This is a genomic window from Arsukibacterium sp. MJ3 (assembly GCF_000987765.1).
GTDB lineage: Bacteria > Pseudomonadota > Gammaproteobacteria > Enterobacterales > Alteromonadaceae > Alishewanella.
Genome location: NZ_LAHP01000006.1, coordinates 57672 through 115342, shown reverse-complemented (window position 1 = coordinate 115342; position 57671 = coordinate 57672). Strand labels below are relative to the sequence as shown.

General features: G+C 47.6%; 47 protein-coding genes (2 of these 47 cut by a window edge). 22 read left to right on the top strand and 25 right to left on the bottom strand.

All coding sequences use genetic code 11. The features are described from left to right. The 8 genes from VT06_RS06485 to ccoG all read right to left on the bottom strand — a co-directional run. On the bottom strand, positions 1 to 491 hold the 5' portion of the coding sequence (locus VT06_RS06485) for an RES family NAD+ phosphorylase (protein WP_046553472.1). 256 nt of this gene lie to the left of the window's left edge; only the first 491 of its 747 coding nucleotides appear in the window; it begins with the start codon at positions 489 to 491; its stop codon lies beyond the left edge, outside the window. After that, complete coding sequence (locus VT06_RS06480) at positions 488 to 859, bottom strand: antitoxin Xre-like helix-turn-helix domain-containing protein (protein WP_046553471.1); 372 nt, start codon at positions 857 to 859, stop codon at positions 488 to 490. The genes VT06_RS06485 and VT06_RS06480 overlap by 4 nt, the downstream gene beginning before the upstream one ends. Before the next feature lie 112 nt (positions 860 to 971). Next, a complete protein-coding gene (locus VT06_RS06475; RefSeq protein WP_052750183.1) occupies positions 972 to 1352 on the bottom strand; it encodes a hypothetical protein in 381 nt (126 codons plus the stop codon). Next, positions 1349 to 1948, bottom strand: coding sequence for a peptidoglycan recognition family protein (locus VT06_RS06470; RefSeq protein WP_046553470.1), 600 nt, complete (start codon positions 1946 to 1948; stop codon positions 1349 to 1351). Before VT06_RS06470 ends, VT06_RS06475 begins: the two co-directional genes overlap by 4 nt. 396 nt (positions 1949 to 2344) lie before the next feature. Beyond that, complete coding sequence (locus tag VT06_RS06465) at positions 2345 to 3976, bottom strand: methyl-accepting chemotaxis protein (RefSeq protein WP_046553469.1); 1632 nt, start codon at positions 3974 to 3976, stop codon at positions 2345 to 2347. A 91-nt stretch (positions 3977 to 4067) separates the two neighbouring features. Continuing rightward, a complete protein-coding gene (locus tag VT06_RS06460) occupies positions 4068 to 4709 on the bottom strand; it encodes a thiol:disulfide interchange protein DsbA/DsbL (protein WP_046553468.1) in 642 nt (213 codons plus the stop codon). Positions 4710 to 4760: 51 nt separating this feature from the next. Next, a complete protein-coding gene (locus tag VT06_RS06455) occupies positions 4761 to 5792 on the bottom strand; it encodes a serine/threonine protein kinase (protein WP_082122462.1) in 1032 nt (343 codons plus the stop codon). Then, positions 5779 to 7206 (bottom strand): cytochrome c oxidase accessory protein CcoG, encoded by a 1428-nt coding sequence (gene ccoG / locus VT06_RS06450; RefSeq protein ID WP_046553467.1) that lies wholly within the window; start codon positions 7204 to 7206, stop codon positions 5779 to 5781. The genes VT06_RS06455 and ccoG overlap by 14 nt, the downstream gene beginning before the upstream one ends. 151 nt (positions 7207 to 7357) lie before the next feature. Here ccoG and VT06_RS06445 point away from each other — a divergent pair, with 151 nt between their 5' ends. Together VT06_RS06445 and VT06_RS06440 are read left to right on the top strand one after the other, a co-directional pair. After that, entirely contained in the window at positions 7358 to 7723 is a 366-nt protein-coding gene (locus VT06_RS06445) for a hypothetical protein (protein ID WP_046553546.1), read from the top strand. Between the two features lie 29 nt (positions 7724 to 7752). Continuing rightward, on the top strand, positions 7753 to 8175 hold the full coding sequence (locus tag VT06_RS06440; protein ID WP_046553466.1) for a DUF3010 family protein: 423 nt from the start codon (positions 7753 to 7755) through the stop codon (positions 8173 to 8175). A 135-nt stretch (positions 8176 to 8310) separates the two neighbouring features. Here VT06_RS06440 and VT06_RS06435 read toward each other — a convergent pair whose 3' ends face one another. Further along, the gene (locus tag VT06_RS06435; protein ID WP_082122460.1) at positions 8311 to 9081 is read right to left on the bottom strand and encodes a peptidylprolyl isomerase; all 771 of its coding nucleotides are present in this window, start codon (positions 9079 to 9081) and stop codon (positions 8311 to 8313) included. Between the two features lie 125 nt (positions 9082 to 9206). After that, complete coding sequence (locus VT06_RS06430; protein WP_046553465.1) at positions 9207 to 11210, bottom strand: DNA topoisomerase III; 2004 nt, start codon at positions 11208 to 11210, stop codon at positions 9207 to 9209. Between the two features lie 170 nt (positions 11211 to 11380). On the opposite strand from VT06_RS06430, the gene VT06_RS06425 reads away from it, so the two are divergent. The 6 genes from VT06_RS06425 (at position 11381) to VT06_RS06400 (ending at position 17394) form a co-directional block, all read left to right on the top strand. After that, positions 11381 to 13207: a hypothetical protein gene (locus VT06_RS06425; RefSeq protein ID WP_046553464.1), complete on the top strand. Its 1827-nt coding sequence runs from the start codon at positions 11381 to 11383 to the stop codon at positions 13205 to 13207. A 481-nt stretch (positions 13208 to 13688) separates the two neighbouring features. Beyond that, positions 13689 to 14276: an ATP-binding cassette domain-containing protein gene (locus VT06_RS06420; protein WP_046553463.1), complete on the top strand. Its 588-nt coding sequence runs from the start codon at positions 13689 to 13691 to the stop codon at positions 14274 to 14276. Further along, positions 14266 to 15348 (top strand): DUF6136 family protein, encoded by a 1083-nt coding sequence (locus VT06_RS06415; protein WP_046553462.1) that lies wholly within the window; start codon positions 14266 to 14268, stop codon positions 15346 to 15348. The genes VT06_RS06420 and VT06_RS06415 overlap by 11 nt, the downstream gene beginning before the upstream one ends. 80 nt (positions 15349 to 15428) lie before the next feature. Further along, positions 15429 to 16736, top strand: a complete 1308-nt coding sequence (locus VT06_RS06410) for a short-chain fatty acid transporter (protein WP_046553461.1) — start codon at positions 15429 to 15431, stop codon at positions 16734 to 16736. A gap of 63 nt (positions 16737 to 16799) precedes the next feature. Then, positions 16800 to 17066, top strand: coding sequence for a type II toxin-antitoxin system Phd/YefM family antitoxin (locus tag VT06_RS06405; RefSeq protein ID WP_046553460.1), 267 nt, complete (start codon positions 16800 to 16802; stop codon positions 17064 to 17066). Beyond that, the gene (locus VT06_RS06400) at positions 17059 to 17394 is read left to right on the top strand and encodes a type II toxin-antitoxin system RelE/ParE family toxin (RefSeq protein WP_046553459.1); all 336 of its coding nucleotides are present in this window, start codon (positions 17059 to 17061) and stop codon (positions 17392 to 17394) included. The genes VT06_RS06405 and VT06_RS06400 overlap by 8 nt, the downstream gene beginning before the upstream one ends. Before the next feature lie 9 nt (positions 17395 to 17403). On the opposite strand, the gene VT06_RS06395 is transcribed toward VT06_RS06400, so the two are convergent. Together VT06_RS06395 and VT06_RS06390 are read right to left on the bottom strand one after the other, a co-directional pair. Further along, the gene (locus VT06_RS06395) at positions 17404 to 18033 is read right to left on the bottom strand and encodes an FMN-binding negative transcriptional regulator (RefSeq protein WP_052750181.1); all 630 of its coding nucleotides are present in this window, start codon (positions 18031 to 18033) and stop codon (positions 17404 to 17406) included. A 3-nt stretch (positions 18034 to 18036) separates the two neighbouring features. Beyond that, on the bottom strand, positions 18037 to 18435 hold the full coding sequence (locus tag VT06_RS06390; protein ID WP_046553458.1) for a GNAT family N-acetyltransferase: 399 nt from the start codon (positions 18433 to 18435) through the stop codon (positions 18037 to 18039). Between the two features lie 87 nt (positions 18436 to 18522). Here VT06_RS06390 and VT06_RS06385 point away from each other — a divergent pair, with 87 nt between their 5' ends. Further along, a complete protein-coding gene (locus VT06_RS06385) occupies positions 18523 to 19974 on the top strand; it encodes a PLP-dependent aminotransferase family protein (RefSeq protein WP_046553457.1) in 1452 nt (483 codons plus the stop codon). 69 nt (positions 19975 to 20043) lie between these two features. Continuing rightward, entirely contained in the window at positions 20044 to 20706 is a 663-nt protein-coding gene (locus VT06_RS06380; RefSeq protein WP_046553456.1) for an SDR family oxidoreductase, read from the top strand. A gap of 130 nt (positions 20707 to 20836) precedes the next feature. On the opposite strand, the gene VT06_RS06375 is transcribed toward VT06_RS06380, so the two are convergent. From VT06_RS06375 to VT06_RS06365, 3 genes are read right to left on the bottom strand one after another with little or no spacing between them, the layout of a single operon-like run. Further along, a complete protein-coding gene (locus VT06_RS06375) occupies positions 20837 to 21589 on the bottom strand; it encodes an ABC transporter permease (protein ID WP_046553455.1) in 753 nt (250 codons plus the stop codon). Beyond that, a complete protein-coding gene (locus VT06_RS06370; RefSeq protein ID WP_046553454.1) occupies positions 21586 to 22554 on the bottom strand; it encodes an ABC transporter ATP-binding protein in 969 nt (322 codons plus the stop codon). Before VT06_RS06370 ends, VT06_RS06375 begins: the two co-directional genes overlap by 4 nt. After that, entirely contained in the window at positions 22551 to 23498 is a 948-nt protein-coding gene (locus VT06_RS06365; RefSeq protein WP_046553453.1) for an alpha/beta fold hydrolase, read from the bottom strand. The genes VT06_RS06370 and VT06_RS06365 overlap by 4 nt, the downstream gene beginning before the upstream one ends. Positions 23499 to 23677: 179 nt before the next feature. Between VT06_RS06365 and VT06_RS06360 the strand changes: the two genes are divergently transcribed. The 3 genes from VT06_RS06360 to dgt all read left to right on the top strand — a co-directional run bounded on the left by VT06_RS06360 (position 23678) and on the right by dgt (position 27011). After that, a complete protein-coding gene (locus tag VT06_RS06360; RefSeq protein ID WP_046553543.1) occupies positions 23678 to 24754 on the top strand; it encodes a sensor histidine kinase in 1077 nt (358 codons plus the stop codon). Continuing rightward, complete coding sequence (locus VT06_RS06355; RefSeq protein ID WP_046553452.1) at positions 24751 to 25347, top strand: DNA-binding response regulator; 597 nt, start codon at positions 24751 to 24753, stop codon at positions 25345 to 25347. The genes VT06_RS06360 and VT06_RS06355 overlap by 4 nt, the downstream gene beginning before the upstream one ends. A 209-nt stretch (positions 25348 to 25556) precedes the next feature. Next, a complete protein-coding gene (gene dgt / locus VT06_RS06350; RefSeq protein WP_046553451.1) occupies positions 25557 to 27011 on the top strand; it encodes a dGTPase in 1455 nt (484 codons plus the stop codon). Between the two features lie 23 nt (positions 27012 to 27034). Here dgt and VT06_RS06345 read toward each other — a convergent pair whose 3' ends face one another. Next, positions 27035 to 28813 carry an alpha/beta hydrolase gene (locus VT06_RS06345; RefSeq protein WP_046553450.1) on the bottom strand — a complete coding sequence of 593 codons (1779 nt, stop codon included), beginning with the start codon at positions 28811 to 28813 and terminating at the stop codon, positions 27035 to 27037. 137 nt (positions 28814 to 28950) lie between these two features. On the opposite strand from VT06_RS06345, the gene VT06_RS06340 reads away from it, so the two are divergent. The 3 genes from VT06_RS06340 to VT06_RS06330 all read left to right on the top strand — a co-directional run bounded on the left by VT06_RS06340 (position 28951) and on the right by VT06_RS06330 (position 32687). After that, positions 28951 to 31014 carry a winged helix-turn-helix domain-containing protein gene (locus VT06_RS06340; RefSeq protein ID WP_046553449.1) on the top strand — a complete coding sequence of 688 codons (2064 nt, stop codon included), beginning with the start codon at positions 28951 to 28953 and terminating at the stop codon, positions 31012 to 31014. 107 nt (positions 31015 to 31121) lie between these two features. Then, positions 31122 to 31673 (top strand): DUF3617 domain-containing protein, encoded by a 552-nt coding sequence (locus VT06_RS06335; RefSeq protein WP_046553448.1) that lies wholly within the window; start codon positions 31122 to 31124, stop codon positions 31671 to 31673. A gap of 27 nt (positions 31674 to 31700) precedes the next feature. Beyond that, on the top strand, positions 31701 to 32687 hold the full coding sequence (locus VT06_RS06330; protein WP_046553447.1) for an aldo/keto reductase family oxidoreductase: 987 nt from the start codon (positions 31701 to 31703) through the stop codon (positions 32685 to 32687). Positions 32688 to 32709: 22 nt separating this feature from the next. On the opposite strand, the gene VT06_RS06325 is transcribed toward VT06_RS06330, so the two are convergent. The 3 genes from VT06_RS06325 to VT06_RS06315 are packed head-to-tail and all read right to left on the bottom strand — an operon-like array spanning position 32710 to position 36459. After that, entirely contained in the window at positions 32710 to 33717 is a 1008-nt protein-coding gene (locus VT06_RS06325; protein ID WP_046553446.1) for a LacI family DNA-binding transcriptional regulator, read from the bottom strand. A gap of 12 nt (positions 33718 to 33729) precedes the next feature. After that, entirely contained in the window at positions 33730 to 35100 is a 1371-nt protein-coding gene (locus VT06_RS06320; protein WP_046553445.1) for a glycoside-pentoside-hexuronide (GPH):cation symporter, read from the bottom strand. 24 nt (positions 35101 to 35124) lie between these two features. Next, complete coding sequence (locus VT06_RS06315) at positions 35125 to 36459, bottom strand: GH1 family beta-glucosidase (RefSeq protein ID WP_046553444.1); 1335 nt, start codon at positions 36457 to 36459, stop codon at positions 35125 to 35127. 157 nt (positions 36460 to 36616) lie between these two features. On the opposite strand from VT06_RS06315, the gene VT06_RS06310 reads away from it, so the two are divergent. Beyond that, a complete protein-coding gene (locus VT06_RS06310; protein ID WP_046553443.1) occupies positions 36617 to 37906 on the top strand; it encodes a sugar MFS transporter in 1290 nt (429 codons plus the stop codon). Then, on the top strand, positions 37903 to 40455 hold the full coding sequence (locus VT06_RS06305; RefSeq protein WP_200897924.1) for a glycoside hydrolase family 3 N-terminal domain-containing protein: 2553 nt from the start codon (positions 37903 to 37905) through the stop codon (positions 40453 to 40455). Before VT06_RS06310 ends, VT06_RS06305 begins: the two co-directional genes overlap by 4 nt. A gap of 164 nt (positions 40456 to 40619) precedes the next feature. On the opposite strand, the gene VT06_RS06300 is transcribed toward VT06_RS06305, so the two are convergent. Next, a complete protein-coding gene (locus VT06_RS06300; protein WP_046553442.1) occupies positions 40620 to 43577 on the bottom strand; it encodes a TonB-dependent receptor in 2958 nt (985 codons plus the stop codon). Positions 43578 to 43602: 25 nt separating this feature from the next. After that, positions 43603 to 46236: a glycoside hydrolase family 16 protein gene (locus tag VT06_RS06295; RefSeq protein ID WP_235357372.1), complete on the bottom strand. Its 2634-nt coding sequence runs from the start codon at positions 46234 to 46236 to the stop codon at positions 43603 to 43605. Positions 46237 to 46733: 497 nt separating this feature from the next. On the opposite strand from VT06_RS06295, the gene VT06_RS06290 reads away from it, so the two are divergent. From VT06_RS06290 to VT06_RS06280, 3 genes are read left to right on the top strand one after another with little or no spacing between them, the layout of a single operon-like run. After that, entirely contained in the window at positions 46734 to 47864 is a 1131-nt protein-coding gene (locus tag VT06_RS06290; protein WP_046553440.1) for a DNA cytosine methyltransferase, read from the top strand. Beyond that, entirely contained in the window at positions 47861 to 50854 is a 2994-nt protein-coding gene (locus VT06_RS06285) for an ATP-binding protein (RefSeq protein ID WP_046553439.1), read from the top strand. Before VT06_RS06290 ends, VT06_RS06285 begins: the two co-directional genes overlap by 4 nt. Beyond that, positions 50847 to 52691 (top strand): response regulator receiver domain, encoded by a 1845-nt coding sequence (locus tag VT06_RS06280; RefSeq protein ID WP_046553438.1) that lies wholly within the window; start codon positions 50847 to 50849, stop codon positions 52689 to 52691. Before VT06_RS06285 ends, VT06_RS06280 begins: the two co-directional genes overlap by 8 nt. 159 nt (positions 52692 to 52850) lie before the next feature. Here VT06_RS06280 and glmS read toward each other — a convergent pair whose 3' ends face one another. The 3 genes from glmS to VT06_RS06265 all read right to left on the bottom strand — a co-directional run bounded on the left by glmS (position 52851) and on the right by VT06_RS06265 (position 56169). Next, positions 52851 to 54680 (bottom strand): glutamine--fructose-6-phosphate transaminase (isomerizing), encoded by a 1830-nt coding sequence (gene glmS, locus VT06_RS06275; protein WP_046553437.1) that lies wholly within the window; start codon positions 54678 to 54680, stop codon positions 52851 to 52853. 23 nt (positions 54681 to 54703) lie between these two features. Further along, positions 54704 to 55486, bottom strand: a complete 783-nt coding sequence (locus VT06_RS06270; RefSeq protein WP_046553436.1) for a DeoR/GlpR family DNA-binding transcription regulator — start codon at positions 55484 to 55486, stop codon at positions 54704 to 54706. Between the two features lie 122 nt (positions 55487 to 55608). Continuing rightward, positions 55609 to 56169, bottom strand: a complete 561-nt coding sequence (locus VT06_RS06265) for a DUF1439 domain-containing protein (protein WP_046553435.1) — start codon at positions 56167 to 56169, stop codon at positions 55609 to 55611. Positions 56170 to 56406: 237 nt separating this feature from the next. Between VT06_RS06265 and VT06_RS06260 the strand changes: the two genes are divergently transcribed. Next, a complete protein-coding gene (locus tag VT06_RS06260) occupies positions 56407 to 57546 on the top strand; it encodes a dicarboxylate/amino acid:cation symporter (RefSeq protein WP_046553434.1) in 1140 nt (379 codons plus the stop codon). Positions 57547 to 57653: 107 nt separating this feature from the next. On the opposite strand, the gene glmU is transcribed toward VT06_RS06260, so the two are convergent. Beyond that, positions 57654 to 57671, bottom strand: the 3' end of a protein-coding gene (gene glmU / locus VT06_RS06255) for a bifunctional UDP-N-acetylglucosamine diphosphorylase/glucosamine-1-phosphate N-acetyltransferase GlmU (protein ID WP_046553433.1). 1347 nt of this gene lie beyond the right edge of the window; only the last 18 of its 1365 coding nucleotides appear in the window; the start codon falls outside the window, past its right edge; it ends in the stop codon at positions 57654 to 57656.

The window sequence follows — 57671 nt, the reverse complement described above, 5'->3', positions numbered from 1 at the left end:
TGGGTTTGTTGGTAACTGGTTTTATCCGTAAGTGCTGCCTTATGCGCATTAAAGGGCGGTTGCTGCAAGCAAACGGCTTTGCGGGAATGGTAGCGGGCGGTGAGTAAGGTATGTTCGGTGCGTAAACTGGCCTTGGGGGGTGCGGCGTCTATCGAGTGCCAGAACAATAGCCGGTAGTAAGCTGACTCTGCCAGACACACCTCAACCGAGCTGCCACCATAAAAAATACCGGGCTCATGCATGGCACCAAAACGTGATCCCCATTTAAGGGGCGGATAGCGAAAGGGTGTTTTAAATAAGTAATGCAAGCCAGCAGCATGGGCCGGCACCGCTGGTTTTGTTTGCTCAAGTAGTTGCTCTAGTAACGCCTGCTCGGCCAGTGTATCAACCAAACTTAAGGTAGCCACTTGCTGCTGGCTTTCAACCAGCCGGAATAAGCTGCCACTTAGGGTAACAATGTGCTGCTCGCCATGACAATCTTGCCAGATCACAGCTTGCCCCGGATGGCATCGACAAACTGTAGCACCTGCACCAGCCCCTGTACCGTTTGCACTTGCTGGGCAGGTACACCAGCAGTGACATTATTATTACTGTGCATAAAATGCTTAATCCAGGCAGCATCACCGCCTGCCAGGGCATACACCGCCCGGGCAATACGAATGAGCAATAAGGCCAGCTCGCCTTGCTTTGAGCGTGGGTCCAGCGATAAGCTCTGCTTTAAGCGGCTAACCGCAGTTCGGTGTACCCCAAGCACTGCTGCCAGTTCGGCCTGTTTAAGCCCCAACTGCTCAGCAGCATTAAGCACTGCTTTGGCCAGCACCGCATCTGGTGCAGCAACCGCTTGCAATAACGCACTCATTTAAGCCTCCAAATGTTTATAACGAACAAATTATAGGCTTAATGTGCTATATGCACAAATATTTTTATGATTAATTAGTGATGTCAGCTAAATGGCTAGGCTGGTATTTAAATTAATGATTACTAAAAAGCGCATCACAATTATCGCAGGCATAATACCGATATTGCTCAGCACATTTAATATAGCCGGTTGCCCCCGCCCGCACTTGCCAGCTGCAGCTCTGTTGCTGAGACTTTAAGGTGCCCTCTATTGCACATGGCGCGTAGTTATAGTGATCGTGTAGCGTTTTATGCTCTACCACGCGTGCCAGCTGAAAAAACTGCAGCACTTCACTATTGTTTAAATCAACATCTTCGGGCCCACATTGGTTAGGCGCGCTAGATACAAAGTCGGCTATATACAATTCACTGATATCAGCAGTTGTTAGTTCTGCCGTTTTACTACACGCCATCAGCATAAACACCAGAACATTTCCAAGGCAAAATCGTATCACCAGCTTGCTCCTTTCGCTTCCCCTGGGTTCTTGTAAGATACGTCAGGATGACGATATACATCTGTTTTAGTCAACGAAAAGTGTTCATACATTTGTGCCAGTAACCATTGCAGTGACTCATTTTGAGCCGGGGTAACTGCTTCATATTGAGTATCATTTATGTGTTTACCGACTATTTCTATGCCCAATGCATCAGAGTTCACAGGGTAACGATCCGGATAAGATTTTTGCCGTTCATGCGCGTCCAGTGCTTTAATTTGGTTGCTCCATGATTTAGCCAGTATTTTTGCCATTTCAACACTGTCACAACTATTTTTATCCAATGTCAGACATTTCGATTTAATTAATCGACCAACATGATAACAACGCTTATTTGTACTGGCAGTCTGATATATACGGCCGTTTTTCCCAATCAGAAAGTGTGCGCCGTTACCACCTGAATCATAAGCATTAAAGGTACTCTGCGCACTAGGCGCATCCGTTTGATGCACCACCACTGCAGTAACACTATTTAAATTGCCATGTTCTATACTCGGGTATCGTTTTAGTGAAATTTTATCATCAATCAACATGCCTTCAGTATCAAGAGTGGACATAGCGCCTCCAGGTAGGATGTATTCTTTTTGAAGTTTATTTATAGCTTAAATAAAACATAAAATAAAATTTTATTTCACATTTTAGCAATGACAATGGCTACTTGCTTTTTTAAGCAATTCGCCAGAATAGGCTATTCGCAGAGGAGAATAATGATGTTTAAACCAGTTTTGGCGCTGCTATTGGCAAGCACCCTTTTCAGCGCGCAGGCGGCAAACGTATCTGCAGCAAATTATTACCATTGAAGGTACGGCTGGCTCAGTGTGTAGCAAAACAGCTTGCTGGATTGAATTTACCGGTTAGCTTAGCCCGCCGCCACAATTACCCTAAACAGTGACGTGGCGGTTTAAGCCGTGCCGACAGGTTGCCCGTTAAACCGGACAACCTGTCGTGGTGATCTAATGACTGGTTTTAAACTGTTTTACGTTCTGCTCTAAGGTTTTAGCCAGTTGCTCTAATTGCTTACTGGCACTGGTTATCTTAATAGCTTCTTGTTCTGCCTGGGTGGCCGACTTGGTTATCTGACCAAAATTTCTATTAATGTCAGCAGCCACTACCGACTGTTGTTCAGCGGCGGCGGCAATTTGTATATTCATATCACTGATTTTTTTGACTGAAATATTAATAGCATTTAACGACTCACCGGCACATTTTGCTTGCTCGACACTTAAATTAGCCTGACTTTTACCTTCGTTCATTACCGTAACGGCTTTTAGCGAGCTGCCCTGCATTTTTTCAATAACAGCATGGATTTGCCGGGTAGACTCCTGAGTACGCTGTGCCAGATTACGCACTTCGTCGGCCACTACAGCAAACCCGCGACCTTGCTCGCCAGCACGTGCGGCTTCAATGGCGGCGTTTAAAGCCAGTAAGTTAGTTTGCTCTGCAATACCTTGTATAACTTCCAGTACCGAGCCTATTTGCCGGCTATCTTCAGACAAGTAATTTATAACATCAGCCGCTTCAGTAACTTTATCTGCCAGCAGGTTAATGCTTGACTGTGTTTTGCGCACTTCGTTCTGGCCGGCATTAAATTCGTTAATAGCCGATTGCGCTAAACCGGCAGCGGCGCTGGTATGGCTGGCAACATCAGATACCGTGGCTGACATTTGGTGAATTGCGCTGGCACCTTGCTCGGTAGCCTGTTTTTGGTTACCTATCAAATCTTCGTTTTGCTGTGCTGTGCGTAATAAGTTATTTGACGCCGATAATAACGCCGATGCCGCCTGCATCGAATTTCGGGTAATATTAGTTAAATGCAGGGATAAATCCTGAACAGCGCTTAAAATACTATTCGGATAAGCAGTATCAACGTTAACGGTCAGGTCGCCGGAAGCAATTTTCTTAATAATAAAAGCTGCATATTCAGGTTCACCACCAATGGTTTTTCTTAAGCGGTTCACTGTACGAATAGCAACCAAGCTGCCGATGATGATGCCAAAAATGGTCAACACTAACATTATTTTCTGGAAACTGTTAGTTTGCTCCAGTGCCGCATTTACTTGTTGTTGTATGGTGTTTTCCTGATAATCGATAAGCTTATTAATCCGGCTTAACCACTCGCTATAGGCAGGTGACACGGTAGTTAGCAGGTAGCTTCTGGCATCGTCATGTTGCTCGTTGTTAACCTTATCCAGCAAATTTTCTGTTAGTGACAACGTAGACGTTTCAATACTTTTAATTGCTTGCAACAAACTTATTTCTGCTGCGCTGTGTTTCTCCTGAGCATACATAGTGTCAAGTGTCGCTGCCGCTTGCTGATAAAACGCTTTTAAGCGGGTAATATCGGCCAGGTGCTTAGCCGCATTGTTTTTATCTCTTACCAGCACGGCATCGCGAATTGAAATGGCTCTGTCGTGCACACTACCCCTGAAGTTAATAGCCTGGCGTTGCTCTACTGCTGTCTGCTCCGAAAGCTTGGTCAGGTTTTGGTCAGCAATGTTGATTTTATACAAACCAACCAAGGTGGTACCTAACATAAGCACTAACAATACTGAAAAACCGATATACAGCCGTTTTATGACTTGCATACATAACACCTTGTTTGATTGAGCTGTGACGGATATTAATTTAGCGTAAAAAAGGGCGGCTGCGCCACCCTGGATAATACTTTACAGTTTATCAGGCATCTTTTTCCAGCAAGTAGCTGATCAACTCTTGCAGCTCGCTTTCCAGATTACGCTGATCTAATGCTTCATTCAGAACTTTATATTTGTCGTTTACCACCAGCATTGGTACCGAGCTAAGCACCCGGCTTTCAGACAACGCGGCTTGTTCTTTTTTCATCTGGTTAGCCGCACCACGAATTGAGAAACTGCGCATGGCTTTTTCATACTCATCGGCGGTAATGTCATGAATAAGCATTAGGCTGCGGACATCATCTTCGTTCACAAAAGGTACCCGGCTGCGATGAATTTGGTTGAAGATGGCGGAAGCAACCTGGTCACCTTTGCCCATGTTTTTGCCCACTAAATAGGCCCGGGCCAGCATGTTTTGTATTTCTGGCGAAGCCGCACGGATAAAATCGACGTGAACTTTGGTAAATTCAGTACCTTCAGGTAATTTTTTAGCCAGGCTTTGTGCTACCGGTTCAAAACCATAACAACCACCGCAATAAAACGAGAAATACTCTTTAACTACCGGTTTGGCTGATACCTGTTCAGCAATAACCTGATAATGCTTACCTTCAACAAATTTGGTATTAGCGCTGGCAGCCAAAGGTAATAATAAAGCAACCAGACAGAGTGATAACAACTTTTTCATTATATCTATAATCCTTAAAAAGGCTGAAACAGCCTGTAGCTTAGCAAATTGTTAGTAGCCTGGCACCAGCGATAATGCCGGTTGCTGCAATAATGCCAGTTGTTCTTTAAGCACCAGACATTGCTGCTCCCAATATTTATCGGTAGCAAACCAGGGAAAACTTTGCACAAAGGCCTGATCTTGCCAGCGCCGCGCCAGCCAGGCCATATAGTGCACTATACGCATTGCTCTGAGTGGTTCGATCAGTTTTAGTTCCGCCGGATCAAAGTCACAATATTGCTCGTACTCTTCTAACATTAACTCTAGTGTCAAACGTTGCTCTTGCTGATCACCGGATAGCATCATCCAGATATCCTGAATGGCCGGGCCCATCCTGCAATCGTCAAGGTCAACAAAAAACGGCCCTTGATCAACATAAAATAAATTACCGGCATGACAGTCACCATGCAAACGAATTTGCTTGCCGGGCTGATACTGCCTGCTGGCTTCGGCAATAACCTGCTGTAATATGGTATCGAAGGCCGGGCGCATATAGTCAGGTATTAACTGCAGGTTGGCCAGTACCTGCTGGCTTTGCAATAAATGGCTGTCGATACTAAAGGTTGGCCGGCTGACAAAGGGTTTTTTCCGGCCAATCTGATGCATGCGGCCTAAAAACCGGCCCAGCATCGCCAGTTGCTCGTCGTTGTCAACTTCCAAGGTACGACCGCCGCGGCTGGGGAACACCGCAAAATAGTAACCCTGATACTGCTGTAGTGAATTGCCGTTAATGCGAAGCGGTGCCACCATTGGGATATCGGCGTCGGCCAGCTCGTAGGCAAAGTCGTGCTCTTCCTGAATTTGCTGCGGGCTCCAGCGCTCCGGCCGGTAAAACTTTACCACGTACTTTTTAGGCTGGCTGCTGCTTTGCAAAACGCTAGCCTGATAAGCACTGAACTGATATACCCTGTTTTCATAACTGTTAAGGGCCAGTAAACCGCTACTGACATCCAGCCCCAGCTGAAACAACGCATCAAGAATAAGCTCTGGCCCCAGCGTGGCAAAGTCGAAACGGCTGACCAGCCCGGCATTAACGCCCGGCAAAGAATTTATTCTCCTGCTTTACCTGATGACCGGCTTCAGACATCTCAGTAACACTAAACTCAATATCCAGCACTGGCTTAGCGGCATTGTAGGGGTCCAGCGCCAAGCTAACGGGTACGCTCAAATTATCACCACCGGCAATGGTAACTTCTGTTGGGCCAAGCCATGTCATACCACTGACACCGCTTACCTCTAACTTATAGCTATTAACATGTTGCGATTTATTAATAATACTTAAGGTGTAGGTGTTTTCTATCAAGCCTTCCGGCGTTTCCCGATATAACGCGCCGCGATCGCGGATAATGTCAAACTCCAGCGGTTTACGCAGATACAGGTTAGTGGCAAAAGCAGCACAGACTAACAGTAAAATAACAAAATAACCCACCAGCTTCGGCCGGATAACCTTGGTAGGTTTACCGTTTAAACTGTGCTCGGTGGTATAACTGATCAGGCCAGGTGGATAGCCCATTTTGTCCATCGTTTCATCACAGGCATCGATACAGGCGCCGCAGTTAATGCATTCATATTGCAGGCCATTACGAATATCAATGCCGGTGGGGCAAACATGTACGCACATGTTGCAGTCGATACAATCGCCCAGCCCCTGTTCTTTATAGTCTTTGTCTTTGCGACTGCGCGGCCCGCGTTGCTCACCACGTTGCTCGTCATAAGTCACCGTAAAGGTGTCCTTATCGAACATGGCCGACTGGAAACGGGCATACGGGCAAATGTGCGTACACATAATTTCACGCATCCAGCCAGCATTACCGTAAGTACACACAGTAAAAAACAACACCGACACTACCGCCCAGAAGCCGGCTTGAAAGGTAAAAAACTCAATAAAAAGTGGCCCCACCGGGGTAAAATAGCCAACGAATATTAAGGATGTTAGCAGTGCAAATGCGACCCAGCACAAATGGGTTAAGGCCTTTTTGGTAAACTTACTGGCAGACCATGGCGCCCGATCCAGTGTGATGCGCTGGTTGCGGGTACCCTGAATTTTTTCCTCGAACCACATAAACGTAAACGTCCATACCGATTGCGGGCATAAATAGCCACACCACACCCGGCCGTAAAATGCGGTAACAAAAAACAAGGCATACGCTGCAATTACAAAAATCCAGGCCAGAATGGTAAAATCCTGTGGCCAGAGCGTAAGGGCAAAGATATTAAATTTTTGCTCACCAATATTTAGCAGTATTGCCTGGCTGCCATTGAACTGGATCCAGGGTAATAACATAAACAAGGCCATAAAAATAAAGCCCATGTTGCGGCGTAAGCTTTGGTGTAACCCTTTTACTGAACGAACATAAATCCTGTCGCGCGAGGCATATTGTGGCTGGTTTGATTGCTCCGGTTTATAGGTTTGCACCGTAACCGGAATGTTTTTAATATCAATGCGGTTTTTATCCACTGTCTTAAGCTCCTACCCACTGCTGCGCAAGCGTTAGTATAACAGCCTTGGCCGCAGAATATTTGATATAAAATAAGGCGTAGAGCAGCAGATGCGTCTTTGCCAAAAATACTTTACAATAGCCACTGCGATTTTTGAGGTGCGCTGCAGTATGAAAAAGTTTTTTTGGCTGGCTGTTATTATTTTATTGCTCCTGACCTTTTCGGATCATGAACTGCTCAGGCCTTATCGTGATCAGATTTATGGTTTGGTGCTGGATAGTGCACCGAGCTCTGGAAAAATGTCAGATGAGCAGGCACTGCGACAAATTCAAAAACAGTTTAATGCGCTGGCCGCAAACTGGGGAGAAGGCCAGCAACTGCAACTAAATAAGGCGGCAGAGTCAAAAGCAAACTTGTTATTATTTCACCAGCGTTATTGCGTAAGCCGCGACTTTAACCCCATTTTATTTGGCGAGCCATTACAACAAAGCTGCGGCATTATCGACAGCCACATGGAAGCCCTAACCCGAAAATAACGCGGGCAAAAACTTTACTGAGAACTACTATGCGTGTATGTGGAATTGAAATAAAAGGCAGCGAAGCTATTTTATGTCTGATGACCTTAAAAGACGGTTTGTTTGACTTACCCGATTGCCGACAAACCAGGCTGGCGTTAACGCAGGATAAAGATGCTGAAAACGTGCAGAAGTTTCAATTTAATCTGGCCAAACTTATTGAAGACTACAAAATTGAGCAATTAGTGATTAAAGAGCGGCCGCAGAAAGGTAAGTTTGCCGGTGGTGCCGTGGGTTTTAAAATTGAAGCCGCTATTCAACTGATTAATCGCTGTCCCAGTTTAATTTTGTCTGGCAGTATTATCAAAGAAAAAATAAAACAACACCCCTTACCTGTCGATTTTAAAGATACGGGCTTAAAAGGGTTTCAGGAAACTGCTTTTGTTACCGCATATGCTTTTTTAGCAAAATAATCCATCCCGCAAATTAGATAACAAAAACCGGCTTAATAAGAGCCGGTTTTTTTGCTATAAACACACATTTTTCTGGCCGCTTAGCACCCACGTCTTGTTTAACTTTTTGTGCCGCGGATCCAATTAACCTGTGTTTTACAGGCTACGGCGACGCCACCAGAGTAAAGGCCCAAGTAATAGTAAGCCAAAGCTGAAACTACCACTACTACTGCTGCTATCGGGTTCGGGCAACAAGGTATTAGGTTTTGGGTTTAATCCGGCTGCGGTGTTTGCCCTAGCATCTACTATGCTAATACTCTCTACCGTGACTATATTGGCATTAATTAATGGTTTATTGTCGTTACGATCAGCCGAGGTGTAATTTCTAAGGGGTAAGTTTTGAGTATTACCGAAGGTATACGTTGGTAAATTAGCAATCATCATCACCACTTCCATATCAGCGGCAGCTATCTGGCCAAACACGGTATAAGCGCCTTCTACACTATCTAGTCTGGAACTACCGGCACTATTATCGGCTAAATTAATAAACCATTGGCTAGTGGCACTATTTGGGTTGCCTGGCACCTTTGCCATAGCAATAGTTGCCCGTACATTTGAAAACTTTGGCTCATTAACAATGGCAGCGTTAGTTTGAATGGACGTTAATGGTAATTGCTCTACAAAACGAAAACCACCACCCTGAATAATAAAGCCTGGTATCGAGCGATGAATAGTCGTGTTGTCATACCGACCGCTATTAACGTACGTTAAAAAATTCTGCACTGTGACTGGGGTAGTGTCGTCAAATAAATTAACTTCAAAATCGCCAACGTTGGTTTTTATCTGCACTATGGTAGCCAGCGCTTGTTGGCTGGCCAACACTAACGCCATGGCAGCCAACGTGGCTAAAAATTTAGGGTGATTCAAGGCTATCTCCTGCATAAACTAGGTTTAAATACTGGCAAGAGCATAAACAGCAGCTCTGCAGGTTACCAGCGCTATTACATATTTTAACGAATTCACACAGAAGGTGTGACAGTGCCGGTGGTTTTTTAGACAGCGTTAGCAGCTGCTTTTTTACGATACGCGGGTTTACGACGTGCCGGGCTTTTACCAGCCGCTGCTGCTGCTGTCGATTTTGTTTTGGTTTTTCCTGACCACTTTTTCTGTTGGCCTAAACCCAGGCCCTGCGGCATTACGCTACCAGAGTGAGTAATTAACTGTTGCAAGCTCTCGGTTAATGGCTGCATAAAGGCCTGATACGTTTGCAGACGTTGGCAAATGGCGTTTAAACCGGCTTCCCAACGCGCGGTCATATCCGGTAGCGATGCGTCCTCAGGTAATGCCGCTATTAATGCGTTTCCAGCCGCCGTAGCACGTATTTGTTTACCCTGACGCACCAGAAACTGTCGCTTAAACAACAACTCAATAATACCTGAGCGGGTGGCTTCCGTTCCAAGGCCATCGGTATCTTTCAAAATTCGCTTAATCTGTGGGTCCTTTACAAAACGGCTAATGCCGGTCATTGCACTTAGTAAGCTGGCGTCAGTAAAAAAGGCTGGCGGCTGAGTATTTTTTTCCAGTAACTCACTGTTACTACACAACAGTTGCTGGCCCACCTGCAGTGCCGGTAAACTACTTTGCGGTGATAAATCATCATCACCAGCCAGATTTTTGGCATTACGCTCAGCACTCGCGGGCAGTAATACTTTCCAGCCTGCTGACTTTTGCTGACGCGCTTTGGCAATAAAAAGGCCACCGGCTATTCGAAGCTCTGCTTTACTGTCAGTAAAACAGTAAGCCGGATAAAACTGCATTAAATATTGACGGGCAATTAAGCTGTATATTTTTTGCTCCACGCTATTAAGCCGGTTTGCCGGCAAGGTTTTTGCCGTGGGAATAATGGCATGGTGAGCGTCTACTTTACTGTCATCCCAGGCTTTACTTTTCAGCTGCAAATTTGCCCCGGCTAAACCACTGGCAAGCTCAGGTGCATTTGCTACTAGCGCCTGCGTTACCTTAGCCGCTTCGGCAAAATGCGCCTGCGGCAAGTAGCGGCAATCAGAACGTGGGTAGGTGATTACTTTGTGTCGCTCATAAAGCTGCTGACAACAATCTAATACTTGTTGCGCCGACAAGCCAAATGCCTTAGCTGCGTCTATTTGCAACGCCGACAAACTGTACGGTAACGGTGCATACTGCTTTTTATCCTGCTGCTCCAGACTAACCACCTCAGCCGGCTGGCCCTTGATGGTTTGCTGAACCTTTGCTGCCAAAGAGCGAAGTGTAATTCGCCCCTCGCTATCCTGATAAGGCTCACAGGCGGTACTTGGCTGCCAAAGTGCGGTAAACGTTTCAGCAGAAGTGGTGGTAAGCTCTGCTTGCACCTGGTAGTAAGTCTGGCTGTTAAAATTAGCAATATCCTGATCACGACGCACCACTAAACCCAGTAATGGCGTTTGCACCCGGCCTACCGACAATACCCCCTGATAACCAGCCTGCTGCCCACGTAAAGTATAAGCCCGGGTCATATTTAAACCATATAGCCAGTCAGCCCGACTGCGGGCCAGCGCCGAGGTTGATAAGGGCACAAAATTTTTATTCGACTGCATATTTTGCAGAGCCTGCCGAATTGCGGCACTATTTAAATCGTTAATTAATAGCCGTTGTACCTTATCTCGTTTCGCGGCAGCAACGTTGCACCAGGCAATAACTTCATCTACTAATAATTGCCCCTCACGGTCAGGGTCACCGGCGTGTATCAGTTGATCAGCTTGCTTTATCAGCTTTTGCAAAATAGTAAGCTGCTGTGCGGCTGATTTTCGTACCTTTAGCTGCCACTGTTCAGGCACAATCGGTAGATGCTCAGCTTGCCAACGTTTATAATCAGGGTGATAATCTTCTGGCTGTGCCTGCTCCAGTAAGTGGCCAATACACCAACTGATCACATCACCATTGGCCAAACGTATACAGCCATTCTCTTTAGTCTGGGGTTGGGGCAATGCCGCCGCAATAGCGCGGCCCATACTGGGTTTTTCAGCAATATAGAGAATCATTCCAGTTACCATGGCTGTATAAATAAACAGTTAATTTAGTTTATTTAACCATTAAATGCAAAAATAATGTGATAAAAATTTAGTTTTTGGCTAAAAACGACTACAGTAATGTTCCTGTACAGATTTTAAGTTGTTCTGCAAAATCAAAGTAGTGAATCGGATAAATAACTATGACCCAATATAGTGAAGTCAAAAAGATCTGTGACGAATTGCAGCAAGCTGGCAAACCGGTGTCGCTCGATTATTTGCTGGCAAAAGTATCGGGGGCGCAAGCCAGCCTGGTTGTGCATTACCAAAAGTGGCGCAACGAGCAAGCTACCCGCCCGCCGACGGTGGCTGAAAGTGCTTTTAGTGAAGACTTTGTCAGTGCATTTCAGCGCGAAACACAGCTGCACGCCAGTAAACAACTGGAACAACTAAACGAACAATTGCTTCAGTCTATTCAAGCTGAAGTTAAAGCCGCTGAGCATAATCAGCAAATCCAGAAAGATCTAGAGCAATTACAGCAAAAACGCTCTGAATTGGAAGTCAGCCTGGCGCATCAGCAACAGCAATTGGCAGTGCAGTCTGAAAAATACAGTGCGGTGCGCAATGAACGCGACCAGGCGTTGCAGCATGCCAAAAGTCAGCAGCAAGAATTGGCTGACTCTAAACAATTACAAGAACAGCAACAAATGCAACTGGCGCAGTTACAGAAAGAGCTGGAGATTGCCGCAACAGAACTGCAACAACGCCAGCAGCAACTGCAGCAGCTACAACAAGAAATAACAGCAAACCAAAGCCAACTGGCTGAAAGCCAGCAGGCAGCCACACAATCTGCTGAAAAACTGGTAGCACTACAACAGAACTACGAACAATTACAACAACAGCTGGATCAGCAATCTCAGCAGCTACAACAACAGTTACAGCAGCAATCTGAGCAGTATACTCAGCAATTAACCGAGCTGGAAAGCCAGCTGGCAACAGCCAGTAATGAGCAACAGGCGTTGCAGGATAAACTTTCCAGTGCGCTGGCATTAGAGCAACAGCTACAAGAGAAACAACAACAAAATACACAGCAGCTGCAGCAGCTGGAAAAGTTACAAGCAGCAGCAAAAAAAGTCGCGGTAGAGCAACAGCATAGCAATAATGAAATTGTTGAACTGCAAACCATGTTAAGTGAGTTTGAAAACAAACTGCAACAGGCCACCAAAACGGAAATGCAGGCGGTAGCACAAAGCCGCAGGTTGCAATTACAGTTAGAACAATTACAACAAGCTCAGCAAGAAGGCGGCGAAGCGTTAGCAGATAACAGCCAGCAAAATGACATTATTGCCGAACGCGATAAAGCACTGCAGCAGGTTGCTGAGCTAGAAGCCCTTCGGATGAGTCTGACTGAAGAGCGCGATGCAGCGCTGGATCAGGTAGCCATTGAACAAAAACAACTGGCAAAATTGCACAGCCAGCCACGGCCAGACAACAATAGCGAGATGGAACAAACGTTAGTAGCCCAGCAACAGTTAGTAGATGAACATAAGAATGCCCTGCAGAGCCTGGGAATGGAACGCGAAGCGGCCCAGCATGATGCTGACTTACAACGTAACTTGGTCACTGAACTGCAACAACAAATTGAGCACCTGCAACAAGTCCAGAGTGAACAAGGTAGTGACCAACCCGATATGCAGCAGTTGGTCGACCAGCTCCGGGCCAGTAACAACATGATGAAAGAACAAAGCTCAGTGACGGCGAATCATCAGGCAGAACAACGTGAAACCATTAAACAGCTGCGTGATGAGTTACAACAACAACGCGACAAGATGCAAGAAGTGCTGGTTGATAAAAACCAATGGGTAAAGCAAAAAAATCAGCTTGAAGAACAAGTTAGCTTTGTTAAAAGTAATGCTACTGCCACCATTGAACGGCTAACCCGTTACCGGGAACAGGCTCAGGAAAAAATCGAAAAACTGGAACAAAAACTACGTGAAATACAGAAAGATCCTGCAGCAAAAGTTTATTAAAATATTTTTTACAACACTTTCAGCTGGTTAAACATATCGCCCGCTGAAAGCTTATTAACACGCCAGGCTGTGCGCAGCAGGGTTATCTCATCACTCATGCGCTGCCGGCCCGGCACTTTAATAACTGTACTTTACGTGATGAAAACCGGGCGTTGTGGGCTTAATACTTTAATATGGCTACAAACTCGGCGAGCCTGTAAAGTAATGATCCCTTGGGGTTATGGCAGAAAAATCAAGGCGCTATTAGCCGCACGTTAATAGCATCGGAAGCAGACGCAGCCGCGCGGCAGGATTTAAAGCAGGATATTTTCCTGGCGCTGCATCAGTCGGCTGCACGGCTTAAGGCAGCAGAAATGCCACGCGCCTATTTATTTCGAATTGTCCCAAGCGCATGTACTACTGGCAGAACGCATTACACCGACGGAACTTTTCCACTACAGTGTGCTCTTAACCTCGCCCTTATTTCAGTTAAGTACACGCAGTGTCTCTAACAATCAATAACCTGAGCCTTACTAGAGGCGATCAGATCATTTTTCACCATTATCAGCTTGCCTTAAGCCATCGCCGCCATTGCCTACATGCTGCCAATGGTACCGGTAAATCCAGTTTATTATGCACTATAGCGGGTTTATTGCCGTTAAATGGCGGCACTATCCATTGGCAAGGCCAACCGGTGCAAAGCGTACAGCAACAAATTGCCATCGCATCGGACAGCGTGCTGCTACCCGAATTTATCACAGCGAAAAACCTGCTACAGCTTAGCCAAAGTAACTGGCAGTTAAGGTGGCCACAACAACTTATTGATGCCTTTGCCTTTACCGCTCAACTGCAGCAAACGGTGGCTAATTTATCTGCCGGTAATCTGAAAAAACTGCAACTGATTCTCGCCTTTATGCGCCAGCCTGCACTGTTATTGCTGGACGAACCAGACATTGCCCTAGATGAACCGGCCCAGCTAAGCTTATGGCAACTAATTAATGATTATCCGGGGACTATTGTCGCAGCGAGTAATACCCCGGAGAGCTTCGTGCGACAAGGCTTTGAGTTGGTCAGGCTGCATGCGCTTTAGTCTTTATGTCGCGTTTCGATTTCGCTGTTTTAAGCACGAGCTCACCCTACTATTACAACAACTGAGCCAGTTACTGCTGTGGCTGCTGGTATTTTTGGGGCCCGCGTTAGCCGCTTTAGTGTTTACCATATTTCTGGCGCTGGGTTTACTGTACCAAACCGACACCCCGGCCCGGCAGCAAATACTGCTTTGTTGGGCCTTACTCTGCGGCCAGAGCCTGCTAATTGGGCTATATAGGGATGCGATAATTGGCAGCCGCTACTTGTTATTTCTGCAAAGCCTGGCACCGAGCAAAAGCCAACGGCGAACCGCTGATCTACTACTGCTGTTCTGCAGCCAGCCTATTCTCATGTGCCATTTACTGATGCTTAGCATGGCTAATTTCAGTCAATGGCCAGGCGTATTACCGCAGCTGTTCTTGTTGCCGCTGCAATGGCTATATGCCGTTACATTGTTATATTGCGGTAGCAGAGTACTGGTAATACTGGCACTCAACCTGCCGTTGTTGTTAATACTTGCACCAACGTCACTTGCTGGCGGATTAGTGCTGCTTGCCTGCGGCTTAGTACTGGCTCTGGTTTGGCCCGGTAACGCTATGCGCTGCCACTTCAGAACGACCAGCCCACTGCGCTTCTGGTTAAGGCTGTGGCTAAACCAGACTCAGCAACTGTTAAGCCGAATTTTACTGTTGCTGCTGGTCTTAACGCTGGCGCTTATCAGCATTAAACAAAGACCCGACTTAAGCGCTGGCATTGCCTTGCTATGCGGTTTACTACTGCTGTTAATCAGCTGCAGTATGCAACTTAGCAATAACAAGTTCATCAATATGTATGCGATGTTTTTTCGCCAGTACCCACCTCAACTTTGCCATTGGCAGTTTTTGGCACCGCTGTTGTTAGCCGCTGTTAGTATAAGCCTGCTTTGTCTGCTGACATTACAGTGGCCGCTAAGCTGGAAATTTTTGCCTGCATTGGTTATTTGCCTGGGGGTCGCTCGTTACCAACCACAATGGTTTATTGCTGGCTGGCTGGCCGGTAGCGCCATTAGCAGTGGCCTTTTCATTTTCAGCTAAACTGGCTAAGGTATTAGCAAAACTGAACTCCTCTTAATAAAATTGAACCGTATCAATAACTAAAACCAGAAGAGCCTACTATGCTAAATGCTGCCGCCAAACCCCTGGTCAAACTGGTCGACCGTTACCTGCCAGACCCTTATATTTTTGTGTTGCTGCTCAGCATAATAGTGTTTGCTGCTGCAGTACTGTTTGAACAGCAAGGCCCATTACAGGTACTGCAATATTGGGGCGATGGTTTCTGGGGTTTACTCAGCTTTTCCATGCAGATGTTACTGGTGCTGATAACTGGCTTTATGCTGGCCAGTACACCGCTGGTTACCGGCATCCTAAACCGCTTAGCGAGGCTGGCAAAAACGGCGGGGCAAGCGATTATCTTGGTCACGGTTATTTCCCTTATTGCCAGCTGGCTGAACTGGGGCTTTGGATTAGTGGTGGGTGCTTTATTTGCAAAAGCGCTGGCGCGCCGTATTAAGGTTGATTATCGCTTACTGGTCGCCAGCGCTTACTCTGGTTTTGTGGTTTGGCATGGCGGCCTCGCCGGTTCAGTGCCACTAACTATTGCCACCCCAGGCCATTTTAGCGAAACACAAATTGGTTTAATTCCAACCAGCGAGACCATTTTTGCCAGCTTTAACCTGCTGCTGCTAGCGCTGCTGTTTATCGCAATACCGCTGGTGAATTATCTGATGCTGCCAAAAGAGCGCGACAGTGTTTATGTTGACCCGGCCAAACTGCAGGATGCACCACTGCCGCAGAGCGATAACGCACGTCCGGCCGATAAACTGGAAAACAGCCTACTGCTGGGTTTGCTGGTGGGTTTTGCCGGACTGGCTTATTTGCTGCAGTACTTTATTAAAGGCGGCACACTTAACCTGAATATCGTCAATTACCTGTTTTTGTTTCTAGCCATAGTGCTGCATGGCACGCCGCGTCGCTTGCTACATAGCTTGCAGCAAGCCATACAGGGCGGCGCCGGTATTGTGATTCAGTTTCCATTCTATGCCGGCATTATGGCCATTATGGTGCAATCGGGTCTGGCACACAGTATGTCAGAGTGGTTTGTCAGCTTTGCCACCGCCGAAACCCTGGCATTCTGGAGCTTTATCAGCGCCGGTATCGTCAATATTTTTGTACCGTCCGGCGGCGGCCAGTGGGCGGTACAAGCGCCAATTATGCTACCTGCCGCGCTGGAACTCGGCGCCGACGTCAGCCGCATTGCCATGGCCGTCGCCTGGGGCGATGCCTGGACTAACCTGATCCAGCCATTCTGGGCCTTGCCGGTACTGGCGATTGCCGGCCTAAAAGCCAAAGATATTATGGGGTTTTGCCTGCTGCAGCTGGTGATTACCGGGGTTATCATTAGTCTCGTGCTAAGTTTTGCTTAAAGGCTGCTGTAGCGATTAGTCTGAAAATAGTCTATAAATAGCCCATGCCGGCAGGAGAATACTATGCGCATTGAAACCATCAGTTATATTAAACAACATGCGGCAACGCTAAGTGTAGAGGAACCAATAGTGGTAACGCAGGGTGGTAAGCCAGTGTACCGTATTGAATCTGAAGCCAGCGCGCGCTTGCGGGATGAAGGCCTGGCGCTGCTAAAACTAATGAACCTGGCCGAGCGGGATATTCGAAGTGGCAACACTTTATCAGTCGAGGACACCCTGGCACAACTGCAGCAAGCGCTGCAAGCTGAGCAAATCAAACTAAATGAGTAAGGTCGAAGTGACTCAGGTAGCGGTACAAAGCCTGACTATGCTAAGCCGATATATGGCTGAATTTATTAGCCCTGCGGATGCATTAAAAGTGGTAAGCCAGTTGCTGAACCTTAGCCAGCAACGATTAAGCGACAACCCGCTGCAATTTCCGTTATGCCACGAATTAGAAAGATTGGGGGTTATGGACTACCGGCAAATTACCGTGGATAAATACAAAATTTTATACCGTTATGACCCCAGCCTCGACACCGCATTTATCACGGCCTTTATGCGCCAGAAGCAAAGCGCGCAACAGCTGTTGATTGATTACACCCTGCTTAGCAGATAAAGCCTGAACTTAAGCACTACCCACCCCAAGCTCATACTGCTGCATTAATGCTGCCAGTGCTTGCGCCTCTGGCTCTGGGTTATTACTAAGCGCGGCAAATACCCCCTGTTGATCAGCGGCACTGCGGTGCTGGCCAAGTTTTAGCTTGCCGGTAAGCTTAGTAATAGTCACTTTAACCCCAACAATACCAGCTGATAACTGTTGCTGGTACTGAAACGGCATCTTGACCATCGCTTGGCCGATATCCGGCTCATACTTCGCTACTTGCTGGGCAAGATGGTTCATGGTGGCAGCGTTATCCAGCAATTCAGGGTAGCCGGTTATCTGGGCTACCGCATAATTCCAGGTTGGTACTGCTTGTTTACTCTGATACCAGCGGGATGAAATATAACTATGCGGGCCGGTAAAAGTAATCAGCACTTCTGATTGCGGTGCCTTGGATAATAGCTGACAGTGCGGGTTTTGCCGGGCAATGTGGCCATAGAGCACACCCTGCTCACCTTCATCCCGCTGCAACAACCAAGGCAGATGGCTGCAGAAAAAAGGTGCACTCACCAAACAGCCAAAACTATGTTGCTCAATAAAGTTATACAGCGCAGTTTGGTTCGGGAACGCCGTTTGCGGCGGGCAATACAACATATATTATTCCTTACGCGTAATAGCAAACGCGTTGCTAAGTGGGCTAAAGCCGACTTTGGGATAATAGGCCATGGCTGATGGCGCGCTTAACAACAACTGCTGCACCTGCGGCCCTGTCACCCGCTGCACTTCGGCCAGCAGCTGCGAACCAATGCCTTGTTGCTGCACCGCTTTATCTACCAATAAATCAGCGATATACACCACAAAGCTAAAGTCAGTTAAGCAGCGGGCTAGCCCCAGCAACTTGTTATTGTAGCGTGCAGTAATGATTAAGTTGGCATTCTGCAACATGCTTTGCATCCGCTCTCGCTGCTCAGTGGGCCTGGTAATGCCCGATGCACAATACAAGGCAATAACCTCATCCAGCTTTAGCGTGGTTTCGATAGTAAATTGTAATGTCATAGCGATAACTCCTGTTGTGAATACCGCTATTACAACGCTAAACTGGTATTATATAAATAACCAGTTTTAACAAATTGAGCATACCAGTTGGCTGTTCAGCGCCTAAGTACTGATTCGCTAAACCTAAGCGGTAACGCGCAGCTGCACCAGCAGTTGTATGTTAGCTTGCGCCAGCAATTGTTGAGCGGTCATTGGCCCGGTGGCGCTTTACTGCCCTCGGAACGGCAATTGGCAGCCGATCTACAGCTAAGCCGAAGCACGGTGCAACAAGCCTTGCAACAGTTGGTAGCGGAGGGGTATCTGGCGCCGCAACAAGGCCGTGGTTATATGATAGTGGAAGCACTACCCGATGGCTTTTTTGCCGCCAGCAGCAGCGCGGTTTTACCTACAATGCCTCTTCCCACACAAGATTACGGCTTAACCGCCAAAGCCTCGGGCTATAGCGGGTATTTGCAGCCAGGCACCGCCAATGTACAACAGTTTCCGTTTCGGCTGTGGCAGCAACTGCTGCAGCGCCATGCTAACAGACCTGCGTTGTGTAACATGGCCGATCCGCTGGGTTACCCACTGCTGCGCCAGGCTCTAACGCAGTATTTGCGTCAGTCACGACAATTAGTGTGTGATGAAAATACTATTTTGATCACTGCCGGTGCCCAGCAGGCGTTATTTATCGCCGCCCGTTTGGTGGCACGCAGTGGTCAAAAAGTATTAATGGAATCACCCGGCTACCCCAGATTAAAACAAGCATTGCAGCTGGCAGAACTGCAAACCAGCTTTATACCGGCCGAAAGTGCAAGCGGGCTCGACCCGTCCAGTTTACCAATAAATAGCCAGGCCAAAGCACTGTTTTTAACGCCATCACACCACTATCCTTGCGGCGGTATTATGTCGTTAAGTCAGCGACTGACGTTGCTTAATTGGGCTAAAAACGAACAATACTGGCTGGTAGAAGATGATTACGACAGTGAGTTTCAGTACCGGCATCGGCCTATGGCCAGCCTGCAGGGTTTAGCCGGCGGACAAGGCGTAATGTTTGTAGGCTCTTTAAGCAAAACCTTGTTTCCGGCACTGCGGTTGGGTTATCTGGTGCTGCCACCTGAGATAGTTGGCCAGGCCAGCGCTATCCAACAGGCACTGCATGGTGATGTGCCGCTGTTACCACAGGCCGTATTGGCCGACTTTATAAACGAGGGTCATTTTAATCGCCACCTGCGAAAAATGCGGCGCTTATATCAGCAGCAAAAGCAACAAGCTGTGGCCTTGCTGCAACAGCATTTCCCGGCATGCTCATTATTGGCCAAAGATGCCGGCCTGCATTTAACTCTGCTGTTACCTGCACTGACTGATGATATTACACTGTGCCAGCAATTAAACCGGCACGGCTTTAAGCTGCAGCCATTCAGTCGTTACTGCTTTTTAAACGAACCCGACCGTGGCTTAGTTATTGGTATTGCCGATGCAGATGAAAGCAAGTTAGTGCAGCTGATCAGTCTACTTAAAGACGCGTTGCTAAAAGTTGACACTGGGTTGCGGCCTTGAATTGTGGCTATTGCGTCCGGATATATTGTCTATAGTTAATTTATACAGTCCAACAGCAGGAGCAGCACTATGCAACATATTGTAATTACCGGCGGCAACAAAGGCATTGGCCTGGCTTTGGTGAAGCAGTATCTGACCAAGGGCGATAAAGTCTCGGTTATTTGCCGCCAGCCGTCAGCGGAACTGGCTGATCTGGATGTTACCCTGTACAGCGGAATAGAGCTAAGCGAGCCGCAAAAAATTAAAGACGTTGCCGCTAAATTTGCCAAAAACAGCATTGATATTCTGCTTAATAACGCGGGTATATTACACAAAGAAACGCTGGAAAACTTTAATGAAAGCACTATTTTAAAGCAGTTTCAGGTAGACAGCATAGCGCCACTACTACTAAGCCAGCAATTACTGGCGGCAATGAAAGACGGCGGCAAAATAGCGATGATCAGTAGCCGCATGGGCTCGATTACCGATAACGACTCGGGCAATTATTACGGCTACCGCATGGCTAAAGCCGCACTTAATGCCGGCAGTGTGTCATTAGCCATTGATGTAGCGCCACGTAATATCAGTGTCGGTATTTACCACCCTGGCTATGTGCAAACTGAAATGGTCGGCTTTGGTGGCGATATCAGCCCAGATGAAGCCGCCAGCCATTTAACCAAGCTGATAGCCGAGCTTAACCCGGCTAACAGCGGCAAGTTTTACCATAGCAATGGCAGTGAATTACCCTGGTAAACCGCTGGGCATCGTTTCTACCCCTCTATCCAATCACCTTGGATAGTATAAAACATAGCCTATGTTCTACACGGGTTTAAGATACAAGATCCAATTGTTACAAAAACCTTGCCTGCATTTATCTACAGGCTTATGCTTTTTCTGCAGTCAGCTGTTTAAATGACCACAGCGCTAAGCCAGCCAGCAGCGCGCTGGTAATGGTAAGTATTAGCAGATGAACCCAAAGTGCATGGCCTTGATCCATATTGATAACTTTCAGGCCAATTTGCGACAAGTGATAACTAGGCCAAACCCATCCCAACTGCTGTAAAAACGGTGGAAACATACTGATTGGCAGCCATAAACCTGATAAAAACGCCATGGGCAAATACAGCAGGTTCACCACGCCAGGCGCCGTTTTATCGCTTAAGGTTAAACCAAGCATTAACCCTATTAATGCAAATGGCAGGGTGCCCACCAACAGCAGTAGCAGCAACAGCAGCCACTGGCTGTAGGCTAGCCTAACATCGCCAAACAACACTGCCGTACTAAATAACAACAGCATAATCAGTAGTGCAAATACCAGACTGGTGCTCATTTTCGCCAGTAAATAAGCGGCAACCGGCATTGGCGACAAGCGCTTTAAGGTTAACCAGCCGTGCGCCCGGTCGCTGGCAATATTCATCGCAAAGTTAAACATAGCAGGCCCCATAATGCCAAAGCAACTGTAGGTAACCAACATATAAGCCGCCGTGTTACTCCCACCAGAGCGATTGAAGATGACGCCAAAAAATAGGTAAAAGACTACCGGAAAAGCCAGCGATGGCAACACAAAGCCCGGCGTACGCCAGACACTAAGTAAATCGTACCAGGCTTCTTTTTGATAAATACGTACAGTGTTCATGCTGCCGGCTCCTGCGTTGCCAATGTTTGGGTAAGTTGTAAAAAGGCTTGCTCCAGCGCCACTGACTTCACTTCAAGGTCGACAAGCTGCTGATCTTGAGCCAATAAAGCGCGCAGGGTCAGCTCTGGCTGATTACTTTGCAACACCATCAATGGTTGCTGGCTAGCGTTGTCTTGCACACTGTCTTTTACAGTCGCTTGCATAACCGTTTGCACTCCGGGCAGCGCGTTAAGCTGCGCCGGCGTTAAACGGGTACGACATTGAATATACTTGTAAGCGATTTGTGCTTTAAGCTGAGCAGGGCTGTTATTGGCAATAAGCTTCCCCTGATGCAACACGGCAATACGATCTGCCAGTAGTTCAGCTTCTTCCAGATAATGCGTGGTAAGTACCACACTTACCCCTTGCTGCTTTAAGTGGTGAATTTGCTGCCATAACGCCCGGCGTGCCTGCACATCCATACCTAGTGTGGGTTCATCTAAGAACACCAGCCGGGGTTTACCTGCCAGCGCCAGTGCAAATAACAGCCGCTGCTTTTGGCCACCCGATAAGCGACCAAAACGCTGGTTAGCATGAGCCTCTAACCCAGCCAGACTCAGCAAGCCTGTTACAGTGTGGCCTGAAGGATAATAACTGGCGAATAAGTCACATTGCTCAGCAACGGTTAAATTCGCGGTTAGGCTGCCTATTTGCATCATTACCCCCAATTGCTGGCGTAACGCCTGACTACGCGCAGTACCTTGCTGTAACTGGCCCAGTAACTGTATCTGGCCACTGTCTGCAGCAATTAACCCCAACATAGCGGCAATAAAGGTGGTTTTACCAGCACCATTTGGGCCCAACACACAGAGCACTTCGCCGGGTTGCAAGGTTAAATCTATCGCATCAAGCACTTGCTGCTGGCCATAACGTTTGCTTAGGCCAACGCAGCATAACGCGGCATCTACTTGTAATTGCCGGCTCATTGCTGCACCTCGCGATTATTTGCCCGCTCAGCAAGAAAGCGGCCAATCTGGCTATTCATCCATTCTGGTGCATCGGCCATGATGAAATGCTTCGAGTCTCGGGCAAAGGCAAATTGATGATACTGTAACGGGGCGTTAGCCAGCTGGTTTTGATAGTTAGCCTGCACCTGCTCGGGCGTGCTGTAAGGTGCGCCATGTTGTAAGGCACCTAGGGTAAGTACCGGTACCCGAATACTAGCCAGTTGTGGTCGTAAGTCAGCCTGCATTAACTCGCCCATTACCCGACCGCTGGTCATGCCATCTGAGCGGGTCATATCGGCCACAATGCGCCGCTGCCAGTTGTCGTCATTGGCCATACTTTTAGCTATCGCCACAGGATCAAAATTTACCGGAGCGCTAACCTGACTATCAGAGGTATTATTTGCTGCCGATTGCGTAAATAACGCACCTAATGCCGGCAAGCCGTCAACGTTAACCGCTGCACCAATGTGCTCCGGGCTGGTCGCAGCTAAAGCCAACGCCAGATAACCACCAAGTGAATGGCCAATAATCACCGGCTTTTCCAGTTGCTGCTCGGCGATATAGTGCAAAATAGCCTGCTGCTGGATAGCAAGGTAGCCCTCTCCCCAGCTTTGCATTGGTATTGGTTTTACCCCGGCAAAACCGGCCAGGGTGAAAATATGCAGCTGATAATCGTCCTGCAAAGTCTCTACCGTGCTTTGCCAGACATCACCGGATGACGCCACTCCCGGGATTAAAATAATAGCCGGCCCCTGACCTACCACCTTAACCTCAAAGCACGCGCAGGCCTGCTGTTGTAAAGTGGTCAGTGTCGGGTTTGTTGCAATGTCAGACTTTTCTGCGATAGCCGGCAGGCTAAACAGGCTGCCGGTTAAACCTAGTGTCAGAACCAAATTGCATACTGTGGTGTTTAGCTTTTTCATGTTGTGTTCCTCATTGGTAATGTCAATGAGGCCAGTATAAGCAGAGGTGGTGTAATCCACAGGTAACGGTTGTCACCAATAACGGATGACAATTGCCATGTTGTAATATGACCTTTGTCACTGGCGGCAAACACGTTTTATTGATTACACTGCAAGCAGCACTTAACCTGGACACTACTATGAGCCAACCAGATACCCTGCAACAAAAGTTAAGTTGGATTTATCTTATAAACCTTATTTTCTTTATTATTCCGCTTTTAACTGTGCATTTTTCGCTGTGGCAATACCTTAGTATGGCAACAGCTTTGTTGCTTTTTTTAGTCTGTTATTTTTGGGCCTACCGTAGCAGCCGCAATGATATGCACTGGCCCATTGCCGGCATAGTACTGGTTGCCGCGCTAATTACTTCAGTTAACCCCGGCACCATTTCAATGTTTGCTTATGCCGGCTTTTTTATTGGTTTTGCTTATTCACTGCGACGTTACCTGCTGCTGATGGCGTTACTGGTATGTTTATTAGTGTTGCTGGATAGGGTATTGAATATTCACTGGGACCTGTTTTTAATTATGGCCATTCCGACAGTGTTGGCCATTAGCCTACTTGGCCGCGCCGAACAGGCAAAACTTCGGCACCGTCAGGCTGAATTGCAGAGTGAAGATGAAATTAAGCAACTGGCGGCAATGGTAGAGCGCGAGCGTATTGCCCGTGATTTACACGATATTTTGGGCCACACGTTATCCAGCGTCATATTAAAAGCCGACTTAACCACTAAGCTGCTGGCGCATCAGCAGCCTGAAGCTGCCGCGCAGCAGCTAACGGAATTAAGCCAGATTGCCCGGGATGCACTAAGCCTGGTGCGGCAAAGTGTCTCGGGCTACAAACACCAGGGCCTGACAGCTGAAACGGCAAAACTACTGGGCCGCTTAAGAGAGGCGGGCTTTCAGGCAGAACTACACGGCGACATCCCGCAGCTAGACAAACGACGGGAAACCGCGTTAATTTTAGCCCTGACTGAACTTACCACTAATGTTATCCGCCATAGTAATGGTGACTACTGCCAGCTTTTCTTTGCACAGCAAGGGCCGCAACTAATGATCAGCCTTAATGATAACGGCAACAATATCAATATCAGCGAAGGCAACGGTATTACCGGTTTACGCGAACGATTAACCGCTATTGATGCCACGCTACTATTGCAGCGACAACATGGCATGACTGCCACGATTCAACTGCCACTTCAGGAGCAAACAGCATGAATATTTTATTGGCAGAAGATCAGACCATGATCCGCACAGCATTAGCCAGCTTGTTGCGGCTGGAAGCCGGTTTTAGTGTTACCGAAGCCGCTGATGGCGACGCTGCACTTACGCTGTTAAAGCAACAGCCGTTTGATTTACTGCTAAGTGATATTGAAATGCCTGGCTTAACCGGTATTGAATTGGCACAGCATGTTCAACAGCAAAAATTAGCGACTAAAGTGGTGATTATTACTACCTTTGGCCGTGCCGGTTATGTGAAGCGGGCAATGGAGGCCGGTGTTGGCGGTTTCTTATTAAAAGATGCGCCAGTCGCACAACTGGTACAAGCCATTTTGCAGGTAATGGCGGGTAAAAAAGTCGTCGACAGCGAACTGCTGTTAAATTCGCTGGGCGAGCAAGACCCGTTAAGTGAAAAAGAGCGGCAGGCGCTGCGCTTGGCTGCCGACGGCAAAAGCACCAGCGACATTGCCGCTGCCCTGTATATTGCCGAAGGCACTGCCCGTAATTATTTATCAGAAGCGATTAGCAAACTGCATGCTGCTAACCGTATCGACGCTGCGAGGATCGCCCGGCAAAAGGGGTGGCTTTGATCGGCAATAGATTCGATTAGAAGCAACCGGTTAACCCTAAGCCAACCGTTGAGCCCTGGACGGGCGGAAACGAGCCCCCATGGATGGGTTCACGGCGTGTTGGCGTGGGTTAACCGGTCGCGCCCAAACCGTCGGTCATCCGAAAGGCTTTACAGCTGGGCGCTTTTTACGCCACACTGCTGTCATTTGCGGTGTTAACGAGCGTTTTCATGGATTTTCGCACTAAAATCAAAGCCGATAGGCCACTACAAAGCCGCAGTGGCGACTTACAAAGCGCGCTGGAAAGTGACCGCGGGCGGATTATTAACTCGGCCGCGGTGCGCCGCTTGCAGCAAAAAACCCAGGTATTTCCACTGGAGCGCAATGCTGCGGTGCGCAGCCGGCTAACCCATTCGCTGGAAGTGCAGCAAACCGGCCGTTTTATTGTGCAAAGCATTTTCCGGCAGTTAAGCGACGAGCAACAGGCACAATACGGTTTAACCGGCTTAGAGCGGCCGGTTGAATCCTTAGTGGAAATGGCCTGCCTGCTGCACGATGTCGGTAACCCGCCGTTTGGCCATAGCGGTGAAAGCGCCATTAACAGCTGGTTTAGCCAGGCGCTGCCTGAACTGACCACACGGCATCAGCTACAGGACAATGCCTTGTGGCACACCCTGAGTACTGAATTGGCACAATTTGAAGGTAATGCCCAGGCTATCCGGCTGGTGCATAGTCTGCAGCGGATGAACCTGACCTATGCGCAAACCGCCTGCATTTTAAAATATACCCGCATTGGCACCGCCACCAAACCAGCTCCCGGCCACGCCCAAAGCTATTTGCAGAAAAAACCCGGCTATTATTTTGCTGAGCAGACGTTTGTCGACAAGCTGTGGCAAGAGCTGGGTACTGCACCCGGCAATCGTCACCCCCTGACCTACATTATGGAAGCGGCCGATGATATTTCCTACTGCCTGGCCGATCTGGAAGATGCGGTAGAAAAGGGCTTGTTTACGCTGACAGAGCTGGCAAAGCAACTTAACCTGGCATTTGCGACGCAGAATACATCCGGTAAGCTGATTGCCACTCATAGCGGCGGCAGCGAGAGCTTTTCAGCGCTGGTTAAAGCGGCACTGGATAAAGCCGAAGCCGAACCCATTAATAAAAATTCTGAGTTTTTTATCAAACTACGGGTAGGCATGATCCATCCGCTGGTACGCCATGCCGCAGAGCAGTTTATAAGCAATATCGACGCGGTATATCTCGGCAGCTTAAACCGCGCTCTACTGGAAGATGACAGCCAGTACCATGCCATTACTGCCACCTTTAAGCAGGTAGCCCGCCAGTTTGTGTTTAACCAACCCGAGGTGGAAACTCTCGAGTTGCAGGGCCAGCGTATTATTGCTGGCCTGCTCGATTGCTACCAACCGCTACTATTGCTATCTGTGGCTAACTTTAACGCCGTGCTGGCCGAACAGGGCCATGCCTTTGGCCGCGAGCAGCGCCTGGCCCACCGCCTGCCCAATAAGCATGTTGCCGCTTATCAGCTGGCAGCAGCCGCCATCAGCGACGGGCATGGCGCACTTGAGCTGTATTACCGCTGCCGGCTGCTGCAGGACTTTATCAGCGGCATGACCGATCACTTCGCCTTTGATGAATACCAAACCCTGGTACAGTGCGCTAACTAAGCGCCTGACGTTGCAACAGCCGCTCAGGGCAGTTGTAACTGAGCAAACAGCCAGTCCAATGCGGCTTTAATTTGCTCAGGTTGCTGCAAGGCCAGCAGGTGGTCACTGTTAGTCAGCGCAATATACTGGCCATTCGCCAGCTCCGCCTGCTGCTGATTCCAGCTGGTACTTTCCTGTTGCCATAAACGCAGCAGCTCGGCGTTATCCGGGTTAGCGTCAATCTGCGCCTGTTCAAAGTCAGTATCAATCACCGATATGGGTATAGCCGTTAGCATCGGTAACGCCGCATAGGCGTCCAGATCGGCGGTGTAGGCAGCGATTTCCCGCGCCCGGCTTTGCTGATGGCTTACCAGTAAGCGCTGCTGACTGATTAAGTCAAAGTATGGCCAGTCCATCAGCGGGTTGTCGCCGACTAGCTGCTCGGCATGGCTGCGTTCTGCCAGCAATTTTTCTAAGGTACGTTCAGTCCAGGCGCCACTGGCCAGATGCGGAATTAACGCATCAAGATTGGCCAGATACCAATCGGCCGGGTAACCCTTATAAATACTGAGCGCGTTTGGCATGGGCACATCCGGATCAAGTAGCAACATCGCTTTTATATCAATTTCCTGCTGATGATTTTCATAAAAAAGACGAGCGCTAATGCTGGCACTGGCCATCGCGACCAACACGATCTGTTGCTCACCCAATTCATCCAGCACGCCGGCCAAATCGTCGGCAAAGCGGCGGTACGACAAGTCGTCGGCACTATCGCTGAAGCCATTTCCCAGCCGGTCGATGCTGTATACCCGGTACTTTTCAGCCAATAGCGGTTGCAACAAAGCAAACCAGGCGCTGTCGCTATGATAATTTTCATTTGGGCCGGCCAACAGCACCACGGCCGGGCCAGCATTCTGCTCGCCCATTAAGCGCACATGCAGCTGTTTATCGCCCACTTGCACCAGGCTGGAGGCATCAGGCTGGCGCGGGGTATCAAGTTGCTGGAAAAATGTCAGAATTTCGGCTGAGGTATCAAAATGACTAAACTTCCACTGATGCTGACCTTGCTCGATGCTAAATAACTCGGCTTTTTGCCGGCCATTACTGTAACTGAGCAACTCCACCTGATTATCTGCCAGTTTTTGTTTCTGAGCCAATGGTAAGCTGTTGTTTAACTTTGCAAAACGAGCAATTGCCAAAGGAGCGGAGACCAACCCAAAATTTGGGTCTGTCAAACCATCGTAGGGCAATACCGTATCATTTTTGCCCATAGCCATCATAATCGAGACGGACTGCTCAGGCGCACAACTTTGCCACAACTGACCAGACATCGGCGCCGCCACTACAGCAAACCCCTTAAAACGGTTACTCCGATTACAAGCCAGATTTTGAGTGAACAAACCGCCCTGCGAAAACCCCGCAGCATAAATTTCCCCAGCGGCAATGCGTTGCTTGCTACTGATGTCAGCAATAACATCATCAACAAAACCTAAATCGTCAAAACCTAACCGATGCGCAATGTTACAACTACAGCCTTCATTCCACTCTACTGTGCCAGACTGAGGATAAGCGACAATATATTCATCGCTATAGGCACTGAAATTGGCCATACTTTGCATGCTGTTGCTGGTTCCGCCTGAGCCGTGGAACGCCAACAGCAGTTTGTAATCGCGATCTGGCTGAAAATTAGCAGGCAGTTGCAGCAGATAACTGCGATCACCCAATTTAACCAGGTTAGTTTCAGCCCGCTCCTTACTCTCATCGCCACAGCCACTTAGTATACCGGCCAGCAGCAGTAGTAAAAATCTTAGTTGTAATTTCATATTACTTTCCTGTTAACATAAAGTCGCCAGCCAAATTAAAGACAAACCGAAAATTAAGCGATAATGGTTAGGTGATTGATTTGTGATGAAAAGCTTACTATTGCTTTTTATATATAAACAAGGGGTTAAATAAAATAATGAATAGGCAACAATGGCAGCTGGGCCAGCTGATATTTGACCCGCAGCGGCGCACCCTGCAACTGCACGGGCAACACTGCGCGTTAGAGCCAAGACAGGCAGAGCTGTTATTGTTGCTGGCGCAACACGCTGGCGAACCGGTAAGTCGCGAACAATTGATCAGCGAAATCTGGCTGGGCCGGGTGGTTAGCGAAAGTGCGATTAACCGCGCCGTTAGTTTCCTGCGAAAAGCCTGCGCCAGCCTCGATCCAGACACCGACTATATTTCAACTATCCCCAAACTGGGCTACTGCCTGTTACCCAACGCCAGGCTACTGGCCAGCACCTCGAATACGGTTACCACCCCGATAGATAGTCCTGAAATATCTGCAGCAGCACCTGAAGTGACGACCGCCAAGCCCCGCAGCCTGTTGTTATGGCCGCTGCTGATGTTCAGCCTGATAGCGCTGGTGGCAAGCTGGGCCTGGTTGCAAACCGCTGCACCCGATAACAGCAAGCCGGGCGAGGTGCTGATCCCCAAACCGGTAACCAGCTTCGACGGTGCTGAATTTAACATTAGCAGCAGTCTGCAGGGCCAGCTGCTTTATCACCGTCGCGATGCCAATGGCAACACTCACATGTGGCTTTACAGCAACCAGCAGCATACTCCGCTAATAACCGCGGATGTACAGGCTGTTAATGGCAGTATCAGCCCGGATGGTAGTAAAGTGGTTTATCGACAACTCAATGGCGAGCAATGCCAGATTCTACTACTGGCGCTACAGCCGCAAGCGCCTGAACAAAGCTTATTTGCCTGCCCGGCTGACAGCGCATTTCAGGCCAGTTGGCACCCCGATAGCCAACAGTTTTACTATCGGCTGCGCCAAAGCAAAACCCAACCCTATCTGGTTTATCGGTATCAGCTTGCCACGGCCAATCAGCAACAGCTGACTCTGCCAGACCCGGCCAGCGTTAGCGGCGCCATTGCATTGGCAGTGGCGGCAGATGGCAAACAGCTTGCCGTAGCAAGCTACCTTACGCCGGATAGCAGCCGGCTTAGCCTGTATCAGTTGGCGGAGGGGCAGCCGTTGCAATTGCAGCAAGCAACAGACCTTAATATTGGCGTGGTAGACCTAACCTGGCCGGCTGGCAAGCCAATGCTATTGGCCAGTAGCAACCAGGTATATCGGCTGAAAAATGATCTTAGCCTACAGCATTATTTTTACTCACAACTGTCGATAAACTCACTAAGTAGCAGCGGGCGGCAGTTGTTCTTTGCCAGCCAGCAGCAGCAGGCTGAGATCTGGCGCAAGCCATTCACCACCGATGCTCAGGCTACGCCCCATATCACCAGCTCGCAGCTGGATATTTTGCCCAGAGTTAATCAGCAGGACAGTGAATTATTGTTCCTAAGCACCCGCCAGGGGCTGCATCAAATCTGGCGCAAGCCCCATAATGGCCAGGAACATTTGCTGGCCACGCTGCCCGCCTCTGCCGGCTTTACCCGGCTCAGTTGGTCCTATGATCAACGCAGTGTTTATTTTAGCCAACAAGGGGCGGTGTATCAGCTGGATCTGGCCAATAGCCAGTTAACGCCGTTATTCATGTCAGAGCATATGGCCTATGTAGTGAATGCCGGCCCGGACAATAACAACCTGATCTACAGCAGCAATAAAAGTGGCGACTGGCAATTGTGGCGCTACCAGCTAACAGGTAAGCAACACCAGCAATTAACCACCCAGGGTGGCTACAGCGGCTATCTGGTAGGTGATGTCTTGTACTACAGCAAGTTTCATCAAGATGGCTTATGGCAATTAGATCTCAGCAATGGCGAGGAGCTATTGTTATTGGCTGACTTTGACAAAATTAACTGGCTGAACTGGCAGTTGCAAGATAACCGCGTGCTGTATTTTAAGCCAGGTCAGGGCATTTACCGCCAGTCGCTGCAGAACAACGCGCCGGCGGAACAGCTACTGGCCGATAGCTCAGAGCTGGTGCATCATTACAGTGTAAGTAATCAGGCCATTTACTTTGTTAAACGCCAACCTGCGCAAGGTGATGTTTACCAATTGCCGCTGCCATAGCATGCTGGTCTTCGGGGGTAATCCAACCACTTTGCGGTTTTCAGCAGCAGCATCTATGCTTGCTGTTTAAGTTAGCTGTCTTGTTAAAACTGTCATGGAGGATCATCATGCAAGATTATAAAATACACTCCAAATATCGCCTGGCCAGCGCAGCACTTACGGCTGCGATGGTATTAAGCCTTCCGGCGAGCGCCGAAACACCGAAACTGGATATAGAGCCTGGCCTATGGCAACATACCTTTAATATTAAAACTGCCAGTGGCGAGCTGGAACAGGCCATGCAGCAACTGCAGCAACAACTGGCCAGCATGCCGGCAGCCCAGCGGCAAATGATGGAAAAAATGATGTCTGGCCAGGGCTTGTCGCTCGATCTAAAAGGCGGATCGGTGCAGGTATGCCTGACCCAACAAGAAATTGACCGCGGTCAGCTACCGCAACAAGACGGTTGTCAGCAGCAGCTTCGTCAAACTGGCGATAGCAGTTACAGCTTTTCCTTTAGCTGCGATACCAAGCCGCCAACCAGCGGCAGTGGTGATATGACGTTTAGCAGCCGCAAGGCTTATACTGGCAACGCCAGCTTTACTACTGACGTTAATGGCAAAGCCGAGCAAATGTCCATGCAACAAAGCGGCAAATGGCTGAAAGCTGATTGTGGCTAATTTATTCACTTCACGTTAGGACCCGTTATGCCTGATACACCTGTTATAAAGTATCCGTTGGCACAACACCTTCGCCAGCATAGCCCGCTGGTATTTGGTTGTATGAGTTTAGGTGGCGGTTGGAATAGCAACCCGCTGTGTGCCGCCGATATTGCCCAGGCGCATCAGGTTATTGATGCCGCGCTCGAAGCCGGTATTTGTATTTTTGATCATGCTGACATTTATACTTATGGTAAGGCTGAGCAAGCCTTTGGTAAAGTGCTGGCACAACGCCCACAGCTGCGGGCACAACTGTCCTTGCAATCGAAATGTGGTATTCGCTTTGCCAATGCTAACGCGGTACAGCGTTATGACTTTTCAGCGCAGTGGATTACTCAGTCAGTCGATAATATTTTAAGCCGGCTGCAGATAGAGCAACTTGACGTTTTGCTGCTGCACCGGCCCGATCCGCTAATGGAACCGGCAGAAATTGCTGAGACATTTACCCAGTTACAACATAGCGGCAAAGTTAAACATTTTGGCGTATCCAATATGCAGCAACATCAAATGGCACTGCTACAGGATGCCCTTATTACGCCGTTGTTGGTGAATCAACTGGAATTAAGCTTAAGCCACCTGGCCTGGCTGGACGAAGGCACCACAGCCGGTTGCAGTGGCGAGCCTGGAGTTAATTTTAGTAGTGGCACTATCGAGTATTGCCGCCGGCACAAGGTGCAGTTACAAGCCTGGGGCAGTTTAAGCCAGGGCCTGTTCAGCGGCAAAGATGTCAGCACAGAACCACAGCATATTCAGGCCACAGCAGAGCTGGTAAAGCAACTGGCCGCAGAGTATCAGGTAAGTACAGAAGCAATAGTGCTGGGCTGGTTAATGCGCCACCCGGCGAATATACAGCCGGTAATTGGCACAACGAATATAAAGCGTATTGCCGCTTGTGCCGAGGTAAGCCGTGTACAGTTAAGTCGTGAGCACTGGTACGCACTGTATTTAGCAGCCCGCGGCAGCGCATTACCCTAATATTATTTCTTAAATTAATGGGTCAAGTGTGCAAGGCTTCTGCCACTGAGTCACGTGGGATAAGATGCGGGGAAAACACTTGTTGTACGACAATACTACTTTGTTGATAAACCTGCTGCAACACCCACCGCGCCGCCATTTGGCCCATAGCGCTAATCGGATAATCAATAGTGGATAGCTTAGGATAGGTGTAATAGGCAAAGTTAACATTATCAAAACCGATTACCGAAAAATTTGCCGGCACTTCATAACCAAGCTCACGAGCCGCAGTTAGCGCCCCCGAGGCCATTTCGTCATTGGCGCACACTAAAGCACTAAACGGCCGGCCACTGGCCAATAACCATTGCAACCCCTTACTGCCACCGGTTTCCCGAAAATCACCTTCAAAAAACAAGGCATCGTCTGCCGTTAATTGGTATTCGGCTAACGCGCGTTGATGGCCATGAAAGCGATCACGGGCATCCGTTTTCCACATGGGTCCGGCAATATAAGCTATATGACGATGCCCTTGCTGCAGTAAATGGTGAGTTGCTAAATAACCACCTAGTTCATTATCGAGGCTAATACAACGCTCCGCTAACGCTGCCACCTGACGATTCAGTAACACAAAGGGCGTTTCTTTCTTACTCAACTCTATTAAATACTGATCGGTCACTGCTTCCACATGCAAAATCAATGCGTCACAGCTACGGCTGCGCAGAAAGTCGATACCTTCTTCTTCAGTCGCCCGCTCGCTATGTCCGGCGGCAATGATGACATGTTTACCGGCCGCACGGAATTCTGCTTCAATACCGGTTAGCATTTCACCATAAAACGGCCCATGTAACTCAGATACCAGAATACCAATACTGTTAGAACGACTGGACGCCAGTGACTGGGCAATAGAATTAGGCCGGTAACCCAGCTGTTCCATCGCCACCAATACTTTGTCACGAGTCTTATCACTCACCCGGGCGTTGTTATTCATCACCCTGGAAACGGTTGCCAATGATACGCCAGCTAATTCTGATACTTGGTAAATAGTCGCCATGCTGTACCTGTATTATTGTGTTAAAGCGTTTACTCTAGCATGCTCTGGCGTAATCTCACCAGATTGCTCTGCCAGTTGCCGATGAATTTCCAGCACTGTGCTGCTGGTCAGCCGGTAACGGCTCATTACCAAGGCCACCAGTATTGAACCAATGGCAGGTAGCAAGGTAAAACTGAGTAAGATGCCCTGTTGCGTTAGGCTACTTTGTACCACATTGGCTTGATAACCATAGCCGGCCAGTAACCAGCCCGCTAAGGCACCACCGAGGGCCAGCCCCAGTTTAATAAAAAACACGATAGAGGAATACACCAGGCCGGTTATACGAACACCCGTTTTATAATGGCCGTAATCAACGGTGTCGGCCATTTTCGCCCACAGCAAAGGGGTGGCCATTTGTAAAAAGAACCCCCAGAGAAAATACAGGATAAACGCCAACATCAGCTGCTCTGCGCCAACAAAAAAACTAACAATGCAAATAGTAGCGGCGATTAACTGCAGGCCTATGTAGGCTTTTATTTTGTCAATATAACGACAAAGCCATTGCGCAACCGCACAGCCAACAATATTGCCCAGCATGCCTAACGTAACAAAAGCAGTGATCAAATCTGCACGCCCGAGAAAGTACTTAACATAGTAAATCGCCAGGGTAGACCGCAGCACCATACCGGTAAGCAGAAAAAACGCGGCGACGCACAAAATGCGCCACTGGTCATTCTGCCACAATTCCTGAACGCTACTACGCAGAGTAAGTTGTTGAGCAACCGGGGTAGTAACCCGCTCCCGGGTGCCATAAAAGCACAATAAAAATAACACTACACCCAGAGCGCTCATAGCCGCTATCGTTAGCTGATACCCTTTGGCGCTATCTCCATTACCAAAATAATTAACTAGTGGCAAGGTGCAGGCAGTGACTAATAAGCCGCCTAACATGCCAAACACAAAACGGTAGGACTGCACGGAAACCCGCTCGGTAGGATCAGCCGTTAACACCCCACCCAACGCTGAGTAGGGAATATTAATAGCGGTATAGGCCAACATCAGTAAGGTGTAAGTAACAAAGGCGTAAATAACTTTACCATTAGCGGATAAATCAGGGGTGGTAAACGCCAGTACACTACAAAAAGCGAAAGGCAATGCCAGCCATAATAAATAAGGGCGGTATTTACCATGGCGACTATTTGTTTTATCCGCTAGCACGCCCATTAACGGGTCGGTTATAGCATCAATAATCCGCACCAATAAAAACATACTGCCGACTACCGCGGGTGAAATGCCAAAAATATCGGTATAAAAAAACGTCAAAAACAACATAACGGTCTGAAACACGATATTACTGGCCGTATCGCCAAGGCCATAGGCTATTTTTTCCCGCTTTGTCAGCATGCTAACTCCAAGATCACTGTTTTGTTATTTTTGCCGTCCGGCGAACAAGTCGCGTAGCGCTATGGCACTGGTTTTCAGTGTGCGCTGCTGGGTGGCGTAATCAACATAGATTATGCCAAAGCGTTTAGCATAGCCTTCAGCCCATTCGAAATTATCCATCAGGCTCCAGGCAAAATAGCCATCAATCCGCATGCCAGCGTTAATAGCATCTTCTGTTGCCTGCAGATGCTGCTGAAAATAGCTCACCCGATCGGGGTCATCAACTTGCCCGCAGGCCAGCGTGTCCGGCATGGCCGCGCCATTTTCGGCAATATAAACCGGTGGCAAAGCATAACGGCGATGCATTGCCAGTAATATCTCGGTCAGGCCCTTCGGATAAATTTCCCAGCCCATATCGGTTAACGGTGGCATGGTCGGTGGTACGTCACTAAACCAGCCTTTATCATTAGCGCGATACACGGTGCGGGTATAGTAATTTACCCCAAGATAATCCAGAGGCTGAGCAATAATGGCCATATCGCCAACACCAATGTCTGGCTGTTCAGTAACGGACAGTTGGCGTATTAAATCCGGGTAACGGCCTTCTATTAATGGCTGAATATACCAGTGATTATGGTACTGATCGGCCATTTCAGCCGCTCTGATATCAGCGGCGTTATTGCTGGCCGGGTGGCAAGGACTAAAATTCAGCACGATACCGTTTTTGGCATGTGCTGCATTTTTTTGCAACACCTGCATCGCTAAGCCGTGAGCCAGTAATAAATGATGCGCCACCTGGCGGCCTTGCTGACGGTTTTGTACACCGGGCGCATGAATACCGGCCTCATAACTTAAATAGGCGCTGCAAAACGGCTCATTTAAGGTGGCATAAGAATACACTCGCTCGCCAAAGGCCTTACTAATCATATCGGCATAATCAGCAAATTTATAAGCCGTATCGCGATTTAACCAACCACCGGCGTCTTGCAGATACTGAGGCAAATCCCAATGGTACAGCGTAACAAAGGCTTTTATATTGTGGGCTTGTAAAGCATCCAGCAACTGCAGATAAAAATCTAATCCCGCCTGATTAACACTACCATCAACCTTAATAACCCGGCCCCAGGCAATAGAAAACCGATACGCGTCCACGCCAAGTGCCGCGATGAGCTCAATATCCTCGCGCCAGCGATTAACATGATCGCAAGCCACCAGGCCATTAGATCCATCTTTAATGCGGCTGGGCTCGGCACAAAAAGTATCCCAAATGCAAGGTAGCCGGCTATCAGCCGCACCTTCAATTTGAAACGACGCGGTAGCGACCCCAAAAACGAAATCTGGCTGCAGCAGGGCTGAGTTGTTGGCTAAAGAGATTTTCATCAGTTTGGCTATCTTCCGAACGTAAAGTGACTGGCAGCTGCACGACAAAAAATTTGCCAACAGCGTGATATATGCTATAAATGAAAGCGCTTACATAATACTAGACGGCCATGCACAACACGTCAATATAAAACACTATGCACCTAAGGGGGACAAGATGGCAGCAACACCAATACCGGTAACAGCAGGCCTTAGCGCCGATGGCGGCGGCAACAATTATCGCTTTGCACTTACCGCTCTAACCTCCTTGTTTTTCATGTGGGGGTTTATTACCTGTCTAAACGACATTTTAATTCCCTATTTAAAAATGTTATTCGACTTAAATTACACTCAGGCCATGCTAATCCAGTTCTGTTTCTTTGGCGCCTATTTTATTGTCTCAGTACCTGCCGGTATGCTGGTCAGCAGAATTGGCTATAAAGCCGGTATTGTTACCGGTTTATTAATAGCAGGTGCCGGCTGCCTGTTATTTGTACCTGCCGCTGCCGCTCATGTGTACGCCATGTTTTTGTTGGCACTGTTTGTGCTGGCCTCGGGTATTACTATTTTACAAGTGGCCGCCAATCCTTATGTGAGTGTATTGGGGCAACCAGAAACCGCGCCCAGCCGCTTAACCATGACCCAGGCCTTTAATTCTTTGGGTACCACTGTAGCGCCCTTTTTTGGCGCCTGGTTAATTTTTGGCGGTATGGATGTACCCGAGCCAGTAGCGGGTGCGGTTACTGAGTCAACAGTACAGTTACCTTATATAATATTGGCCGCCAGTCTGGTGTTACTGGCAATAATTTTTACCTGGTTAAAACTGCCGGCGATGGGTAAAAAAGATCCTACCGCAGCGCTGCCGCTGGGCGGTGAAGCCTGGAAACAACGGCATTTAATGCTAGGGGCCTTAGGTATTTTTGTTTACGTTGGTGCAGAAGTCGGCATTGGCAGCTTTTTAGTCAGCTACCTGTCAATGCCAGAAATTGGTGGCATGACAAAATCGGCAGCCTCGCATTACATTGCCTGGTACTTTGGTGGCGCGATGCTTGGCCGGTTTATTGGTGCGGTGGTGATGCAAAAAGTCAGCGCGGGCAAGGTGCTGGCCTTTAATGCGGTATGTGCCGTGTTGCTGGTGGCTTTAACTATTTTATCGTCTGGAAAGTTAGCCATGTGGTCACTGCTGCTGGTCGGTTTGTGTAACTCTATTATGTTCCCCACTATTTTCAGCTTAGCCATTGCCGGTTTAAAACAATACACCGGTCAGGGGTCGGGCATACTGTGTCTGGCTATTGTTGGTGGTGCTATCTTACCGCTGCTGCAAGGCGTGCTAGCAGACAACGTTGGGGTGCAGCAAGCCTTTATCTTACCGTTGCTGTGTTATCTCTATATTGCTTTTTATGGCATCAATGGCTGCAAGCCCCGCGCCGTGGCTAATACTGCAAATGCGGCTAAGGAAGCACTATGATGTTGCCAGCAAAACCATTTTATCTGAAACCCTTGTTACTGGCAGTAAGCAGCAGCTTATTACTGGCGGCTTGTTATAAACACGCCCCTGAACCGGCGACAAACCAGCCGCAAAATGCTACCGATATCAGTATCTGGCCACAGCTAACCTTACCTATAGCACAAGACAGTGCTACCGAGCAGGGGATTACTAAGCTAATGGCGGGCATGACCTTGGCGCAAAAAATTGCCCAGATGATCCAGCCAGAAATTCGCGATATTACCGTTGCCGACATGCGTAAATATGGCTTCGGCTCCTACCTTAACGGCGGTGGTGCTTTTCCCAACGATGATAAGTATGCCACCCCAGCCGATTGGATAGCGCTGGCCGAAAGCATGTATCAGGCGTCAATTGATAATAGCCTCGATGGCAGCAGCATTCCGACCATGTGGGGCACCGATGCCGTGCATGGCCATAACAATGTACTTGGTGCCACTTTATTTCCGCACAATATTGGTTTAGGCGCAGCGCATAACCCGCAACTCATTGAAGAAATAGCCAAAATCACCGCCCGCGAGGTAATGGTTACCGGTATTGATTGGGTATTCGCCCCCACCGTTGCGGTGGTGCGTGATGATCGCTGGGGCCGCACCTATGAAGGGTATTCAGAAGATCCGGAAATAGTGCACGATTATGCCGCCGCTATTGTTACTGGCTTGCAAGGCGCCGCCGATAAAGATTTTCTGGGTGCCGAGCGGGTCATTAGTACCGTTAAACACTTTGTTGGTGATGGTGGTACGGTAGGCGGTGATGACCAGGGCGACACTATTGCCACCGAGCAAGCACTGTTTAGTATTCATGCCCAAGGCTATGTTGGTGGTTTGCAGGCTGGCGCGCAAAGTGTTATGGCATCCTTTAACAGCTGGCATGGCGAAAAAATCCATGGACATAAATATTTGCTAACCGATGTACTAAAAGATCGCATGGGCTTTGATGGTTTTATTGTGGGTGATTGGAACGGTCATGGCCAGATCCCAGGTTGTAGCAACGATAACTGCCCGCACGCTGCACTGGCAGGGTTAGATATGTTTATGGTGCCCACGCCAGCCTGGAAACCGCTGTATGAAAACCTTATTGCACAAGTAGAAAGCGGCGTTATTCCGATAAGCCGCGTAGATGACGCAGTTCGGCGTATTTTGCGGGTAAAATTACGCGCCGGATTATTTGATAAGCCCAGCCCGGCTAATCGGCCGTTGTCGGGTAAAACGGAGTTAATTGGTTCAGCTGAACACCGGGCAGTTGCTCGTCAGGCTGTGCAACAATCATTAGTGCTGCTAAAGAACAACAACACGTTATTACCATTAAACCCCAAGCAACGTATTTTGGTTACCGGTGAAGGTGCAGACAACATTGGAATGCAATCTGGTGGCTGGACCATTAGCTGGCAGGGTACCGGTAACAGCAATAGTGACTTCCCCGGTGGCAGTTCAATTTATGCCGGTATTCAGCAAGCGGTGATCGCCGCAGGCGGCAGCGTTGAGCTAAGTACCGATGGCCGTTACCAAAGTAAGCCAGATGTGGCAATAGTAGTGTTTGGCGAGCAACCTTATGCCGAGGGCAATGGCGATTTAGATAATTTGGAATTTCAGCGTGGCAATAAAACGGATTTGGCCCTGTTACAACAACTAAAAGCTGACGGCATTAAGGTGGTTGCGCTGTTTATCAGTGGCCGGCCACTGTGGGTGAATCCGGAACTAAACGCATCAGATGCCTTTGTTGCCGTTTGGCTGCCGGGCAGTGAAGGCGCTGGCGTAGCTGATGTCATCATGGCGCAAGCCGATGGCAGTGTAAACCTCGACTTTCGCGGCAAGCTGTCGTTTAGCTGGCCCGCTACAGCGCAGCAACAGGTTAACCGGCACGACACCGACTACCAGCCACTGCTGCCGTATGGTTTTGGCCTTCGCTATGGTGAAGCCAGCACTTTAAGCAATGCGTTGTCTGAGCAAATAGAACAACGTAATCAGCTGACCGACTTAGTGATATTTGAACGTGCACCGCGTTCACCCTGGCAATTACAGTTGCAAAGCGGCAATGACACGGCCATGGTCACCAGCAGCATTCAGCAGCTGGCCGCGATTAGCAGCCGCACCTTTGATAAAGACGTGCAGGAAGATGCCCGCCGCTTTGAATTCGACGGCAGCAGCAATGCCACACTGAGTTTTATTAGCCCGTTTCCACGAGATTTACGGGCCTATGCTGAAGCCGATAGCCAGCTAACGGTGTTAGTAAAACGCCAAGGCAACGTGCCGGCCAACGTTACGCTTGGCATGGGGTGTGGTGACAACTGTTCAGGAGAAGTGAATATTAGCAGTGCGCTGGCCGCCATGCAGGAAAATCAATGGCAGCCATTAGCTGTTAATTTGCGTTGCTTACAGCAGCAGGGAATGAACGTAAGCCAAGTATTTAAGGTGTTGTCTATCCAAAGCAGTGGTGAATTAAACCTAAGCCTGGCCGATGCCCGAATTAGCCCGGCCAATAATGAGCGACACACTGCGGTGGCTTGTCAGTAAACAAGCTGAGCATTAACGGGGGCGCCAACTGGCGCCCTTTTTATATCCTGCCACTGTGCCTATACTCTCATCTCAGCGACTGCCGCTAGTAATAAGTACGCACCAGCTCAAAAAAAAGTGCCCGCATGCGGACACTAACTTGGCGTTACAACCAGGGTGAAAAATTAGAAACTATAGCGGGCACCTACGACATAACGTGGCCCGTACTGGCGGGCAAACAGGAATTGCTCTTCGTAACGGCCATAACCTTGCTCGGTTTCGTTGGTCAGGTTAATACCTTCAAAAAACACGGTAAAGTTATCGTTGACGTCGTAATTAACACTTAAGTCCCACTGCGCATACTCTTTAGCAAACTGCGGCGGCGCATCTGACGAGCCTTGGCCCTGGCCTACGCCAATCAGGTAGCTGTCGCGCCAGGCATATGTCGCTTTAATCGAGATACCGTCTTTTTCATAAAATAACTGAAGGTTAGCGGAATCACTCAGCCCAGTTAATGGTGACTGCTGCTCCAAACTTTCAGTATCAAACTTAACATCACCATTTACCAGCGTGCCATTAATGCCTATACCAAAACCACTGTCACCAAACACATGCTGAATAGCGGCCTCAATCCCATCAACTTCTTTGGTATCGGTATTACGGGGTTGGCTAATACTCCAGACAATTAGTGGGTCAGCACTGGTTGGCTCAATTTTACCGTCAGCATTACCATCACCGTTTGCCAGCATTTGTGCGAACACTGCAGTACTGGTAGCTTGCTCACCACTGGCTTCAATGTCGGCTATTGCCCGTAAGTAACGCGGGCCATTTAAAATATCGTGTAACCCCTCGATGGTAATGTCAGTAATATTCGTTTGAATGAAGTTATCAACACTTTTTCTGAAATAACCAATGGCCGCATAGCTACCCTGGGCATAGTAATATTCAAGACTTAAATCAAGGTTGGTTGACTCAAAGGGCAGCAAGTTAGTATTACCCTGGCCACCGCTGCGTGAACCGGGTTTTGGGCTGCCGGTTAAACTGCGACCGCCCGCTAAAGCACCAAGTGGTGCCCGGGCAATGGTTTTACCCCAGGAAAAACGTGCAACAACATCATCAGTAACATCCACTTTTACATCAAACATCGGCAACAATACGTCGTGGTTACCGTTCAGGGCGAGGAAGTTATCCGCACCACCGGCTTCGTACTGCATAATCCATTCGGAGGCACTTTCCCAGTTAACCTGTCGCTCTACCCGCTGGCGAACGGTACTGGTAACGTCGGTTTCTTCATAGCGCAAGCCCACATTTAGCTGTACCGGGTAATCCGCAACGTCAAATTCCCATTGAGATTGCAAATAAACACTGTTAGTAACTTCTTCCACATAGCTTTCGCTATCAATACCATCAAAGTAAGCATCCGGTACATAAGCATCACCACCTAAAACGGCTTCGGTTAAAAAAGCAGCCTGACGTGCCACCGCTTCATCAAAATCGTAGCTGTAATAGTAATTGCTTAACAACGCATCGCCACCGCCACTAAATTGGTCGAGAAAATGACTGGTGCTATTTCGGGTAAACATGCTATCCGGAAAAATCTCAGCAAAGCTAGGGTTAAAACCCGGACCGCCACGCAACCCACTCCAGGCATTCAAGCCACCCATTTCCTGCTCAGTACGGCCAATACCACCGGTAACTTTCACCAGAGGAATACGGGTAAAGCGTGAGTTATACCAGTTCGCGTCTAACTGCAATTGCTTAATGGCAGATTCGCCCGGTGAATGGATGAACTGGCTGAAATTAGAATCAATTTCACCCGGTTGCAACTCGTTTGTGCCATTACGCCAGCGCACGAAAGCCTGCGGAATTTCACCGGTGCGATAATCATAAATTTTAGACCGTAACTGGTCTGAACCTAAAATAACCTGCCCGGCGTTGCCGCTGCCTTTGTCAGCACCGTTATCAGTTTTATTGGTTGAGTCGTGATAATCAACACTTAAATCCAGATCGTCGGTCAGTTGCCAGTCCATATTTAAACCAATAGAACGGGCTTTTACTTCGGTTGTGCCTTTATTAGCGGTAAATGACGCATCATCACCACTTATGTCGGCAAAGATAGCAGTGCCCCGTTCATCCAGCTCATACGCATTTATATTGGCACCAAAATTGTTCCAAATACCCCAACCACTACTTTCAGCGCCGGTTAACGCCCGACTGGCAGTGTAATCGGCCGTAAAGGTTAAGGCATCGGTAGGCGCAAACTGCAAGGTTAACTGACCGTTGGTGCGTTCGCGCTGTACATCTTCAATAGCGTAGTTCATGTCTTTTGGGAAAAACGCTGGCCCAAGCTTATTGCCTTGTGCATCTTCCGGCCGAGCGTCTGTTACTTTTGAGGCATCAAGCGCGGGTAAGGTATTTTGTACCTGCCAACCCTGAATATTAGCCTGCTGACTTTGAAAATCACGGCGCTGATGCGAGAACGACAGCGCTACCCCAAAGCGATCATCAGCAAACGTATTACTATAAATGCCGGCCAGTTCAGGCGTAACATCATCGCCTTTAACGTTAGAACTGTCGTGCAGCGCCTTAGCCATTACCGCCAGTTTTTGACCAGGGCTGGATAAAGGTTTAGCCGTGACGATATTAACCGTTGCCCCTAAGCCGCCACTGGGTGTTTCAGCACGAGAAGTTTTAAAGACTTCCAGTGCACTAACACCCTCGGCTGACAAGTTTTCTAAGTTGTAAGAGCGGGTATAGCCGGTGCCTGGCATCTGGCGGCCATTTAACGTTACAAGGTTAAATTCCGGGCCAAATCCCCGCACGGTTATCTGGCTACCTTCACCATTAACCCTGCTTACCGAGACACCGGTAATGCGTTGTAATGACTCTGCCAGGTTGGTATCAGGGAACTTACCCATTTCTTCAGCAGAAATAGCATCCACCACCCCTGAGCCTTCACGTTTCATGTTCATGGACCGAGCCAAACTGCCGCGAATACCTTTTATCTGAATAATTTCAACATCTACTGCTTGCGCTTGTTGTTGTGCGTTATCTTGCGCCTGCGCTGGCATTAGCAGGCCAGCTGTTAGCACGACTGACACAGCAATGGCGACCTGGCTTTTATTAAATAGTATTGGTTTCATAATCGTCCTACTCTTGTCGCACTGATTAGTTATTAGAAATTTCAGCGTTATCAATTTGATATACCGCACCTGAACCCGTACCCCAGGCCGGGAATACCATGATCACACTGATGTCGCTGATATCTAAGCCAGCGTCAAACAGGCTTTGCAGCGGGAAACTATAGCGTTGCCACTCGCCGGTAACCGGCGCCTGATCATTGTTACCCGCCGCTAACGGCAGCTCTACCGCGCTGGCGGCACCGCTAGATTCAATTTTAAATAGCCAGCTGGAGTCAGGGTTGGCAGGGGCATTCACCAGCCGCATATCAAAGCTAACGCTGCCATTTGCCAGCAACGGCGAGGCGTCGTATGCCGCATCTTCATTGGCTAAAAAGCCCAGTACCGTTTCAGGCGAACCACTAATTTCAAACTGCGCTACCGCACCATAGGGCGCATCAACAGTGACTATCTGTGGGGTAGAACCGGCGCAGCAATCCCATAAGCTCCAGTTTGGATTAACCGCATCACGAAACAAGGTTAACGGGCCGTCTGCACTGGCATTAGGGTTAAAAATCCGCACATTATCCAGCCGGTACACTGCACCATTGCCGGTATCCCAGGCGGGGAATACCATCAGTACGTCAATGGCACTGATATCCAGCCCGGCATCAGACAGGCTTTGCATGCTAAAGGTATACGTGGCCCACTGGCCGGTCACCGGTTCCTGGCCGCCGTTGCCGGCACTTAATGCCAACTCTACTGCCGAGTCGCCACCGGCGGCTTCTATTTTAAACAACCAACTGGAATCGGGATTAGCAGCCGCAGTAATGACCTTAACGTCAAACTGCACCACGCCTTCACTTAACAAGGCGGAGGCATCAAACGGCTCGGCCGCCGCTGCCAATAAACGCGTGTTAAAACCCATTACCGTTGGCGTAGCACCAATAGTAAACTCAGCAGTCAGGCCATGCGTTTCGTCGTCCAGTACTTCAATTGGCGTGGTGCCACCACAACAATCCCACAGTGGCCAGGCCAGGTTTTGGCCATCAGTAAAGATCACCAGCTCAGGTGACGCAGTAGCTGGCTGAGCAATTTGGACATTGTCTACCCGGTATATCGCGCCATTGCCGGTATCCCAAGCCGGGAAAATCATTACAACATCTATCGCTGATAAATCTAACCCGGCATCAGCCAGCATTTGCAGCGGGAAGGTATAGCTCTGCCATTGACCTGTAACCGGCGCAACACCCTCAATGCTGGTGGTAATGGGCAGTTCCGCAAAGGTGGTGTTTTCGTTACTTTCAACTTTAAACATCCAGCTTGAAGCAGGATTCGACGGTGCCGATACCACCTGCATATCAAAACTAATGCTACCGTTTTCTATTAAAGGCGAAGCATCAAACGGGCTGGCAACACCCGGGGCGGTAACAAATGCCGACCGGCTGACAAAACCATTTACCGTAGGCTGTGGCCCTACCAGAAACTCATACACATCGCCACGGTCGGCATCTGCAACTAAGGCAGGCACTGAACCTGCACAGCAATCCCACGCGGGCCAGTTTGGATTAGGCGTACCATCAAAAATGGTCAGGTTTTGCGCCACACCCGAAGACGGTGGCGACGGAATAGGCGCTTCGCCCGTTACCAACGTCTGTTCGTCTTTATAGCCGGCACGCACGGTTTCACAACCTTTGCCGCTGTCCAAGTCTTGCCCACACTGATATACCCGTACATAGTCAATTTGATAAGCCTGACCGTCGGCAAAAGCCGCAGCATCAATCCCCAGGTTGTTAACGTTTTCTGGCCAGTTACCACCCACGGCTAAATTCAGCAGAAGATGAAAACGTTGATCAAAGGGTGCACTGTTCCACTGAGTTTGCAGCTCGCCACTGATAATATTAAAATACTCGGCAAACCAGCCACGATGACTGAGGCCAACCGCTTCACCACGGCTGTTGAAGCGCACTTTTGACGCCATTTGTGTTTGGAACAAATAGCCATCAACGTACCAGCGAATTTCGCCTTCCTGCCATTCAATAGCGTAAGTATGAAAATCATCAGCCGGATTTATGCCATCAGGCAGCAGATAGGCTTTGCCTGAGCTAGCATTATTTGGCCAGTCACGGCCATAATGTATGGTGCCGTGCACATTGGCTTCAGCAGTACCATCGTCTGCCACCACTTTCAGGTTAACCGCTTCAATAATGTCTATTTCACCCGATTTTGGCCAGCCACCGTAAACTTCATCGGTAGGCAACATCCAAAAAGCAGGCCAGGCGCCCTGGCCTGCTGGCAGCTTGGCACGCATTTCAAAGCGACCATATTTAAAGTCGCCCTGATATTTAGTATTTAGCCGAGCCGAGGTATACGGCAACGGTGCGCCTGCTGCTGCAGGTTTAGCCACAATATGCAGCTTGCCGTCAGTTACAAAGGAATTATCCGAGCTGTCGGTATAGCATTGCTTTTCCTGATTGCCGCCACCGGAGCAATTAACTTCATGCGTCCACTTAGTTTCATCAATGCGGGTACCGTTAAACTCGTCACTCCATACCAGTTGCCAGTCACTGACCGGCTCGGTAGGGGTAATTGCAGTAAAATCTGAGTTAGTGGCAACATCGCCACCGCAACCGGCAAGGCCTGCCACCATAAATAAGGCGGTTAACGCTGAAATTTGTTTCATTTTTATAATCATCCCCTGGGTCTTTGCTACCTGCTGACTGAAACGCTAACACCATAAAGGTATTCACAACCAAAATGTAAGCGCTTACAAAAGGTAGATGATTAAATTTCAGCCGTCAATAGCGCGGCGATAAAAACCTGCCAAAAGTGGGGGAAAAGGTGTCAACTAACTGACTTTGTCATTACATTTCAATGAATAAGCCTGCACCAATAAAAAAGGGCCCTAAGGCCCTTTGCTAAATGTTGGTGCAGGTTAATGTTATTTAATCACTAGCGAGCTTCGATGACTGGAAAAGCGGTTGAACTACTAAAAAGAAAGCTCTCTGTTAGTTGCTGATTTTTTTTATTGAGTTAAATGCATCCTGTTCTTAGACGTAGCGTCAGTTAAAGCTTTTCCATGACCTTAACTCCGCCAGGAGTGTTGCTGTGTTCAGTGTGGTACTCTATTATACCTTTCATAAAAAAGTATCAGAGCTAGTCGCATCAGAACTCAATTAAATGCCAAAAATTAATAGTAGTGAACTTGTAGCAGTTGATTTATTTGCTGGAGCTGGTGGGTTTTCCCTTGCAGCAATAAAAGCAGGCTTTACTATCGACTTTGCGATTGAGAACGATAAACACGCCGTTCAAACCTACAGAAATAATATTTTGAAGCTTACAGGGGGGCAGAATGCAGCTATCCTCGATAGAAGTATTCTTGATTACAGTCCAACCGCTCTGAAAGAGGCAAGGTTCAGCAACAAATCTTGCGACCTACTCCTTGGAGGGCCTCCGTGCCAGGGGTTTTCTACACATAGAATTTTAAATGCCGGAGTCAACGACCCTCGCAATGAACTAGTATTGGCTTACTTTAAATTTGTTAAAGCTTTAAGACCACGCGTTTTTTTAATGGAGAACGTTCCGGGAATTTTATGGGGGCGACACAAAGAGTATCTCGAAAAGTTTTATTCTGAAGGTAAAAAAGCAGGCTTCCATTTATTTCAACCAGTTACGATAGATGCCAGAGACTTTGGGGTTCCGCAGCGCAGGAAACGAGTTTTCATACTTGGTTTACGTAACAAGGAAGACTTAACAAAAATTCAATGGCCCCCCAGCCCAACTCACTGTGACCCTGCAAAAAACAACATCAAGCTATTGCCATGGGTCTCATGTGAAAAGATGTTTCGCGACGCTCCCGTGGGAGATGAAAACGACATCCACATGAATCATGGAAAAGAGCTTGTCGATGTCTTTAAGAAAACACCTTTGAATGGTGGGAGTAGAGCTGACTCAGGAAGAGTGCTGAACTGCCACAAAGAACACGACGGACATAAAGACGTTTATGGTCGAATAGATCCTTTTCAGCCAGCTCCCACCATGACAACTGCCTGTATTAACCCGTCTAAGGGTAGGTTTGTTCATCCGACTAAGCATCATGGTATTACAGTAAGGCAAGCTGCAAGAATTCAAAATTTTCCAGATACTTATATATTTTGTGGTGGACTAACAGCTGCCGGAAAACAAATTGGTAATGCTGTACCAGTGGATCTAGGTAGGCATTTGATCCGACACATTAAAAAACATATATTTGACTTCACAGACTTTAGGGAAAAAGAAAAAATGAATCGTTCGGAATGTGAAAGCGTATGATTTCAACCCTTTCTTTCAAGACCAAGGCAAGAACCGTTGACCATTTGGGACGAGAACAAATAGCAGACTGTCCTACCGCAATTACTGAACTGTGGAAAAACTCATATGATGCTTATGCCAGAAGGGTTTCCTTACATATTTTCGATGATAAAACACCTGTAGCCGCACTCTTCGATGACGGACATGGCATGAGTTATGAGGAGTTTGTCGATCGATGGCTTGTTGTAGGCACGGAATCGAAGTTTCTTACCAACGCTCAGCAAGATGATGAGAGCCGCAGGCAGGAAGAAGAAGATAGGGATGGTTTAAAAAGGCGAACAAAGCAGGGCCAAAAAGGAATCGGTCGTCTTTCCTCAGCTAATTTAGGCCCTTTATTACTTATTGTAAGTAAAAGAAAAAATCTAGATTTTGTGTCAGCTTTGATTGATTGGCGGATTTTTGAAAACCCATACCTTTTGCTCTCTGATATTGAAGTACCTGTAACTACATTTTCAACTCAGAGTGAGCTTTTCAATCTGCTCCCAGACATGTTTGAGAAATTGATCGACAATGTGAGGGGGACTTCCCTTGACTCGAAACGCAACGAGCGAATAAAACTTGCTTGGGATATGTTTGACAGAGTCATGCTCGAAAATATTCCAAATGCTCAAAAACCTTCTAAAAAAATAGCTGACACTATAATAAGTTCTCATTTCGAGGAACGTCACCTTAAGCCGTGGCCGGTTTGGCAGAATGAGAGCGTAAAAGGTACAGCCTTATTAGTATCAGAAATAAATGATGACTTAAAAGCCCAACTAAAAAGTGCTGAATCAAACCCCTCCAACAATGAAACTCGTAAACAATTTTTCGCCACGCTTTCGGCATTTACAGACCCATTTGTAGATAACACTGCCAATGAAGAAAATTCGTTTGATCCCGAATTTACCTATGAAGTACGAATCTGGGATAACTGCATATCTGATGCTGTAATAGAAGACGAAAGAAATTTACTGAATCGTTCCGTAACTGAAGAAATGGAGCACGTAATAAGCGGTAATGTAGATGAAAATGGAGTTTTCCGCGGTCAAATAAAAGCATTCGGCGAATGGCGTAAACTAGGCTCAGATTACATCATTCATCCTCCAAAAGATTTCAAAATACCCAAAGGACCCACGACACATATAGGTAAATTTGGGTTGCACGCAGCAACCTTTGAACAAGTACGCATTAGCTCAACATTATCGGATCAACAATTTGCTAGGTTTAAGGCACTAACAGACAAACACAGCGGATTTTTGGTTTTTCGAAATGGTTTGCGTGTACTGCCATATGGCCGTGTAGACAATGACTTCTTTGAGATTGAAACTCGCCGCAGTATTTCAGTTGGTCGGGAATTTTGGAATGCGCGAAGAATGTTTGGCCGGATATCCATTTCTCGAGAGCAGAACCCCAATTTACGAGATAAAGCTGGACGAGAAGGATTTATTGATAATGCCAGTGCAAAAGCCATAAAACAGATCGTTATTAATATTTTAAGAACTGCCGCCTATGAATATTTTGGTCAAGCATCTGATTTAAGGCAGGAATTACTACCTGATATTAAAGAACGAAATGTGCAGAAAAAGGCCGAACAACAACGTAAAGAGTTAGCAAAAAAAAATGCAAAGGCCTTTAGAGGTAGATTAACAAAGAATCTTCCTGAGATATCAAGCTTATATGATGACACTAGTGTTATTGATGCAGGTTTTAAGATAGAAAACAAGCAAGATCTAAGCTATACACAAGAGCTTATTAACAAGATTAATAGTAATCTGAGCGACCTCAGAATAACTGGTGCTCCCGCACGCTTAGGTTCATCTGAGGATGATTACAGAACTTTCCGTCGTTTGTATTCCGTTGTACAAGAACGAGTAAAAACTCTGGAAGTAGTTCGATCTGAAGCAATTGAACGAATTAAACCTTCTCAACCCGAAGAGCTTGCCCAAAAGCAGTTACAAAGCCTCGCTAGTCGAATCCAGGCCCGACTTCGGAACTGGAAAAAGGGAATTAATGCCATTCAGGAAACCGAACTCAAGCGTGTTGAAAAGTTATTTAATGAACGAAATAAACAGTTCCATGCCTTAGCCTTACCCTTAGTTGAGCAGGTAAAAATTGGACTACTTAGTTTGGATAAAGCACTGGTTGAAATGGAAAAGATCCATTCCATTTTAGACTCTGAAAATGAAGATACTTTCCAACCATATTTAGAGTCTCTCGAATTGATGAGTGAAAGTATCAATATAGAATTAATTGCTAGGCAGGGTATAGCAGAAAATATCGCACTAAGAGACGATATAAATCGTCTCAATCAGCTTGCACAATTGGGTGTAACAGTCGAAATACTAGGTCACGAGTTAAATAGTAACGAAAGAATGGTCCGTGAAGGTATTCGACAAATCAAGAACAGCGGTGATATTTCTGGCACACATTTAGTAGTTGAAGGATTTGAAGCAATAAGTCATCAACTTGAATTTTTGTCACCACTAAAAATATCAGGCGCGCGTACGAGAAGGCTTATTACGGGCAAAGAAATTCTGACTTACCTACAAGGCTTTTTCGATACAGTAGTCCGTTCCAGAGCTATACAAATAAGCGCAACAGAAGAGTTCCAAAGGTTGACTGTTGATGAGCTGCCATCACGTTTATTACCTGTCTTCGTGAATTTAGTAAATAACAGCGTTTATTGGTTAGTAAACTCGGGAACTGAGCTCCCTCAAATTCTTCTTTCTATCAATGAAGGCAAGGTGGTCGTATCCGATAACGGCCCAGGAATAGATGAATTAGATCAGCAAAATTTATTCAAAATGTTTTTTACTAGAAAATCGAGTGGAGGTCGAGGTATTGGCCTGTACTTGTGTCGAGTCAATTTAATGGCTGGTGGGCACTCAATTGCATACGCCAAAGAATCTAAATTCAAAATACTTAATGGTGCAAACTTCATCATTGACTTAAAGGGAGTTTCTTTTGAATAGCTTTGCAGATTTGGTCAACGAGGCATTTATCAAACCACTCAGGTCAGTACTGATAGTTGATGATCAGTATCCTACTTGGGAAGAAATTTTAAACTCCCATCTTGATGATGATGCTAAAGATGCGGATGACTATACTCGTTCGCATAAAAAGCTTTGGAGAACGAAAGCACAGGGCCCTTTTCAAGTAATTAAAAAATTCCGAGAGCGGAAACCTGGCTTTGTGATTGATATACACGATGCCGTCGTTAACGCCTCACCTGAAGGCGAAACACCGTCCCAATTAGCTAACCACTTACATCAATCTGATCTATTAGTATTAGATTACAACCTTGAAGGAGCTGATTCAGGGCTTAGAGGGAAGAAAGCACGAGAAATACTCTATTCAGTACTGTCCAATCAACATTTCAATCTCATTATTGTCCACACAGGTGAAGATGATTTGGAAGAAGTAGCACAGGAATGTGTGATTTCTTTGATGACAAGCTGCACCTCTAAGTTTGCAGTCCAAGAGGTTCAAAATATTGCCAGTCTTGACGAAGCCATCACAGACTTAGAAGATGACGAATCATTTAATAGAGCAACGCTGCGAGAATACTTCGGTAAGAAGCAATATGTCTATACTCGGGGCATCGGATGCGTAAAAGCAATTCGTGAATACATGAGAAACAGTGGACCACTGGCTCCGCTGTTTCAACTGGCCCAAGACTTAGGTTTCATACATCCTAAACAAAAAATAAATTTCTTGTTATGGGCCATAAAGGAACTTGAAAAGGGTCTGACAGCTGAGCTTGCCTCTGTAGAGCTTAAAGGGCTTACTTGGAGCTTTTCAAATGAGTGCAAGTGGATTCGCACTGCAAAAGGTTTCGTCTGTTTTGTTAACAAAGGCCCGGAAAATCTCTTAGCAGAACTTGAAAAAGCACTGATAGATTGGAAACCAACACCGTCACGGCTGCTATCTGCAAAATTTAGACATGAATTAAATCGGATCGGCGTTGAAGCAGAGGATGATACGTTATTAAAACATCATCTTTTTGCTCGTTTCTATCGAGACATTAAAGATGGTGCAAGAAAGGATATTTTGGATGAATCAAAAACGACACATAGAGAACAAAAACTTAGAGAGCATGTTACCCGGCAATCTGAGGGGTTATCATTCCTAATTGAAGACGAAATCGTTGAGTTTGGCAAAAAAATAATTGCCTTAGACGGCGTTGACAATCGAGACTTCTTATCATATTACAATGTAGATTTAGACAGCCCTGCTGAAGCATATAAAGCCGTTGGTCAATACAATCATTATGTATCTACACTCCCTACGAAGATCGGACCGGTTCAACTGGATAGTGGACATATATTCAAAATAGAGAATCAATGGTGGGTTTGTGCCACTCCCGCTTGTGATCTTCAACCTGGGCAAAACACTATTGCATTCAGTGGAAAAAGTAAGAGTTTACGGCCTTTTACGGCATTCCCTCTTGTCAAAGTCGACATAAAAAAATTGAACGATCGCCATATTAACGGAGGCGGATATTGCTTCGTTGAATACCAAGATGACATTGTTGTATTGGGAATTAAAACTTTTGGTGAAGAAGAGAAACCATCTGATATGAAAGTTCACTGGCAAAACTTTGTAGCTGGCCGAGGTGGGCTAATCAAAGACAACAAGCTTCATATTCGACAATTTTCGTTAAGTGATGACGATGTAAATATAGTCAAAATTGAAGCAACTGTGATTTGTAAACTCAGATACGCTTACGCACTTAATTATATTCAAAGAGTTGGTATTAGCGCTTCACGCATCGGGCTAGAATACGTTCATAATTCAGCACCGAGTTAGATAATATAAAAACTGACTACTTCAAAATCGAGCGTTGAGATGGACAGTTCAGTATTTCCCGTCCGCTTCCAACTCTCTTGTGAATCTAAAAGGAGCTCATTGAGCCCCTTTACTTTCCAACTTAGTTTGGATGTAGAATTTTTATTTTAAAACAATAACTTACTCCACGGTAACTGACTTCGCCAAATTACGTGGCTGATCTACATCGGTGCCTTTAATAATGGCGACGTAATAACTCAGCAGTTGCAGTGGCAGGGTATAAACGATGGGGGCTAAAATGTTGGCCACGTGCGGTACGTTAATCACCCGCATGGTGGCATCTGACTGAAACTTAGCATCGGCGTCGGCGAATACAAATAAAATACCGCCACGGGCGCGCACTTCTTCCACATTCGATTTCAGCTTTTCCAGTAAATCGTTATTGGGCGCCACCACTATAATGGGCATATCAGCATCAATCAGTGCCAACGGGCCATGCTTTAACTCACCGGCAGCATAGGCTTCAGCATGAATGTAAGAGATTTCTTTTAACTTTAACGCGCCTTCCATAGCAATAGGATACTGATCGCCGCGGCCTAAAAACAGCGCATGATGTTTGTCGGCAAATTCTTCAGCCAAAGCTTCAATTTGCGGCGCCAGTGCCAGGGTTTGTTCCAGTTTACCTGGCAAGCTTTTCAAGGCTTCGGTCAGCTCGCGCTGCTGTACTTCGGTTAAGCCATTATATTTGCCAATGGCCAGTGTTAACATGGCCAAACCCACCAACTGCGTAGTAAACGCTTTGGTAGACGCCACACCTATTTCGGCGCCGGCGCGGGTCATAAAGGCTAAGTCTGATTCGCGCACCAAGGATGAGCCCGCCACGTTACAAATGGCCAAGCTGCCAACGTAGCCAACTTCTTTGGCCAAACGCAGCGCGGCCAAGGTGTCGGCAGTTTCACCCGACTGCGAAATACTAACCAGCAGACTGTTCGGCTGCACAAACGATTTGCGATAGCGAAACTCAGAGGCAATTTCAACATTGCAGGAAATGCCACCCAACGATTCTAACCAGTAGCGCGCCACCATACCGGAATGGTAACTGGTGCCACAGGCAACAATTTGCACATGTTTTACTTTTTTAAACAGCTCAGCGGCACCATTACCAAAGGTTTCGTCCAGCACGCTGTCGCTACTTAAGCGGCCTTCCAGCGTGTTATTGATAGCGGCTGGCTGCTCGTAAATTTCTTTTAGCATAAAATGACGGTACTGGCCTTTATCACCGGCGTCGTAGCTAACATTTGATTCATGCACTTCACGTTCAACCGCCAAGCCATCTTTATCAAAAATACTGACTGATAAGCGGGTAATTTCGGCGACATCACCTTCTTCTAAGAAGATAAAACGCCGGGTTACCGGTAGCAGCGCTAATTGATCAGAGGCAATAAAATTCTCACCAATGCCCAAGCCAATAACTAACGGGCTACCAGAGCGGGCCACCACCACCCGGCTAGGGTCGGTTTTGTCCAATAACACCGTGCCGTAAGCACCATGTAATTGCTTCACTGATTTTTGTACTGCCGCTAACAGCGAACCAGTGCTTTTAAGCTCGTCTTCCACTAAGTGCGCAATAACCTCAGTGTCAGTATCGGAAGTAAACACATAGCCTTTGGCTTTTAATGCTGCGCGAAGCGGGCTGTGGTTTTCAATAATACCGTTATGTACCACAATAATATTACTAGACACATGTGGGTGAGCATTGCGCTCACTTGGCTCACCGTGGGTAGCCCAACGGGTATGGGCAATGCCGGTGCCGCCGGTTACCGGCGACGCGGCTACGGCATCGGCCAACTCTTTAACTTTGCCCAAACGGCGCAAGCGGGTTAGCTCACCCGCGGCATTTACCACCGCCACACCGGCCGAGTCATACCCGCGATATTCCAGGCGGCGCAGGCCTTCAACCAAAATATCTACTACATCCCGCTGCGCTACTGCGCCAACAATTCCACACATAATGTCTCTCCAAAAATAAGTAGTTAAGGCGCGTTGTCTCGACAAGAAACCCGTATTACCTTCACCCCTTGTTCGCTAATTTGCGCGGCGGCGGCATCAGATAGCCCATCGTCGCTTACCAGTACTTTAATCATGGCCCAAGGCAGTTCCAGATTATGGATTTTCCGCCCCAGCTTGTCAGATTCCAGCATTACAATAACTTCCCGGGCACTTTCTGCCATTACCCGGCTTAAACTATATAACTCGTTGTAGGTAGTCGTGCCGCGCGCCAGGTCAATGCCATCAGCACCAATAAACAGCTGATCAAAATCATAGGCACGTAATACTTGCTCTGCCAGCTGGCCCTGAAAAGCCTCAGATTGCGGGTCCCAGGTACCACCGGTCATCAGTAGCGTAGGCTCGTTCTCTAATTCGCGCAGTGCATTGGCAATGGCCAGTGAGTTGGTCATCACTACCAGGCCTTGCTTGCTGGCTAGCTCCGGTAACAAGGCAGCCGTAGTGCGGCCACTGTCGATAATAATCCGGTAATGATCTTTAATCAGGCTGGCAGCAGCTTTTGCTATCGCTAACTTTCGTTTTGAAACCTTCTCAAAGCTGGAATCTGACACAAAGTCTTGCGGTACCGGCACTGCACCGCCATAGCGGCGCAGCAATAATCCAGCCTGCTCCAGCACCGTCAAGTCTTTTCGAATGGTCACTTCTGATGTTTGAAAGCGCTCAGCCAATTGATCAACAGACAACTCGCCCTGTTGTTGCAGTTGGCCAACAATTAAATGTCGGCGTTGTTGAGTATTCCGCTTATTCATCTTTTAGTTTACGAACTTCTTTCGGTTATCTTTCAAAACGAAAGGTATTTTAGTGATCTTATTGCAGATTGCAAGCAGCAGCTGCAGATTTAATCACTATAACAGCGTAACACTAACTAACGTCAACGGCTGGGGCTGAATGCCAACTTGCCATTTTGTACCGCCATATTTAATGGCACCGCTGTTAGTAATTTAATGGTGGGATTAGTTTGATCTAGCCGGTACACCGGGTTTGACGCCAGATAGCTATTAACCAGTTGCAATAGTTCATTGCTTACCGGCGAGAGATTTCCGCGATAACCGGCCGCTTCAATGCTGCTATCGAGTAATTTAACCGAACGAATAAAAATGGCTTTTTCGGTAGCGTCATAATAGGGCGCACCTTCAATTTGTAACTGCAAATTTGCCGGATAACTTAAGCCAAACAAGGATAATACCGCAGTGGCATCAGTATTTATGCGCACCAGATCACTATTATCTGGGCCAATCTCTACCTGCATTTTTTTTACTGCCATTTTTAACGGTATACCGGCAACATTAGCCTGGCGGGTCAACTTTGGCAGCTGTGCGCTAAGCATTTTTTCTAAATCTGCTTCATTGACATTATAAGTCGATAACGAGCCAAGCTGGGCACAGCTGGCCGATACCAGCACCACAAACGCCGCTAACCAAACATTTCGCATGAGCTTTCCTTTAATTTTATTATGTACAGTCACTTACATCCTAGCTTAACCAGCTTAGCTGACTTACTACTGAACAACCAGATGCCATTGCATGGCTAAACTATATTGTTTGCGCTAATTACACCACCGGGTGGTTGCCTGTTTAATAAGCAGGCGCAGACCAACGGCCAAAACTTATGTTATGCTCAGTCGGGTTCACGGGAACTAATAAAAAATATAATATAACGAGAAATAACCATGTCTTTAATCCTTAAACTTATTGCCGGTATCGTGCTGGGCATGCTACTTGGCCTGTATGCTCCGCATTGGCTCACCCAAGTTCTGGTAACCTTTAAAGCCTTGTTTGGCCAACTGCTATTTTTTACTATCCCCTTACTAATTTTATTTTTTATTACCAGCGGTATTGCCGCCCTGCCGCAAAAATCTGGCAGGCTGCTTGGCCGTACCTTGGGTATTGCTTATTTATCGACTATTTTAGCCGGTACTCTGGCGTTTTTAGTCGCCGCCATTGTGGTGCCTATGCTGGCACCTGCTGGCACCGCAACAGGTACCAATGTAGTAGCCGATTTAACGCCGTATATTGAAATGAATATACCACCGGTATTTGGCATTATGACCGCACTGGCACTGGCCTTTATTTTTGGTTTAGGCATTGCGGCGACTCAGGCGCAGCAGTTAAAGCAATTATCTGATCAGGGCCGCGATATTATTCAGCTACTGCTGTTAAAAGTGATCATTCCACTATTACCGTTTTACATTGCCGGTGTATTTGCGCAGTTAGCGGCTGCCGGTACGGTGTTTGATACGCTGCAAACCTTTGGTGTGGTGTTAATTCTGGCGCTGTTGTTACACTGGGTTTGGATTATTGTGCTGTACAGTCTTGCTGGCGTGAAAGCGGGTAAGTCTCCCTTTCTGTTAATTAAAAATATGCTACCGGCGTATTTTACTGCACTGGGTACGATGTCTAGTGCCGCTACTATTCCGGTGTCACTGCAAGCTACCAAGGCCAACGGTGTAAAGCCAAGTATTGCCGACTTTACCGTGCCGCTGTGTGCCACTACCCATTTATCGGGCTCTACTATTACTATCGTTAGCTGCGCCGTAGCAGTGATGGTAATGCAAAATGGACTGGAAATTCCGTCATTACTCACCATGCTGCCGTTTATTCTGACGTTAGGCGTGATAATGCTGGCAGCCCCAGGCGTGCCGGGTGGTGCAGTAATGTCAGCCGTTGGTCTGCTGGGGACCATGCTCGGTTTTAACGACGCAGCAATAGCGATGATGATAGCCTTGTATATGGCACAAGATAGTTTTGGAACCGCCTGTAATGTTACCGGCGATGGTGCTATTGCCGTGCTGGTAGATAATGCCGAATAGTTACGAGAAAGGCTAACAGGTTGCAATCCCGCAGCCTAACTGGTCATGAAATCAAAACAGCCCGCAATTGCGGGCTGTTTACTAGTACTTTTCTAACTTTTAAACCGCTACTTTTTGATTTTTAG

Coding starts and splice junctions, on each gene's coding strand:
- VT06_RS06480 (WP_046553471.1), bottom strand. CDS start 859: ATGAGTGCGTTATTGCAAGCGGTTGCTGCACCAGATGCGGTGCTGGCC.
- VT06_RS06470 (WP_046553470.1), bottom strand. CDS start 1,948: ATGTCCACTCTTGATACTGAAGGCATGTTGATTGATGATAAAATTTCA.
- VT06_RS06465 (WP_046553469.1), bottom strand. CDS start 3,976: ATGCAAGTCATAAAACGGCTGTATATCGGTTTTTCAGTATTGTTAGTG.
- VT06_RS06460 (WP_046553468.1), bottom strand. CDS start 4,709: ATGAAAAAGTTGTTATCACTCTGTCTGGTTGCTTTATTATTACCTTTG.
- VT06_RS06445 (WP_046553546.1), top strand. CDS start 7,358: ATGAAAAAGTTTTTTTGGCTGGCTGTTATTATTTTATTGCTCCTGACC.
- VT06_RS06440 (WP_046553466.1), top strand. CDS start 7,753: ATGCGTGTATGTGGAATTGAAATAAAAGGCAGCGAAGCTATTTTATGT.
- VT06_RS06430 (WP_046553465.1), bottom strand. CDS start 11,210: ATGATTCTCTATATTGCTGAAAAACCCAGTATGGGCCGCGCTATTGCG.
- VT06_RS06425 (WP_046553464.1), top strand. CDS start 11,381: ATGACCCAATATAGTGAAGTCAAAAAGATCTGTGACGAATTGCAGCAA.
- VT06_RS06415 (WP_046553462.1), top strand. CDS start 14,266: ATGCGCTTTAGTCTTTATGTCGCGTTTCGATTTCGCTGTTTTAAGCAC.
- VT06_RS06410 (WP_046553461.1), top strand. CDS start 15,429: ATGCTAAATGCTGCCGCCAAACCCCTGGTCAAACTGGTCGACCGTTAC.
- VT06_RS06405 (WP_046553460.1), top strand. CDS start 16,800: ATGCGCATTGAAACCATCAGTTATATTAAACAACATGCGGCAACGCTA.
- VT06_RS06400 (WP_046553459.1), top strand. CDS start 17,059: ATGAGTAAGGTCGAAGTGACTCAGGTAGCGGTACAAAGCCTGACTATG.
- VT06_RS06395 (WP_052750181.1), bottom strand. CDS start 18,033: ATGTTGTATTGCCCGCCGCAAACGGCGTTCCCGAACCAAACTGCGCTG.
- VT06_RS06390 (WP_046553458.1), bottom strand. CDS start 18,435: ATGACATTACAATTTACTATCGAAACCACGCTAAAGCTGGATGAGGTT.
- VT06_RS06380 (WP_046553456.1), top strand. CDS start 20,044: ATGCAACATATTGTAATTACCGGCGGCAACAAAGGCATTGGCCTGGCT.
- VT06_RS06375 (WP_046553455.1), bottom strand. CDS start 21,589: ATGAACACTGTACGTATTTATCAAAAAGAAGCCTGGTACGATTTACTT.
- VT06_RS06370 (WP_046553454.1), bottom strand. CDS start 22,554: ATGAGCCGGCAATTACAAGTAGATGCCGCGTTATGCTGCGTTGGCCTA.
- VT06_RS06365 (WP_046553453.1), bottom strand. CDS start 23,498: ATGAAAAAGCTAAACACCACAGTATGCAATTTGGTTCTGACACTAGGT.
- VT06_RS06360 (WP_046553543.1), top strand. CDS start 23,678: ATGAGCCAACCAGATACCCTGCAACAAAAGTTAAGTTGGATTTATCTT.
- VT06_RS06355 (WP_046553452.1), top strand. CDS start 24,751: ATGAATATTTTATTGGCAGAAGATCAGACCATGATCCGCACAGCATTA.
- dgt (WP_046553451.1), top strand. CDS start 25,557: ATGGATTTTCGCACTAAAATCAAAGCCGATAGGCCACTACAAAGCCGC.
- VT06_RS06345 (WP_046553450.1), bottom strand. CDS start 28,813: ATGAAATTACAACTAAGATTTTTACTACTGCTGCTGGCCGGTATACTA.
- VT06_RS06340 (WP_046553449.1), top strand. CDS start 28,951: ATGAATAGGCAACAATGGCAGCTGGGCCAGCTGATATTTGACCCGCAG.
- VT06_RS06335 (WP_046553448.1), top strand. CDS start 31,122: ATGCAAGATTATAAAATACACTCCAAATATCGCCTGGCCAGCGCAGCA.
- VT06_RS06330 (WP_046553447.1), top strand. CDS start 31,701: ATGCCTGATACACCTGTTATAAAGTATCCGTTGGCACAACACCTTCGC.
- VT06_RS06325 (WP_046553446.1), bottom strand. CDS start 33,717: ATGGCGACTATTTACCAAGTATCAGAATTAGCTGGCGTATCATTGGCA.
- VT06_RS06320 (WP_046553445.1), bottom strand. CDS start 35,100: ATGCTGACAAAGCGGGAAAAAATAGCCTATGGCCTTGGCGATACGGCC.
- VT06_RS06315 (WP_046553444.1), bottom strand. CDS start 36,459: ATGAAAATCTCTTTAGCCAACAACTCAGCCCTGCTGCAGCCAGATTTC.
- VT06_RS06310 (WP_046553443.1), top strand. CDS start 36,617: ATGGCAGCAACACCAATACCGGTAACAGCAGGCCTTAGCGCCGATGGC.
- VT06_RS06305 (WP_200897924.1), top strand. CDS start 37,903: ATGATGTTGCCAGCAAAACCATTTTATCTGAAACCCTTGTTACTGGCA.
- VT06_RS06300 (WP_046553442.1), bottom strand. CDS start 43,577: ATGAAACCAATACTATTTAATAAAAGCCAGGTCGCCATTGCTGTGTCA.
- VT06_RS06295 (WP_235357372.1), bottom strand. CDS start 46,236: ATGAAACAAATTTCAGCGTTAACCGCCTTATTTATGGTGGCAGGCCTT.
- VT06_RS06290 (WP_046553440.1), top strand. CDS start 46,734: ATGCCAAAAATTAATAGTAGTGAACTTGTAGCAGTTGATTTATTTGCT.
- VT06_RS06285 (WP_046553439.1), top strand. CDS start 47,861: ATGATTTCAACCCTTTCTTTCAAGACCAAGGCAAGAACCGTTGACCAT.
- glmS (WP_046553437.1), bottom strand. CDS start 54,680: ATGTGTGGAATTGTTGGCGCAGTAGCGCAGCGGGATGTAGTAGATATT.
- VT06_RS06270 (WP_046553436.1), bottom strand. CDS start 55,486: ATGAATAAGCGGAATACTCAACAACGCCGACATTTAATTGTTGGCCAA.
- VT06_RS06265 (WP_046553435.1), bottom strand. CDS start 56,169: ATGCGAAATGTTTGGTTAGCGGCGTTTGTGGTGCTGGTATCGGCCAGC.
- VT06_RS06260 (WP_046553434.1), top strand. CDS start 56,407: ATGTCTTTAATCCTTAAACTTATTGCCGGTATCGTGCTGGGCATGCTA.